57 protein-coding genes and 2 pseudogenes are annotated in these 57,671 nt (G+C 42.3%); 33 read left to right on the plus strand and 26 right to left on the minus strand.

Going from position 1 to position 57,671, the window contains the following annotated elements; genetic code table 11:
* Positions 1 to 115 precede the first annotated feature (115 nt).
* The 7 genes from AVJ20_RS09915 to ubiG form a co-directional block, all read right to left on the minus strand.
* Positions 116 to 526 (minus strand): RcnB family protein, encoded by a 411-nt coding sequence (locus tag AVJ20_RS09915; RefSeq protein WP_111885092.1) that lies wholly within the window; start codon positions 524 to 526, stop codon positions 116 to 118.
* A gap of 242 nt (positions 527 to 768) precedes the next feature.
* Positions 769 to 1,179 carry an RcnB family protein gene (locus AVJ20_RS09920; protein WP_078193274.1) on the minus strand — a complete coding sequence of 137 codons (411 nt, stop codon included), beginning with the start codon at positions 1,177 to 1,179 and terminating at the stop codon, positions 769 to 771.
* A gap of 311 nt (positions 1,180 to 1,490) precedes the next feature.
* Entirely contained in the window at positions 1,491 to 1,646 is a 156-nt protein-coding gene (locus AVJ20_RS18430; RefSeq protein ID WP_168379727.1) for a hypothetical protein, read from the minus strand.
* A 232-nt stretch (positions 1,647 to 1,878) separates the two neighbouring features.
* Positions 1,879 to 2,298, minus strand: a complete 420-nt coding sequence (locus tag AVJ20_RS09925) for a hypothetical protein (protein WP_111885093.1) — start codon at positions 2,296 to 2,298, stop codon at positions 1,879 to 1,881.
* Between the two features lie 169 nt (positions 2,299 to 2,467).
* Positions 2,468 to 3,217: a YciK family oxidoreductase gene (locus AVJ20_RS09930; protein WP_111885094.1), complete on the minus strand. Its 750-nt coding sequence runs from the start codon at positions 3,215 to 3,217 to the stop codon at positions 2,468 to 2,470.
* A 36-nt stretch (positions 3,218 to 3,253) separates the two neighbouring features.
* Entirely contained in the window at positions 3,254 to 3,952 is a 699-nt protein-coding gene (locus AVJ20_RS09935) for an HAD family hydrolase (protein WP_111885095.1), read from the minus strand.
* The gene (gene ubiG, locus AVJ20_RS09940; protein ID WP_111885096.1) at positions 3,952 to 4,662 is read right to left on the minus strand and encodes a bifunctional 2-polyprenyl-6-hydroxyphenol methylase/3-demethylubiquinol 3-O-methyltransferase UbiG; all 711 of its coding nucleotides are present in this window, start codon (positions 4,660 to 4,662) and stop codon (positions 3,952 to 3,954) included. Before ubiG ends, AVJ20_RS09935 begins: the two co-directional genes overlap by 1 nt.
* A 182-nt stretch (positions 4,663 to 4,844) precedes the next feature.
* On the opposite strand from ubiG, the gene AVJ20_RS09945 reads away from it, so the two are divergent.
* The gene (locus AVJ20_RS09945; RefSeq protein WP_111885097.1) at positions 4,845 to 5,462 is read left to right on the plus strand and encodes a thiol:disulfide interchange protein DsbA/DsbL; all 618 of its coding nucleotides are present in this window, start codon (positions 4,845 to 4,847) and stop codon (positions 5,460 to 5,462) included.
* 60 nt (positions 5,463 to 5,522) lie between these two features.
* Here AVJ20_RS09945 and AVJ20_RS09950 read toward each other — a convergent pair whose 3' ends face one another.
* The gene (locus tag AVJ20_RS09950) at positions 5,523 to 6,200 is read right to left on the minus strand and encodes a TetR family transcriptional regulator (RefSeq protein WP_111885098.1); all 678 of its coding nucleotides are present in this window, start codon (positions 6,198 to 6,200) and stop codon (positions 5,523 to 5,525) included.
* Between the two features lie 176 nt (positions 6,201 to 6,376).
* On the opposite strand from AVJ20_RS09950, the gene rph reads away from it, so the two are divergent.
* A complete protein-coding gene (rph, locus tag AVJ20_RS09955) occupies positions 6,377 to 7,093 on the plus strand; it encodes a ribonuclease PH (RefSeq protein ID WP_111885099.1) in 717 nt (238 codons plus the stop codon).
* Positions 7,094 to 7,243: 150 nt separating this feature from the next.
* A complete protein-coding gene (locus AVJ20_RS09960; RefSeq protein WP_111885100.1) occupies positions 7,244 to 7,486 on the plus strand; it encodes a hypothetical protein in 243 nt (80 codons plus the stop codon).
* 73 nt (positions 7,487 to 7,559) lie between these two features.
* Here the strand turns inward: AVJ20_RS09960 and nadC are convergent, their stop codons facing one another.
* Positions 7,560 to 8,405 carry a carboxylating nicotinate-nucleotide diphosphorylase gene (nadC, locus tag AVJ20_RS09965; protein ID WP_111885101.1) on the minus strand — a complete coding sequence of 282 codons (846 nt, stop codon included), beginning with the start codon at positions 8,403 to 8,405 and terminating at the stop codon, positions 7,560 to 7,562.
* 198 nt (positions 8,406 to 8,603) lie between these two features.
* Between nadC and ampD the strand changes: the two genes are divergently transcribed.
* Complete coding sequence (gene ampD, locus AVJ20_RS09970; RefSeq protein ID WP_078190631.1) at positions 8,604 to 9,176, plus strand: 1,6-anhydro-N-acetylmuramyl-L-alanine amidase AmpD; 573 nt, start codon at positions 8,604 to 8,606, stop codon at positions 9,174 to 9,176.
* A gap of 86 nt (positions 9,177 to 9,262) precedes the next feature.
* Entirely contained in the window at positions 9,263 to 10,804 is a 1,542-nt protein-coding gene (murJ, locus tag AVJ20_RS09975; protein ID WP_111885102.1) for a murein biosynthesis integral membrane protein MurJ, read from the plus strand.
* A 170-nt stretch (positions 10,805 to 10,974) separates the two neighbouring features.
* On the opposite strand, the gene AVJ20_RS09980 is transcribed toward murJ, so the two are convergent.
* Entirely contained in the window at positions 10,975 to 11,133 is a 159-nt protein-coding gene (locus AVJ20_RS09980) for a DUF1328 domain-containing protein (RefSeq protein ID WP_005006601.1), read from the minus strand.
* Positions 11,134 to 11,300: 167 nt separating this feature from the next.
* On the opposite strand from AVJ20_RS09980, the gene AVJ20_RS09985 reads away from it, so the two are divergent.
* Positions 11,301 to 11,753, plus strand: coding sequence for a YcgN family cysteine cluster protein (locus tag AVJ20_RS09985; RefSeq protein WP_111885135.1), 453 nt, complete (start codon positions 11,301 to 11,303; stop codon positions 11,751 to 11,753).
* 27 nt (positions 11,754 to 11,780) lie between these two features.
* Here AVJ20_RS09985 and AVJ20_RS09990 read toward each other — a convergent pair whose 3' ends face one another.
* A complete protein-coding gene (locus tag AVJ20_RS09990; RefSeq protein WP_111885103.1) occupies positions 11,781 to 12,257 on the minus strand; it encodes a DUF523 domain-containing protein in 477 nt (158 codons plus the stop codon).
* A 20-nt stretch (positions 12,258 to 12,277) separates the two neighbouring features.
* Positions 12,278 to 13,950: pseudogene (locus AVJ20_RS09995) on the minus strand (EAL domain-containing protein); the annotation flags it as partial.
* 375 nt (positions 13,951 to 14,325) lie between these two features.
* Here AVJ20_RS09995 and AVJ20_RS10000 point away from each other — a divergent pair.
* A complete protein-coding gene (locus AVJ20_RS10000; RefSeq protein ID WP_111885104.1) occupies positions 14,326 to 15,597 on the plus strand; it encodes a replication-associated recombination protein A in 1,272 nt (423 codons plus the stop codon).
* A 334-nt stretch (positions 15,598 to 15,931) separates the two neighbouring features.
* Here AVJ20_RS10000 and purC read toward each other — a convergent pair whose 3' ends face one another.
* From purC to dapA, 3 genes and pseudogenes are all read right to left on the minus strand, one after another.
* Complete coding sequence (gene purC, locus AVJ20_RS10005; protein ID WP_078190626.1) at positions 15,932 to 16,651, minus strand: phosphoribosylaminoimidazolesuccinocarboxamide synthase; 720 nt, start codon at positions 16,649 to 16,651, stop codon at positions 15,932 to 15,934.
* Between the two features lie 36 nt (positions 16,652 to 16,687).
* Positions 16,688 to 17,292 (minus strand): annotated as a pseudogene (locus AVJ20_RS10010) (lipoprotein-34 precursor (NlpB)).
* 15 nt (positions 17,293 to 17,307) lie between these two features.
* Entirely contained in the window at positions 17,308 to 18,207 is a 900-nt protein-coding gene (gene dapA, locus AVJ20_RS10015; RefSeq protein WP_078193262.1) for a 4-hydroxy-tetrahydrodipicolinate synthase, read from the minus strand.
* Positions 18,208 to 18,930: 723 nt separating this feature from the next.
* On the opposite strand from dapA, the gene mhpT reads away from it, so the two are divergent.
* From mhpT to ppk1, 5 genes are all read left to right on the plus strand, one after another.
* Positions 18,931 to 20,142 (plus strand): 3-(3-hydroxy-phenyl)propionate transporter MhpT, encoded by a 1,212-nt coding sequence (gene mhpT / locus AVJ20_RS10020; RefSeq protein ID WP_078193261.1) that lies wholly within the window; start codon positions 18,931 to 18,933, stop codon positions 20,140 to 20,142.
* A gap of 151 nt (positions 20,143 to 20,293) precedes the next feature.
* Entirely contained in the window at positions 20,294 to 20,683 is a 390-nt protein-coding gene (locus AVJ20_RS10025; protein ID WP_111885105.1) for a hypothetical protein, read from the plus strand.
* A 70-nt stretch (positions 20,684 to 20,753) separates the two neighbouring features.
* A complete protein-coding gene (gene pncA / locus AVJ20_RS10030; protein ID WP_111885106.1) occupies positions 20,754 to 21,404 on the plus strand; it encodes a bifunctional nicotinamidase/pyrazinamidase in 651 nt (216 codons plus the stop codon).
* 73 nt (positions 21,405 to 21,477) lie between these two features.
* Complete coding sequence (locus AVJ20_RS10035) at positions 21,478 to 22,446, plus strand: bile acid:sodium symporter family protein (RefSeq protein ID WP_111885107.1); 969 nt, start codon at positions 21,478 to 21,480, stop codon at positions 22,444 to 22,446.
* A 201-nt stretch (positions 22,447 to 22,647) separates the two neighbouring features.
* The gene (ppk1, locus tag AVJ20_RS10040) at positions 22,648 to 24,711 is read left to right on the plus strand and encodes a polyphosphate kinase 1 (RefSeq protein ID WP_111885108.1); all 2,064 of its coding nucleotides are present in this window, start codon (positions 22,648 to 22,650) and stop codon (positions 24,709 to 24,711) included.
* Positions 24,712 to 24,759: 48 nt separating this feature from the next.
* On the opposite strand, the gene AVJ20_RS10045 is transcribed toward ppk1, so the two are convergent.
* On the minus strand, positions 24,760 to 26,016 hold the full coding sequence (locus AVJ20_RS10045) for a hypothetical protein (protein WP_078190618.1): 1,257 nt from the start codon (positions 26,014 to 26,016) through the stop codon (positions 24,760 to 24,762).
* Between the two features lie 77 nt (positions 26,017 to 26,093).
* On the opposite strand from AVJ20_RS10045, the gene serB reads away from it, so the two are divergent.
* From serB to AVJ20_RS10065, 4 genes are all read left to right on the plus strand, one after another.
* Positions 26,094 to 27,314: a phosphoserine phosphatase SerB gene (gene serB, locus AVJ20_RS10050; protein ID WP_111885109.1), complete on the plus strand. Its 1,221-nt coding sequence runs from the start codon at positions 26,094 to 26,096 to the stop codon at positions 27,312 to 27,314.
* Between the two features lie 415 nt (positions 27,315 to 27,729).
* Positions 27,730 to 28,062, plus strand: coding sequence for an AciT family ciprofloxacin tolerance protein (gene aciT, locus AVJ20_RS10055; protein WP_078190616.1), 333 nt, complete (start codon positions 27,730 to 27,732; stop codon positions 28,060 to 28,062).
* 156 nt (positions 28,063 to 28,218) lie between these two features.
* Positions 28,219 to 28,698, plus strand: coding sequence for an SCP2 sterol-binding domain-containing protein (locus AVJ20_RS10060; protein ID WP_078190615.1), 480 nt, complete (start codon positions 28,219 to 28,221; stop codon positions 28,696 to 28,698).
* A gap of 67 nt (positions 28,699 to 28,765) precedes the next feature.
* The gene (locus AVJ20_RS10065) at positions 28,766 to 29,275 is read left to right on the plus strand and encodes a hypothetical protein (protein ID WP_111885110.1); all 510 of its coding nucleotides are present in this window, start codon (positions 28,766 to 28,768) and stop codon (positions 29,273 to 29,275) included.
* Positions 29,276 to 29,337: 62 nt separating this feature from the next.
* On the opposite strand, the gene dtd is transcribed toward AVJ20_RS10065, so the two are convergent.
* Positions 29,338 to 29,778 (minus strand): D-aminoacyl-tRNA deacylase, encoded by a 441-nt coding sequence (gene dtd / locus AVJ20_RS10070; RefSeq protein WP_078193255.1) that lies wholly within the window; start codon positions 29,776 to 29,778, stop codon positions 29,338 to 29,340.
* Between the two features lie 229 nt (positions 29,779 to 30,007).
* Between dtd and AVJ20_RS10075 the strand changes: the two genes are divergently transcribed.
* The 5 genes from AVJ20_RS10075 (at position 30,008) to asd (ending at position 35,412) form a co-directional block, all read left to right on the plus strand.
* Entirely contained in the window at positions 30,008 to 31,525 is a 1,518-nt protein-coding gene (locus AVJ20_RS10075) for a catalase (RefSeq protein WP_111885111.1), read from the plus strand.
* Between the two features lie 181 nt (positions 31,526 to 31,706).
* A complete protein-coding gene (locus tag AVJ20_RS10080; protein WP_111885112.1) occupies positions 31,707 to 32,207 on the plus strand; it encodes an ankyrin repeat domain-containing protein in 501 nt (166 codons plus the stop codon).
* 146 nt (positions 32,208 to 32,353) lie between these two features.
* The gene (gene pncB / locus AVJ20_RS10085) at positions 32,354 to 33,562 is read left to right on the plus strand and encodes a nicotinate phosphoribosyltransferase (protein WP_111885113.1); all 1,209 of its coding nucleotides are present in this window, start codon (positions 32,354 to 32,356) and stop codon (positions 33,560 to 33,562) included.
* A 153-nt stretch (positions 33,563 to 33,715) separates the two neighbouring features.
* Complete coding sequence (locus tag AVJ20_RS10090; protein ID WP_111885136.1) at positions 33,716 to 34,564, plus strand: sulfurtransferase; 849 nt, start codon at positions 33,716 to 33,718, stop codon at positions 34,562 to 34,564.
* On the plus strand, positions 34,561 to 35,412 hold the full coding sequence (gene asd, locus AVJ20_RS10095; RefSeq protein ID WP_078193251.1) for an archaetidylserine decarboxylase: 852 nt from the start codon (positions 34,561 to 34,563) through the stop codon (positions 35,410 to 35,412). The genes AVJ20_RS10090 and asd overlap by 4 nt, the downstream gene beginning before the upstream one ends.
* A gap of 145 nt (positions 35,413 to 35,557) precedes the next feature.
* On the opposite strand, the gene AVJ20_RS10100 is transcribed toward asd, so the two are convergent.
* A complete protein-coding gene (locus tag AVJ20_RS10100) occupies positions 35,558 to 36,157 on the minus strand; it encodes an SPOR domain-containing protein (RefSeq protein WP_078193250.1) in 600 nt (199 codons plus the stop codon).
* A 245-nt stretch (positions 36,158 to 36,402) separates the two neighbouring features.
* Positions 36,403 to 38,193 carry an arginine--tRNA ligase gene (argS, locus tag AVJ20_RS10105; protein WP_111885137.1) on the minus strand — a complete coding sequence of 597 codons (1,791 nt, stop codon included), beginning with the start codon at positions 38,191 to 38,193 and terminating at the stop codon, positions 36,403 to 36,405.
* A 177-nt stretch (positions 38,194 to 38,370) separates the two neighbouring features.
* Between argS and AVJ20_RS10110 the strand changes: the two genes are divergently transcribed.
* Complete coding sequence (locus AVJ20_RS10110; RefSeq protein ID WP_372491143.1) at positions 38,371 to 38,658, plus strand: DUF2798 domain-containing protein; 288 nt, start codon at positions 38,371 to 38,373, stop codon at positions 38,656 to 38,658.
* 59 nt (positions 38,659 to 38,717) lie between these two features.
* Here AVJ20_RS10110 and AVJ20_RS10115 read toward each other — a convergent pair whose 3' ends face one another.
* The 4 genes from AVJ20_RS10115 to AVJ20_RS10130 all read right to left on the minus strand — a co-directional run bounded on the left by AVJ20_RS10115 (position 38,718) and on the right by AVJ20_RS10130 (position 41,911).
* Positions 38,718 to 39,311 carry a hypothetical protein gene (locus tag AVJ20_RS10115; RefSeq protein ID WP_111885114.1) on the minus strand — a complete coding sequence of 198 codons (594 nt, stop codon included), beginning with the start codon at positions 39,309 to 39,311 and terminating at the stop codon, positions 38,718 to 38,720.
* A 106-nt stretch (positions 39,312 to 39,417) separates the two neighbouring features.
* Positions 39,418 to 40,728, minus strand: coding sequence for a DUF445 domain-containing protein (locus tag AVJ20_RS10120; RefSeq protein ID WP_111885115.1), 1,311 nt, complete (start codon positions 40,726 to 40,728; stop codon positions 39,418 to 39,420).
* A gap of 26 nt (positions 40,729 to 40,754) precedes the next feature.
* A complete protein-coding gene (locus AVJ20_RS10125) occupies positions 40,755 to 41,312 on the minus strand; it encodes a CC0125/CC1285 family lipoprotein (protein ID WP_111885116.1) in 558 nt (185 codons plus the stop codon).
* Between the two features lie 59 nt (positions 41,313 to 41,371).
* Complete coding sequence (locus AVJ20_RS10130; protein WP_111885117.1) at positions 41,372 to 41,911, minus strand: DUF924 family protein; 540 nt, start codon at positions 41,909 to 41,911, stop codon at positions 41,372 to 41,374.
* Positions 41,912 to 42,121: 210 nt separating this feature from the next.
* On the opposite strand from AVJ20_RS10130, the gene gshA reads away from it, so the two are divergent.
* Both gshA and AVJ20_RS10140 read left to right on the plus strand, forming a co-directional pair.
* A complete protein-coding gene (gshA, locus tag AVJ20_RS10135; protein WP_111885118.1) occupies positions 42,122 to 43,699 on the plus strand; it encodes a glutamate--cysteine ligase in 1,578 nt (525 codons plus the stop codon).
* A gap of 21 nt (positions 43,700 to 43,720) precedes the next feature.
* On the plus strand, positions 43,721 to 44,248 hold the full coding sequence (locus AVJ20_RS10140) for a disulfide bond formation protein B (protein ID WP_078190602.1): 528 nt from the start codon (positions 43,721 to 43,723) through the stop codon (positions 44,246 to 44,248).
* A gap of 65 nt (positions 44,249 to 44,313) precedes the next feature.
* Here AVJ20_RS10140 and AVJ20_RS10145 read toward each other — a convergent pair whose 3' ends face one another.
* Entirely contained in the window at positions 44,314 to 45,645 is a 1,332-nt protein-coding gene (locus AVJ20_RS10145; RefSeq protein WP_111885119.1) for an alpha/beta hydrolase, read from the minus strand.
* Between the two features lie 243 nt (positions 45,646 to 45,888).
* Here AVJ20_RS10145 and AVJ20_RS10150 point away from each other — a divergent pair, with 243 nt between their 5' ends.
* From AVJ20_RS10150 to AVJ20_RS10185, 8 genes are all read left to right on the plus strand, one after another.
* Complete coding sequence (locus AVJ20_RS10150) at positions 45,889 to 46,488, plus strand: YqiA/YcfP family alpha/beta fold hydrolase (protein ID WP_111885138.1); 600 nt, start codon at positions 45,889 to 45,891, stop codon at positions 46,486 to 46,488.
* 187 nt (positions 46,489 to 46,675) lie between these two features.
* Positions 46,676 to 48,556, plus strand: coding sequence for a DNA topoisomerase IV subunit B (parE, locus tag AVJ20_RS10155; protein WP_111885120.1), 1,881 nt, complete (start codon positions 46,676 to 46,678; stop codon positions 48,554 to 48,556).
* A gap of 374 nt (positions 48,557 to 48,930) precedes the next feature.
* A complete protein-coding gene (gene urtA, locus AVJ20_RS10160; RefSeq protein WP_111885121.1) occupies positions 48,931 to 50,217 on the plus strand; it encodes an urea ABC transporter substrate-binding protein in 1,287 nt (428 codons plus the stop codon).
* A 95-nt stretch (positions 50,218 to 50,312) separates the two neighbouring features.
* Entirely contained in the window at positions 50,313 to 51,947 is a 1,635-nt protein-coding gene (gene urtB / locus AVJ20_RS10165; protein WP_078190598.1) for an urea ABC transporter permease subunit UrtB, read from the plus strand.
* Positions 51,948 to 51,951: 4 nt separating this feature from the next.
* A complete protein-coding gene (gene urtC, locus AVJ20_RS10170; RefSeq protein ID WP_111885122.1) occupies positions 51,952 to 53,025 on the plus strand; it encodes an urea ABC transporter permease subunit UrtC in 1,074 nt (357 codons plus the stop codon).
* The gene (gene urtD / locus AVJ20_RS10175; protein WP_111885123.1) at positions 53,022 to 53,843 is read left to right on the plus strand and encodes an urea ABC transporter ATP-binding protein UrtD; all 822 of its coding nucleotides are present in this window, start codon (positions 53,022 to 53,024) and stop codon (positions 53,841 to 53,843) included. The genes urtC and urtD overlap by 4 nt, the downstream gene beginning before the upstream one ends.
* A 10-nt stretch (positions 53,844 to 53,853) precedes the next feature.
* Positions 53,854 to 54,552, plus strand: a complete 699-nt coding sequence (urtE, locus tag AVJ20_RS10180; protein WP_111885124.1) for an urea ABC transporter ATP-binding subunit UrtE — start codon at positions 53,854 to 53,856, stop codon at positions 54,550 to 54,552.
* 354 nt (positions 54,553 to 54,906) lie between these two features.
* Positions 54,907 to 55,389 carry a DUF1877 family protein gene (locus tag AVJ20_RS10185; RefSeq protein ID WP_111885125.1) on the plus strand — a complete coding sequence of 161 codons (483 nt, stop codon included), beginning with the start codon at positions 54,907 to 54,909 and terminating at the stop codon, positions 55,387 to 55,389.
* A 17-nt stretch (positions 55,390 to 55,406) separates the two neighbouring features.
* Here the strand turns inward: AVJ20_RS10185 and AVJ20_RS10190 are convergent, their stop codons facing one another.
* Entirely contained in the window at positions 55,407 to 55,907 is a 501-nt protein-coding gene (locus AVJ20_RS10190; protein WP_111885126.1) for a GNAT family N-acetyltransferase, read from the minus strand.
* Between the two features lie 100 nt (positions 55,908 to 56,007).
* The gene (locus AVJ20_RS10195) at positions 56,008 to 56,745 is read right to left on the minus strand and encodes an outer membrane protein OmpK (RefSeq protein ID WP_078190594.1); all 738 of its coding nucleotides are present in this window, start codon (positions 56,743 to 56,745) and stop codon (positions 56,008 to 56,010) included.
* Between the two features lie 495 nt (positions 56,746 to 57,240).
* Between AVJ20_RS10195 and AVJ20_RS10200 the strand changes: the two genes are divergently transcribed.
* Positions 57,241 to 57,606, plus strand: a complete 366-nt coding sequence (locus AVJ20_RS10200) for an HPF/RaiA family ribosome-associated protein (RefSeq protein ID WP_111885127.1) — start codon at positions 57,241 to 57,243, stop codon at positions 57,604 to 57,606.
* Positions 57,607 to 57,671: the final 65 nt, after the last annotated feature.

Genomic DNA, 57,671 nt, shown 5'->3' on the forward strand with positions numbered 1-57,671 from the left:
TGTCGTGTCGCTTATATCTCTGACCTGAAGGACAGAGTTTTACCCTCCATTTGATAAAAAAACACCTGAACAGTGTTCAGGTGTTGGGAAAGGGACTTAAGAGATCGTCGAATGATTAGCCATTCTTAATGCGAATGATGCGATCGGTACGATCATTGACTAGCACGTAGTCACCATTGATTTTGTACCATTGTTGATAACGACCGGTGTTCGGTAAGCGGCGCGCTTCACGGTCACTCACTTTGTAGCGGCTTGAATCGAAATAACGAGGAAAGCTTTGACCAACACGCCAATCGCGGCTTGGATTTACACGACGAAAGTCATTACGGTCGTAGCGATTATTGTCATAACGGTTGTTGTTATTCCAATTACTCGGACGGTGATCTTTGTCCCAACGGTTGTCTTGATGTTGGTATGACGGATGGTAACGGCGGTCATCTTGACGATGGTCTGGCGCAGCAATGGCTGCTGTTGTTGCCATCAAAGCCGATACTGAAAGAACTAAAGTCGATACGATTTTGTTCATGGGACACCTCTATACATTTCTAATCTGTTTTTCGATGATTCAAAATTAGCGAGAAAGTTCAGAGAAAGCGTGGGGGCAATATAGTTGAATTGTGAAATGTATGGAGGAAATTTGAAGGCGTGTAAATGATCTGAACGCTAGGCAGCATCAGCTTTTGCGGTTAAACATTAAAAAAAACTCATAAAAAAAGCCCAGAGTTGATCTGGACTTTAAAAATATGGCGAAATTAAATTCAAAACGGCTTACATACCTAAAATTTTCAGAATACTGTTACTATCTGAGTTGACCAATATGTAGTCATTATTGATTTTATACCATTGCTGATTACGCGATGGTTTAGGTAAGTTATGGTCTTTATAATCGACTTTATAACCATTACCACGATAATGCTGTGGCATCACATAGCCCGTTTGCCATTTATGTTGTTGCAAACGTTTGACTCCACGTTGTTCACGCATACGGCGTCGATCTTCAAGATCGTCATCGTCCTGATAACCACGGAAATCACGATCTTTTTTCATTTGACCATATGCATTGCCGCGTGGGCCATCAAAGCCACGTTCATCGTTCTTGAAGTGAGGCGCTGCAGACGTGATGCTGCTTGCTATTAAAGCACTGAAAGAAATAGCCAAAATTGGCAAAATCTTTTTCATGTTCAACCCTCATGAGTAATTTATCTTCAATATCACTACTGTACGCATTAAATGCAGAGAAACTGTGAAGAAAGATGAATATTTCTTTAAATAAAACGAAGAGATTGCGGATATTATGCGATAAATTTCGCGCTGAGAACAATCTTTCCATCTTGGAAGAGATGGTCCGATAATGCGCGCTTTTTATCCTTGCAATTCAGCTTTGATTAAATTTGAGGTCTATTGTAAGCACGATCAAAACAGCCCATCAAGTCTTGACAGGCAAATGAGGGGAGAGATGAAAGACTGAAAATGTTGAGTAACTTCGGGTTTCAGTACCACTGCTCGTTTAGGCATTGGAGTGAATAAATTGCTTGAGCCACAGATTCAGCTTGCTCGGCATCGTCCATTGCAGAGATCAAATTTTCAGTCAGTTGTAAGTTTTCAATTGAACGAATGGTTTCAATTTTGCGTGTTTGATCAGCCATTTGGGTCTCCTTGCCGTCGGTCTATGTCATGGCCAGCAGTCTATGCTTTTATACTTAATTTGAAAAACCGAATATTATTATAAAAATAATTTAAAAATACGATCAATGGAAAGTTGGGTAATGAAGCTGTCTATTGATCAAAGCTTGTTGAATTTCAAATGCTAATCTAAGGGTTTAAAAAAAGGGCATCAAATGGCCCTTTTTAAACATGAATTTTTCACTTGGAACACACTTAGTATGCGTATTTCAGGTCAGTATAATCCGTTAATGATTTTTGAATATGAGCTTGAATAAATTCATTAATATCTTCAGGTGTCATTGCTGCACCTTGTTTGGTAATCACATGCTCAAACGGTGCTTGATCTTGCGCAATGATGCGATAAACAAAGTTAGTGATCACTTGAAAGCCTGCTTCTTGCTTTTGAATGCAAGTGACATAGAAATAGGCATGCTCAAAGTTTAAGTCAGTATGCGAAAAAATAAATTGTTCAAATAATTTTGCATTTTGACCGACATCTAAGCCTTTTAAATCGTCCACGATACTCGGGTCGAATTTCATGCCATATTTTGCTGAAATCGGTTGACCATCGACCAGTAGGTTAACCATGCCATCCTCAGTTGGAGTCACTGTAATATTGCTAAAGTCAGACATGTATCAATCCAATGTTTTTAAAGAATGCCCCAAGTATCGGCAAATTTGCTAAAAACTCAAGTCGACTTTCGCGTGGTCACTGCAAAATCATTCGGTTAATGATGCGTTGTAAAGATTCAAGACATAAAAAAAGGAAGCGCGATCTTCCTTTTTAAATTGGGTTTTCACCCTATTCATCTTGGGCATCTATGCTGGCACCGGTTAAATGCAAGCTGTCGTCACCCATTAAATATAAATATGCAGGCATGATGCTTTCAGGCGTAGGCAAAGTTTTTGGATCTTCGTCTGGATAAGCTTTTGCACGCATGGCAGTACGTGTCGCACCAGGGTTAATACAGTTAAAACGAATATTGGGGTGTTCATTTTCTTTAGCGAACAATGTGCTTACGGCTTCAATGGCAATTTTTGAAACCGAGTACGCGCCCCAACGTTCACGGGCTTCACGTCCCACACCCGAACTGGCAAAGACCACTGAGGCATGCTCAGATTTTTGTAGTAGTGGCATCAGCTCTTGAGTCAGTACAAAGGGCGCGCGAAGGTTCACCGCCATGACATCATCCCATACATCCACAGGATAATGTTCTAGTTCAGTTCGCTCACCCAAAATCCCAGCATTATGCAAAATGCCGTCTAGGCGACCAAATTGCTTTTCTAAGGTATTGACCAACAGCTCATAATCACGAGGAGAGGCACTAGACAGTTGTAGCGGTAAAATCGCCGGTTGGGGGGCACCCAAGCCTTCAATTTCATCGTAAATCACTTCTAGTTTATTCAGTGTGCGTCCATGTAAGACCACGGTTGCGCCATGTAAGGCATAACTGAGGGCAGCCGCACGGCCAATACCATCGCCCGCACCTGTAATCAGGATAATGCGATCTTTGAGCAGATCGGGGCGAGGTTGATATTCTGAATATTTCATCCGTACCTCCTCGTTTTATTGTGTTGTGTTCTATCGTTATAAAGTCGCTGTGTTTAGCGTTTTCGGTTTGATGACCAAATCATGAATGACTTCATGCAATTCAGCAACAGTCTTCACTATACAATCTGCATGCCAAGCTGTTAAGTCATCTTTGTGTTGTAAAGGTAAATAGCCATAAGCCGCAAGAATTGTGTACATCTGCGCATTACGACCGGCATCGATATCACGTGGATGATCACCGACATAGATACAGTCTTGAGCATCTAGATGAATGTGCTTGGCTGCTAAATACATCGGCTCTGGGTCTGGCTTGGTTTTACTGACATCGTCTGGGCAAACCAATACCGAGCAGCGCTCAGTCAAATTCAACGCTTTGAGCAACGCTTCACTGAGTGAACGCGGCTTATTGGTGACAATACCCCACGGAATTTGATACTGTTCAAGTTCATCGAGTAGCGGATACATGCCTTCAAACAGATCGGTATCAACTGCAATATCAGCACCATACAGATCTAGAAAGCGTTGACGATGTGCCAGAAAGACAGGATCTTCAACGTCTAACTCTGGATAGACCAGTTTGACCATCGCACGCGCGCCTTCAGATACTTGTACACGAATGTCTTCTGCACTGACCACCGCAATGCCTTTGTCACGGCACATGTCTTGAATAATACGAATAAAATCAGCCGCGGTATCAATCAGTGTACCGTCAAGATCAAAGAGTACAGCTTTCATTAGGCTTCTTTCACCGTATGAACCATGTAGTTCACATCCACATTCGGTGCGAGCCAATAGCGTTTGGTGATTGGGTTATAATGTAAACCCGTCATATCTTTGAGTTTTAACTGGGCTTGACGAATATCATGAGCTAATTCTGAAGGCTTAATAAACTTCGAATAATCATGTGTGCCTTTCGCCAACATGCGTAAAACATATTCCGCACCAATAATCGCAAACAAATAGGCTTTAGGATTACGGTTAATGGTCGAGAAGAACACATGTCCACCCGGTTTTACCAGCTTTTGACAGGCTAAAATGATTGATGCTGGATCGGGTACGTGTTCGAGCATTTCCATACAGGTAACGACGTCATATTGACCGGCTTGTTCTTCTGCCAATTGCTCTACAGGCACTTGGCGATATTCAATATTTTGCACATTTTCTTGTTCGGCATGTAGGCGTGCAACATTCAATGGCGCTTCACCCATGTCGATACCCAATACTTGCGCACCGCGACGTGCCATGCTTTCAGCTAAAATACCGCCGCCACAGCCCACATCTAATACTTTCTTGCCAGTGATGCCATTTGAATGCTCATCAATCCAGTTCAAACGCAGAGGATTAATCATGTGCAAAGGGCGGAACTCAGAATGCTGATCCCACCATATGGCTGCGAAAGCTTCAAATTTGGCAATTTCTTGTGGATCAACATTCAATTGCGACATCGGTTGCACCTCAATCAAGTCTTTATATTTTAGAAAAAAGTTAATGGGAGTTAGTGTAGCGCGTCCTGAAAAAAAAGCGATAAAAGCCTTAAAAAAGTTCACAGAATGAAAACGAAATCGACAGATTTGATTTATAGTGTTGCCATAAACTAATCATAATGATTTTGAGGACGATAAGTTCAATGAAAAAATTCCTTTTAGGCACGATTACAACAGCTATTTTGGCTTTTTCTGGCAGTGCGATGGCAGCACAATTTGTCGCGGGGACTGATTACACGGTTATTCCAAAACCGATTAAAGTCGAACGTCCGGGTAAAATCGAAGTTCGTGAGTTCTTTTGGTATGGTTGCCCACATTGCTTTACATTAGAACCACATATGCAAACGTGGTTAAAGCAATTGCCTAAAGACGTTCGTTTTGTGCGTACACCTGCAGCAATGAATCCACTTTGGGAACAAGGCGCACGTGCTTACTATGCATCGGAAGCACTGGGCGTTCGTCAAAAAGCACATTTACAATTGTTCCATGACATTCATGTGGGTCAAAAAAATATCTTAGAACAAGGCGCATTTGCTAAGTTCTACACCCGTTATGGTGTTCCTGAAGCGAAATTTAACAGCACATTTAAATCATTTGCTGTGTCTTCAAAAATTGCTCAAGCGAAAAGCTTAGCGGCTCAATATCAATTGAGCGGCGTGCCTGCGATTACCGTCAATGGTAAATACATCGTACAAGGTGAAGATGCACGTACCGTTGAAATCGTGAAATTCCTTGTTGATAAAGAACGCAAAGCGAAATAACAGATGTCATAAAAAAGCCGCACTCGATGCGGCTTTTTTTATGACGGTACATTTTGCGTTTTATGGCGATAAATTTTGTGGATCAGAGATTTGAGCCAAAGATCGATCCCAATGTAAGATGCCACGAAATAAGAGCTGAACTTGAGTCTGAGCTTGGCGGCGAAATTGTTGTAGCGCATCCGTACGTTGTGGAAGGTCAATATGTCGATGTAAGTCAATCCACTGCATGGCCCAACTTAAGGCCAATTCAAACAAAATTTGTCCCAATACTTTGAGGTCTTGTTCGGATTGAATATGTTGAGTCGCTTCAACTTGAGCCAGTGCATGGGCCAAATCGGTACTGAGAAAATTAAACTCACGAGTAATGGCTTGTCTTAAGAATGCTGAACCACCCCAACGTTCAGCAATAAGAAACATCCATGCCTCAGGAAATTGCTCAACGGCATGAAATAAATAATCCAGACTTTGTCGTGTGCGTGCATCTGGTGCTTGAAAGCATTGCTGACTCAGTTGATTGAGGACATTTCGAAGGTGCAGGGCCATTTGGTCGACCAGTTCCAAACCGAGTTCGTCCATGTCCTGAAAATGGCGATAAAACGCAGCAGGAACCAAGCCGACATGACGGGAAATTTCGCGTAAGCTCAGACTACTGAAAGAACGGCCCGTAGTACTTAATGCAAGCGCTGCATCAAGGATGGCTTTACGACTTTGTTGCTTACGTTCTTCCCGTATCGACATGCAATTCGTCCTGAATTTTGCGTGGCTTCAGTCTAACAAATTTCCTGATGTCGTACGATGGGCCTATCAAAACTTGGATGAATGGATTTTGTAAATGCATACGAATGCGTCCCGAATCTAGCTGTACCTTCTGTTATAATGTGCCGCAATCAATTTTGTCAGATTAAGGACTCATTATGCGTATCGACCAACGAGCATTAGATCAATTACGTGAAGTAAAAATTACCCGTAACTACACACGTTATGCGGAAGGTTCTGTATTGGTTGAATTTGGTCATACAAAAGTTCTTTGTACTGCAAGTGTAGACAACTCAGTGCCACGTTTCCTTAAAGGGAAAGGTCAAGGCTGGGTAACTGCGGAATACGGCATGCTTCCACGTTCTACACATACCCGTAGTGACCGTGAAGCAGCACGTGGTAAACAAAGTGGTCGTACACAAGAAATCCAACGTTTGATCGGTCGTAGCTTACGTGCCATGGTTGATTTGAAAAAATTGGGTGAAAATACAATTAGCATCGACTGTGATGTGATTCAAGCAGATGGCGGTACACGCACAGCATCAATCACAGGTGCAGCTGTTGCTTTGGTCGATGCGATGAATGTCTTGCTTGAAAATAAAAAAATCAAACAAGATCCGCTTAAAGGCTTAGTTGCAGCTGTTTCTGTAGGTATGTATCAAGATGAAGCATTACTTGATCTTTGCTATGAAGAAGATTCAAACTGCCAAACTGACTTAAATGTGGTCATGACACAAGCAGGTGAGTTCATTGAACTTCAAGGCACAGCTGAAGACAAACCATTTACGCGTGCACAGTGTAATGAAATGCTTGAATTGGCTGAAAAAGGCATTCAAGAGTTAATTAAGAAACAACAAGAAGCTCTGGGTTGGTAAGTTGTTTGATTCAGTTTAAACTGAATAAAGAACGCATCTTCGGATGCGTTTTTTTATGCGCTGAATATAGAAAATCCAACAAGAATCGGCTATTAAGTAGCGTGTCTTTGACTCAAATTAATAGGATCAGAATGCTTTGAAGGACTAAAAATGAAAAATTGGATGATGTATTTTTCTTTATTCAGCGTATTTTTGATCAGTGGTTGTGATTTTTTGGGGAATCAGGATCAAGAGCGTGAAGGTGGTCGTTTATCTGAACAAAGTGAAAACTCAAAAGATCAGGACGATGATCAAGATGAGCGCGAGCAGGATGAAGACGATGCAGAGCATGAAAAGGACTCTGAACACGAAGATGAAGCTGAACGAGCTAAACAACAGAAAGATGATGATTAAATCATGCTAGAGGTTAAGCATCATAAAGGGTGCAACAGCACCCTTTATTTATGTTTAGAGTAAGTCTAGAGCGTTAGGCATTAAAGCGCATCGATAAATCAATCGCTGTGACATCTTTGGTGAGTACACCCATCGAAATATAATCGACCCCTGTCGTTGCCACTTCACGTAAATTTGCAATAGTGATATTGCCTGAGGCTTCAAGTTTGCAGCGACCATTCACATGTTTAACGGCATCAATCATTTGTTGCTGACTAAAGTTATCCAACATCACAATATCCGCACCTGCTTCTAACGCTTGGTTGAGTTCATCCCAAGTTTCGACTTCAACTTCCACAGGTTTGCCCGGTGCAATCTGGTGTGCTTTGGCAATCGCTTGTTGGATGCCACCTGCTGCCATGATGTGATTTTCTTTAATTAAAAACGCATCAAATAAACCTAAGCGATGGTTTTGACCACCTCCGACAGCAACCGCATATTTTTGTGCAATACGTAGGCCTGGCAAGGTTTTACGGGTATCGAGTAGACGAGTATGCAAACCTTCAAGCTGCTGGACATAGGCAGCGGTTTTGGTCGCTACTGCAGATAAGGTTTGTACAAAATTTAAGGCTGGACGCTCAACCGTCAGTAAGCTACGCGCAGAACCTGCGAGTTTTAAAAAGGCTTCGCCTGCGGCCACACGGTCACCGTCATTTTTCAACCAAGTGACTTGGACAGCGGCATCATAAGCCTGAATGAGTGCATTGACCCAAGGCTGACCCGCCAAGATCATCTCTTCACGGCTGATAATCGTTGCAGTTGCTTGTTCATCTTCTGGAGTTAACAGGGCTGTAATATCGCCTTCGCCAATATCTTCTTGTAGTGCGTGTTGAATATTGATTTGGATTGATTGTTCAAGCAAAGATTGCGATATGCTCATAAGAAGTTCCGTATCTTTTTAACCCAGGAAAATGTGCGCGTTATATTAGCATTGTTCATGAAAAATGAGCGATTTTTAACTCCTTTCACAGACTTGAATTGAGATTTCAATGTGAAAGTTTTAGCATTAAACCTTTCAAGTAGGGCTCGGCGTTTTGATCTGCAGCATTGCAGGCCGGCTTAGACACAGGATTTTTTTATGTCACAAGCAACAACATTTCAGGTGCAGGATGGGCAATTGCTAGGTGCGCGTCAAATTCCATCACCGAATTTTAACCAGCGTCCTGAAGATACCGAAATTCAGCTTGTCGTCATTCATAATATTAGTTTGCCACCTTCTCAGTTTGGAGGTGGTTATATCGAACAATTTTTCCAAAATCAGTTGGATTGGTCGAAACATCCTTATTTTCAAACCATTGAAGGGATGCAAGTATCGACACATTTATTGATTCTGCGTACGGGTGAAGTCCTACAGTTTGTCAATTTTAATGATCGGGCTTGGCATGCAGGTCGTTCAACCTATTTAGCACAAAAAGAATGTAATGATTATTCGATAGGTATCGAACTCGAAGGAAGTGATGATTTACCTTTTGAAGCTGCACAATATGCTGTGCTGACCGAGGTCGTGGCGTGTTTACAACAGGCTTATCCTAAAATTCAACAACATATTGCAGGGCATTCAGATATTGCACCGGGACGTAAAACTGATCCGGGTCCATTTTTTGAGTGGAACGCTTTTCGTCAACAGCTACATCATTTTAAAAACAAATAAACAATACATACTGCGTTTAATAAACCAATGAAATTCCTTGACGAGTTTCATTACAATAGGCGCACTTTCAAAAGTGAGAAATACCGATGGCGCTTTGGCGTTCGACAGTCATTGTCAGTGCAATGACTATGTTGTCCCGTGTATTGGGACTGGTACGGGATATTGTCCTGTTAAATGTATTTGGTGCAGGTAAAGACTTCGATACCTTCGTGGTTGCCTTTCGTATTCCTAACTTTTTTAGGCGCTTATTCGCAGAAGGGGCATTTTCACAAGCCTTTATTCCTGTATTGACTGAATATAAAACCAGTCGAACCCATGCCGAAGTCCAGATTCTGATTAGCCGTGTTTTTGGCTGTTTAGGTCTGGTGATGACTAGTTTGACGTTCATCGCAATGGTGGCGGCACCCGCGATTATTTATATCTATGCACCGGGTTTCCATGGTGATGCAGACAAGTTTGCGTTAGCTACCGATATGTTCCGCCTAACGATTCCTTACTTACTGTTTATGTCCTTAACGGCATTTGCCAGCAGTATTTTGAATAGTTATGGCTCATTCAGTACACCTGCGTTCGCTCCAGTGTTACTTAATGTCGCGATGATTGCCGGTGCGCTATGGTTAACCCCTTATATGGCCGAGCCAATTATGGCTTTAGGTTGGTCTGTTGTCGCTGCAGGCTTCTTACAATTGGCGATTCAGATTCCAGAGCTATGGCGTAAAAAATTACTGATTCCACCGAAAGTTGACTTCAAACATGAAGGTGTTGATCGCATCATGAAGTTGATGCTGCCAGCGCTGTTTGGTGTCTCAGTGACGCAGATCAACCTACTGTTGAACACCATTTGGGCGTCTTTCATGCAAGATGGTTCAGTATCATGGCTGTATAGTGCTGAACGTATGACCGAGCTGCCTTTAGGTTTGATTGGGGTGGCCATTGGTACCGTGATTTTACCGTCATTGTCTGCACGCCATGCTGAACAGGATCAGGACAAATTCCGCCGTATGATTGATTGGGCGGCTAAAGTCATTATCTTGGTGGGTGTGCCTGCCAGTATTGCGCTGTTCATGCTTTCGACACCTATTATTCAGGCCTTATTTGAACGTGGTCAATTTAGCTTTGAAGATACACAAATGACTGCATTAGCATTGCAATGTATGAGTGCTGGTGTGATTTCATTCATGCTCATCAAAGTGTTTGCACCAGGGTTTTATGCGCAGCAAGATACAAAAACTCCAGTACGTGTAGGTTTAATGGCGGTCGCAGCCAATGCTATTCTTAACGTGGTGTTTATTGGGTTCTTTAAACTGATTGATTGGCATGCTGAGCATATGGCTTTGGCATTGGCATCATCGGGTTCCGCTTTAGTAAATGCAGGGATGCTGTATTTTTATTTACATAAGCGCAATATTTTCCGTTTTGGTGCGCATTGGAAAAAATTGGTGATTCAGTTTGCGATTGCCAATGCTGTGATGATTGCTGCACTGTGGTATGGCTTAACATGGTACAACGGTGATGTATCTGCGTGGATGCGTGTCGCGGAAGTGATCATCTTATGTGTGATTGGCATTGCTGCTTATGGGATTGCTTTAATTGCAACCGGCTTTAGACCTCGTCACTTAAAACCTTAAAGCTAAAACCTACAGCGTAATGCGTTTGACGTTGATGTAAAAAATAAGAGCCCATAGGCTCTTATTTTTTTGATTGAGACTCAAGATGATAAAAACATAGGTTTCTGATTCATGAGTCTGAGGGGAGTAATTTGTAGTTTAAAACGACATTGAATCAGTCACTCAGTCGCCTAAACTTTTCCTCGAGAGAGGAAACCAACAATTGCGAGAATGACTGCAATAACCAAAAGAATAACAGCAAAGTCTTTGGATAAGCCTGCAACACCACCAAAACCTAGCAGACTCGCAATCAATGCAATTACAGCGAAAATAATAGCCCAGCGGAACATAGTTTTATCTCCATGTGATTTTTTATTCTGTCTCATCAGTATAGGAGTCACAGAAAGCATGCTATGTATTCTTTTGTTTATTTAATGTTCAATATTCGGTAACTTAAACAAGGAATTTATGTGCGGGTTCAGTTAATATGCCTGCCACCTTCGTTGCGAGCGAGAAGATGACCGATACTCTACGCCCACATTTTTGGAAAAAGCATGCTTTGACTGAACTCACTCATTTGGAGTGGGAGTCCCTCTGTGATGGTTGCGGGCTGTGTTGTTTAATCAAGCTTGAAGATGAAGATACGCAAGAGGTGGCATACACCAAAGTGGCATGCAAACTTTTAGATTGTGAAACTGCCAGTTGTTCCGATTATCCAAATCGCAAATCACATGTTGCAGACTGCATACAGCTGACACCTGAACAAATTCACCAATTTCATTGGCTACCGCCGAGCTGTGCTTATCGTAGAATTTTTGAAGGTAAAGATTTACCGCGTTGGCATCATCTCGTGACGGGAAGTCGTGACAGTATTTTGAAGGCACGAAAGTCTGCCGCAGGGCGTTGCATCAGTGAAGAAGACGTCAACCCTGATGATATTGAAGATTATATTGTGCGTTGGGTACGCTAAAGGACATAGATACGCTCTATCTTGGGGCTAGAGTTGATCTTGTATCATGGCCAGAAAGTCTTGTTCTGACAGAACCTGAAAACCATGCTGTTTGAGGAGTGCTGTGGTTACTCCATAGCCTTCAATTTTTGTACGCGTAAAGGTGCCATCATAAATATAATGACTGCCGCACGACGGGCTACGATCTTTTAAGACCACCACATCAACCTTATGCAATTGGGCCAATTCCAATATGCGGTGGGCACCCGCGATAAATTCAGCACTGACATCTGTGCCCAAGACATCTTTGACTTGGGCTGTACCATTGAGCACATCAGTGGCTTGACCATTTTGAATTTCTGCAGGAAAACGTGGACAGCTAAGGCCGCCCATCATTTCTGGGCAGGCCGTAATGACTTGGTGAGTCTGCATCAGTTGGCAAATTGCTTGTTGTGTATTTGATTTGGCATCATAACGAACGGGTTGGCCTGCCAGACAGGCACTGACTAAATACTTCAGTGTCATCGTGTCTTGCTCCACAAGTTTTAGTGACTCAAAAGTTCCATCGCATGGTCATAACTGAGCGGACGATAAAAGTAAAAACCTTGTCCAGTATGACAATTACATTCTTTTAAGGTATCGACCTGTTCCGGTTTCTCTATACCTTCGACTAATATATTCAGGGAAACACTCGCACCAATTTGGGTAATCGCTTTGACAATGGCAAGTGCTGAACAGTCGGTATGCATGCGTTCCACAAAATTACGGTCTATCTTAATACAGTCGACAGGGTAATTACTCAAACGTGTTAATGATGAATGACCTGTACCAAAATCATCTAGAGAAATGTGTATGCCATGCTCTTTTAATAAATGGAGAGCGCGAATCACATAATTTGAGCCACGTTCTGACAGGCTTTGCTCGGTAATTTCGACCTCAATAATATCTGGTGATATACCAAACTGCTTTAAGCGATTTAGTAGTTTTTCCGCATAATCATCACGTAAAAATTCGACAGGTGCAGCATTTATTGAAATCGGTAGCGGTTGCAGTCCAAGTTCAATCCATTTTTGAATATCTTGAAAGATTTTAATTTGCATTGTTTCACTAATGCGTGAAGCCAATTCATAATCTTGAAATGCAGCAAAAATTTGAGAAGGTAATTGTAATTGTTGGTCTTTATCATACCAACGTAACAAGGCTTCAAAGCCGATAACTTGACTGTCAGAAAGACGAACTTTGGGCTGATAAAACGGAATAATTTGATTGGACTTAATCAAGCTGCGTGCAAGCGTTAATTGGCGAGTAGTATTTTCAAGGGTTTTTAACATAGTATGGTTGAACATTCGTATACCACCACGACCACTGCTTTTTAAATCATTTAGCGCAATATCAGCACATTTAAGTAAATTGGAGGTATTTTGTGCATCGCGTGGGTAGATCGCACAGCCAATACTCATACCAATATTGATACTTTGCCCATTATAGAAAATGGGCATGTCCATTTGCTGACAGGCGATGCTGGCAAAATTCTGTAATTGTTGTTGCGATTTTAAATTTGGAATAGAAATGGCAAATTCATCGCCACCTAAACGTGAAACTACAATATTTGTATCAAAACATTGCTGAAAATGCTGCCCAAGGGTATGCAGTAAATGGTCTCCTGCACTATGACCTAAGGTGTCGTTAATATGCTTAAAATAATCTAGATCGATTAATAACAAACCCAGTTGTTGCTGATGTTCTCGCGCCACTTTTAATTGGCTTTTAAATACTCGACTAAACGCACGGCGGTTTAATAAACCTGTTAAATCATCTTGTTCAATGATGCGTTGAAGTTTATTTTCTGCAAGTCGCTGTATCGTAATATCACGTGATACACAGAGGATTTCTTTGACTTGGCCATATTCGTTGAATACTGGGCTGAGCATATTATCCCAATAAGCCAAGGGTTCATCTGCTACTTGGCTCATGCCGACAAAGCGAGATATTTTACCTTCTTTGGCTTCGGCAAAAGCATTCAAACACGCGTCACGGACTTCTTCAGGCAGTAATTTATGCCAAGACATACCAAACTCAGTTTCAGTTAGAGGTACGCCCAGAGCTAAACATCCCGCGCGTTCATATGCAGAACTTGACCGTCTAGACTTAATAATTTTATACAGTCGACACTAGCATCTAACATTTGATTACGACTATTCAGTTTTTCTCGTAATTCAGCGAATTGATTATCTTGTAATTGTATATTCTTGGCTTGGGGCATTTTTTGAAATAAATTTATAGGTAGATCAATGCCTTGTTGAACTTGAACGATTCGCTTTTGCTTTGTTGATTGCTTCATACAATCTGTCCAATTGGGTCAGGCAAGTCTAAAATGGGATATCTTGCCGATGATACTTTAATTTGATCAATAAGGGCTAGGATGTCTTGTTACATTATAGTTAACATTCGCCTAAGCTTTTTTACATGCAAGATACTTAAATAACGACATTAAACCACCCTCCTAAATTGAATACCGAATAAAGCAAAGATTCTGCCAAGGCAGTGTTAGAATAGAAAAAACGTCCCCAATTGCCGGAAACGAAATAATAAGATGTCAGACAGCCAAATTCCTCTTCCTGAACGCATGCGTCCTCATGATTTATCTCAAATTATTGGACAAGATCACCTTTTGGGTGAAGATGCACCGTTACGCCAGATGATTGACCAAGGGCATTTGCCATCGATTATTTTTTGGGGACCTCCGGGTGTAGGTAAAACCACGATTGCATTGTTGTTGGCGCAGGCTGTTGACCGACCATTTATTAGTTTATCTGCGCTCAATACTGGGGTGAAAGAGTTACGTGAAATCATCGCCGATGGTGGAGATTTATTGACACCTGTGGTGTTTATTGATGAAATTCATCGTTTTAATAAGTCACAACAAGATGCATTACTGAATGCAGTTGAAAAGGGCAAAATTACCCTGATTGGTGCAACCACAGAAAACCCTTCATTTGAAGTTAATAATGCCTTATTGTCGCGTTGTCAGGTCTATACCTTAAATGCTCTGGATAATGACGCAATTCAGCGCTTATTGGATCAAGCGATTCAGCAAGATTCGTTTTTAAAAGAGCGTTATATTCAAATCGAAGAATATGAAGCTTTATTTCAATTTGCCGCAGGTGATGCTCGTAAAGCATTAAATCTTTTAGATTTAATCGCCAGTACGTTTGAGCCAGACTTAGAAAATATCATTAACAATGCGGTGGTGGTCAAAGTTGCGCAGCAAAATATTGCACGCTATGACAAATCGGGCGAACAGCATTATGATTTAGTTTCGGCTTTTATTAAGTCGATTCGAGGCAGTGATCCAGATGCCGCTTTGTATTGGATGGCTCGAATGCTCAAAGGTGGTGAAGATCCTGTTTTTATTGCCCGTCGTATGTTGATTGCGGCATCTGAAGATATTGGCAACTCAAATCCAAATGCTTTACTGTTGGCTGGAGAATGTTTCCGATCTGTGCAGGCAATTGGTATGCCTGAGTGTCGAATCATTTTGGGGCAATGTGCGGTGTATTTGGCAACCAGTGCTAAAAGTAACAGCACTTATTTGGCCATCAACAAAGCCTTAGATTTGGCAGAAAAAACCTCGAATCTACCTGTGCCACTACATTTGAGAAATGCACCAACCAAATTGATGAAAGAGCAAGGCTATGGCGTGGACTATTTATATCCACATAATTATCCTGAGCATTTTGTCATGCAGGATTATATGCCGCCTGAACTGAAAGGCACTAAGCTGTATGAGTCTGCACGTAATAAACGTGAAGTTGAAGGTGAGCGTTTGCAGCAACGACGTTGGATGCAACAACAGCAACAATGATTTGAATGATCATAATGGCAAGGCGCTTCGGCGCCCTTTTTTATGTCTATTTCATGCAAAAAAAGCCCAACTCAAGGCGAGCTGGGCTGAAAAAATAGGATGTCTTTGGGGAGATACATCCTAGAGGGTAGATGGAAAATCTGGTCGGTATACACATTGGAAACTTATAGATCCTAGTGCTGCCTGGTATGTAGCTATCTTAGTGTGAACTTGGGTAAATGTGAAACAGAGGATTTTTATGGTTAACATTTGTTTTTTCGATCATGGATTAATCGAGTAATATTTCATTAAAAAACCGAGCTAAAGAGCTCGGTTTTTCAAATCGATGAACGACTTAGATATCAGAAAGGTCGATACCTAAACGTGCAGCAACTTCTTCATACGCTTCAACCACACCGCCTAAACCTTGACGGAAACGGTCTTTGTCGAGTTTTTTCTTAGTGTCTTTGTCCCATAGACGGCAGCCGTCTGGAGAGAATTCATCACCCAATACGATACGGTCGTGGAACACGCCAAATTCAAGTTTAAAGTCAACAAGCAGCATGTTGCCTGCATCGAATAGACCTTTAAGTACTTCGTTTACTTTATAAGTCAATTCTTTCATTTGAGCGAGTTGTTCTGCAGTCGCCCAACCTAATGCAATCGCTTGTGATTCATTCACCATTGGGTCGCCTAACGCATCGTCTTTGAAGAACAATTCGAAAGTTGGCGGAGTAAGTTCTTTACCTTCTTCAACGCCTAAACGACGGCAAAGTGAACCTGCTGCATAGTTACGAATTACGCACTCTACAGGAACCATGGTTAATTTTTTCACTAAAACTTCAGTTGGAGAAAGAAGTTTTTCGAAATGAGTTTCGATACCAGCCGCAGCCAATTTCTCCATGATAAAGGCGTTAAAACGGTTGTTCACCTTACCTTTGCGATCCAGTTGTTCAATTTTTTCACCGTTGAATGCAGAAGCATCGTCACGGAAAACTAGGATGAGGTGGTCAGAACTATCTGTTTCATAAACAGATTTAGCTTTACCAGTATAGAGCAAGGTTTGTTTTAACATGAGGGAACCTTTTTCGAGAAAAAATGCCTAGTACGACTAGGCTGGCCAATTTTGGTAAATCTGAGCTAACAGATCTGCAGCTTTTTCTTTGTCTGCAAAACTGTTATCGGCATTGAACACAGCGATGTTATTGCTTGAACCTACAGAAGAAAGTCTTAAAACATAGGTCTGCTGATCGACCTTGACGGTTACTTCGTAACGGTTTTTGCTCTGACCAACAATGGTATGGTTAAGGCTGCTGAGGGTAGCAAGTGTGTATTGCCAAATTGTAGCAGAATTTCCTTCAACTTTGATCAGTGGATTTTGATTTCCATCCACCAATAGTTGAGGGCGGCTAATATTTGTACTGTCTGTTGAGGAATCTGCGACGACATTATTTTTTCCGCGGCTGGACGCGGAAGGGCATAGCGATTGCCACGCTTATTTTCAAGCTTTGGTGCATGCTCAATTGCTAGCGGGTCAACTGATGGAGCAGGATACAAAGGCGTTGCAGGACGAACCATTGACCCTTCAGGGTATTTCAGCGGTTCAACATCTGTGGTTTGTTTATAGTCCAGTGTGCCATTATTAAAGGCAAGTGAACTACAACCGGCTAATGTAAATACTGAAAGTGCCAGGCTAAGTCCTAAACGTAATTGCATGATGTTTGCTCTTCTTTATTTGATAACGCCCGCAGTGATGAGTGCTTCACGAAGCGGAGTACGATATTGTTCTGCAAGGGGTGTTAATGGTAAGCGAATGCCTGTTTCAATCAGGTTCATCTCATGAAGTGCCCATTTCACAGGAATTGGGTTCGATTCGCAAAATAAAATTTGATGTAAATTTGCAACAGTATTGTTTTGTTGCTCGGCTTGGACTGCGTCACCCGCCAAAGCGCTTGCACACACTTCGCTCATTTCTTTTGGCGCCACGTTCGCAGTAACCGAAATGTTGCCTTTAGCACCTAAACCCATTAACTGATAAGCCGTTGCATCATCACCTGAGTACACCACCATATCTTTGCCTTTAAGGCCTTCAATGAGTTCTTGACCACGAGGAACATCGCCAGTGGCGTCTTTAATGCCCACGATTTGTGGAATATCAGCAAGACGGATCACGGTGTCGTTGTGCATGTCTACACCGGTTCGGCCAGGTACATTGTACAAAATTTGAGGTAAATCAACAGCTTCAGCAATCGCTTTGTAGTGTTGATACAGGCCTTCTTGGGTAGGTTTGTTATAGTATGGTGTAACTAATAATGCCGCATCTGCACCTAATTCTTTGGCTTCTTTGGTGAGTTCAATTGCTTCGTGGGTTGAGTTTGCACCTGTGCCGGCAATAATTGGAATGCGTTTGTTCGCCACACGGATGATTTCTTTGATCACCTGAGTGTGTTCGGCCATGCTCAAGGTAGAAGCTTCACCTGTAGTCCCTACAGCAACAATACTGTTAGTGCCTTGCTTTATATGCCACTCAACCAGCTTCTCGAGGCTCTTCCAATCTACGCTGCCATCTTCAAACATTGGGGTGACGATTGCGACAATTGAACCTTGAATGGTCTGAGCTTGCTGAGTCATTTTGAAAAGCTATCCTATTTGTCCATCCGACAAGATGAAATATTGATTTCTGGATGGTTTCGAATTTTGATTTGTAGCATGTTCATTGGGCTATACCCAAATTGAATAATGCTTACGCAAATTATGACTGATCAAACGCATAAGAACAATATGCTTTGGTCAAAGCCATAAAATTCTTTATACAAATCAAACTTAAAACAATCAAGTGTAAAATAGCGGTTTTTTTGCAGCCTGAAAATTGTTCAGCAAGGGCTGAATCTTGAAAATGTGTTATTCAATCGAGAGGGTTGGCATGGTTGATGGGATTGATTAAATCATCAGCAAAAGGTTGATCTATGTGTATTCCGTGCTTTTTAATCAGAATTTAAGATTAAATAACAATGACTAAAGATTTAAAAACTATATCAATTCGCTCGGGTTTTATTACAAATGATTGTTAAAAACTTGGGTAATAATCTTTTTTATATCTAATAGAAATAGACATGTTTTTATGAGTGTTTAAAAAGATCGCTTGATTTGACTGTTCATTGCACGATTCATATTTTTTTATTTTAAATTTTTAATTGTTTTTACGACTTTGTGACTTAAAGCACAAAAACTATTACACCATGCACGTAATCCAATTTTGGACGAAAGGCTTCAACTTATTGGTAGTTATATCCTTTATAAGGCTCAGCGATGATGCGACTTAATTTGAACGCTGATGACAACAAGGATTCTCCAATGGAAAAGTCAGATAATAAGCATGCTATTGTCACGGTAGCAATCTGCTTCCTTATTGCCGTAATCGAAGGTCTGGATATTCAGGCTGCAGGTATTGCAGCAGCAGGGATTCGTGAATATTTCGGGCTGGATAGCTCGCAGCTAGGGGTGTTTTTTAGTGCCGGTATTTTAGGATTATTACCTGGTGCTTTGTTGGGTGGTCGGATTGCAGACCGAATGGGCCGTAAAAAAGTATTAATTTGGTCTACGGGGATGTTCGCCATCTTTACCTTATGTACGGTATGGGTAAATAGCTTTCATAGCTTACTCGCTGTACGTTTTCTTGCAGGTGCAGGTTTAGGTGCAGCAATGCCAATTTTAATTACCTTGGCATCTGAAGCGGTAACGCCACAAAATCGTGGTCGTGCAGTCGGTTTGATGTACTGTGGTATGCCTGTGGGTGCGGCAATCTTGTCATTAGTTGCAATGACGGACTTCGGTGCAAACTGGAAAAATATTTTCTATTTAGGCGGTTTATTACCGATTGTTGTGATTCCATTGATGATTTGGTTCCTGCCCGAATCGCGTGAATTCTTGAAAGCCAAAGATCAAGCGGTTCAAGCGACCGCCAATGGCGAAGTGCAACAAGGTGCTTTCAAAAACCTCTTTAACACAGAAAACCGTTTACGTACTTTCTCAATTTGGGTGAGCTACTTCTTCACCTTGATGGTGGTGTACATCATGTTGAGCTGGTTACCGTCGTTGTTCACCGAACTCGGTTTCACTCGTAAAGATGGTGCAACTGCGCAGTTCTACTTCATGGTGAGTGCAACCATTGGTACGATCATTTTAGGTATGTTGACTGACCGTTGGAAGAAAGCTTATGTGATCATTTTGATGTACGGCGGTATTTTGGCAGGTCTATTTGCGCTGAATGGTGCAGGTTCATTGACTCAAATGTACATGGCGTCAGCTTTAGTCGGTGCATTCGTGATTGGTTGCCAAGGTGTATTGTATGCCTTCGGTGGTATCGTGTATCCAACACAGTTACGTGGTACGGGTGTTGGTGTAGCTTCAGCCGTTGGTCGTGTCGGTGCAATGTTAGGCCCTGCAATTGCGGGTCAGTTATTGGCAGCAGGTTTTGGTGCGGCAGGGGTGATTACCGCGGCAATTCCATGTATCGCAATCTCTGCAATATTTATGTTGTTATTGGTACGTCGTATTCCATCATAAGGAACATGCCATATCAAAAAAAGCCCGCATATTGCGGGCTTTTTTATGGCGACAATAGAAGTCGCACTAATGCTTTAAGCCAAGATAAATAAACGTATTTGATGTAAAAATACAGCAGAATGAAAAAATAAAAAATCAACGTAGAGGGGCTATGTCAGCAAGAAAACTGGTCGCAATTTTTAAAGTTGATCAACGTGAATTTAGTTTGTATCTACATCAATACGAATTTATTTTGGAACTCAAACCTGTATTTCAAAGACATCGCCAACATCCGAGAAAAAATGCGTGGTTGGCCTTTGCCGATGAACCTACCCTAGAAGATGTTGCTGAAAATATTAATGCATTTGAGGTCATGCAACAGACACGCAGCCATTTATTAAAATATATCTTTAAACATCAACCGCGATATTTTTATTTTCATGCTTCGACTCGGCGAAAAGCCCGTATTTACCCACGATTTGCACAGCGGCTGGTTGAGCATTTGCCCAAGTATCGGTATTGTCAGGAAGGACAGTCATTTTATTTTTACGCACAGGACTGAATACTAAGGCTTTTAAAATATGAGCGAATCAGTAGAGTCGCCGATAATGCATGACAACGGATGGAGAGATATGCAAAAAAATACAGCGCTGATTGTGGTCGATGTACAAAATGGTTTTACCCCGGGTGGTCAGTTGGCTGTTGCCAATGCCGATCAAATTATTCCAGGGATTAATCAACTGGGGCAATACTTTACGAATATTGTGCTGACTCAAGATTGGCATCCAGCCGACCATATCTCTTTTGCTGAAAATCATCCTGAGCATGTACCTTATGACAGCATAGAGTTGAGTTATGGGGCGCAAGTACTGTGGCCGACGCATTGTGTACAAGGCACACAGGATGCCGAATTGCATCCTGATTTAAATTTACCAACGGCGCAGCTGATTATCCGTAAAGGTTTTCATCAGCATATCGACAGCTACTCTGCTTTTATGGAAGCGGATCAGAAAACTTCAACAGGTTTGGCGGGCTATTTGCGCGAACGTGGTATTGATACAGTCTTTGTGGTGGGCATTGCCACGGATTTCTGTGTTGCATGGACGGCAATGGATGCACGTAAGCTTGGTTTTGAAACTTTTGTGATTGCTGATTTGACCAAAGGGATCGATTTACAGGGTTCTTTACAGCATGCATGGCAAGACATGTTGGCGAATGGGGTGAAGCGTATTTACCTGAAAGATATTGTGCAGCAGCATGCACAGGCATTATCTTTGGCATGACCCAGTGGGCTCAGTTGAGAAAAGGCACAAGGGTGTGCCTTTTTTTGTCCCTGTATTTAAATGGAAGATGCCTATGTCGGCTTTCTTAAAATTCACTCAATTTGTGCAGAAAACATTTGCGATTTGGGTGGTGCTGTTTGCAGCGCTCGCCATGTTTTTTCCTGATGTATTTGTTTGGTTAAAAGCATATATCCCATGGATGCTAGGCATCATTATGTTGGGTATGGGCATGACCATGACACTGCAAGATTTTAAAAGTGTATTGCAAAGTCCTAAAGCTGTGATGATCGGGGTTTTGGCACAGTTTATTGTGATGCCGGGATTGGCATTTTTCTTGTGTAAATTATTACAACTGCCGACAGAAATCGCGATCGGGGTCATTCTTGTCGGTTGCTGTCCGGGTGGAACGGCTTCTAATGTCATCACCTATATGGCAAAAGGTAATACCGCATTATCTGTTGCCTGTACCTCTGTTTCGACATTACTCGCCCCGGTTTTAACCCCTGCGATTTTCTATTTGCTGGCAAGCCAATGGATTGAAATTAATGCGGCATCGATGTTGGTTTCAATTTTACAAGTGGTTTTATTTCCGATCATTGTGGGGTTAATGATTCGAACTGTCTTTAAGCACCGAGTGGATGCCTATATACAGGTCATGCCACTGGTTTCTGTTGTGGCAATTGTGGCGATTGTGGCGGCAATCATTGCGGGTAGCCGAACACAGATTTTGCAATCAGGTTTACTGATTCTTGGGGTAGTGGCCTTACATAATGGCTTGGGCTATCTATTGGGCTTTTGGGCCAGCCGCCTATTTAAATTACCCTATGCAGACTGTAAAGCAGTATCAATTGAAGTCGGGATGCAAAACTCAGGTTTAGGTGTGGCATTGGCGGCGACCCATTTTGCCGTTTCACCTTTGACCGCTGTGCCGAGTGCGATTTTTAGTTTGTGGCACAATATCTCGGGTCCTGCACTGGCAACCTATTGGGCAGCACGGACGAGTGAGCCCAAAGCATCGGAACAAGACAAGCCTGTGCAATAAACAAAAAAATTCAGTAATAGAGGGTAATCTCCCTCTTTTTTTATGTCGAAAATAAATTTTACGATTTGATGAACACGGCTTTAGGGAATTGCATGCTTTTTTAATTGATTAATGCTATTTGTAACATAAGTGTCATCTCCGCTGCCTAACATGCCGGCAACCACTTTAGATATAGACTGTTTCAAGCAGCATTGAGAGGGTATGCAACATTTTCAGCATTCATCAGAGACCTATTATAATCGTGAATTGTCGCTTTTAGATTTTAATCGGCGGGTCTTGGCTCAGGCACTTGATTCAAGTTTACCGTTACTTGAACGCTTAAATTTTCTTATCATTTTTTCACGCAATTTAGATGAATTCTTTGAAATTCGCATTGCGGGGCTGATGAAACAACGAGATTTGAATGCGATTGCACGGACGCCAGATGCCATTCCGACTGAAGTGGTCTTAGATGAACTTTCCCAAGTGATTCATGACACGGTTGCAGAGCAATACCAGACCCTCAATCATGCTGTATTGCCTGCATTACAAAGTGAAGGCATTCGCTTTATTCAATTTAAAGATATTTTAGAAAAACATCGGGCGTGGATTAGCCATTATTTTAGTAAAGAAGTTCAACCAGTTTTAACACCAATTAGCTTAGATCCATCGCATCCGTTTCCACGCTTGGTCAATAAAAGCCTCAACTTTATTGTGAGTCTAGAAGGCAAAGATGCCTTTGGTCGTGCCATTGAAATGGCAATTGTGCCTGCGCCACGCTCATTGCCGCGTTTAATCAAAATGCCCGCCGAGGTTGAAGGCAGTGCAGAGACACAAATTTTCCTGACCGCCATTATTCAGCAACACATCAATGACCTATTTCCGGGGATGAAAGCGACGGGCTGTTATGCCTTTCGAGTGACACGCAATGCAGATTTAGTTCTGGCTGAAGATGTGGATGACTTGGCGGTGGCATTAAAAGATGAATTGTCTTCACGGCGTTTTGGTCGGGCAGTTCGCTTAGAAATTGAAGATGATTGTCCGCAAAGCATTATTGATTATTTGTTAGATGAATTTGATTTGAGTGAGCAGGAGCTCTATCGCATTGACGGCCCGATCAATTTATCGCGTCTCAGTACCAGTTTTAATCGACCTGAACTGAAATATCCGGTCTATACACCGATTATTCCTAAAGTTTTTCGTAAACAAACCGCGATTTTTGATGTATTAAAAACACAAGATGTGTTGTTACATCATCCATTTGACTCCTTTCAACCGGTCATCAACTTATTACGTGAAGCTGCAAAAGACCCTCAGGTATTAGCCATTAAGCAGACGCTCTATCGTAGTGGGCCAGATTCGGACATCGTACAAGTTTTAGCGGAGGCGGCACGCAACGGCAAGGAAGTAACCGCCGTCATCGAACTTCGGGCGCGGTTTGATGAAGAATCCAATATTACCGTGGCCAATATATTGCAAGAAGCTGGGGCTGTCGTGGTGTATGGCATTGTGGGCTATAAAACCCATGCCAAGATGATTTTGATTGTGCGCCGTGAAAATAATCAGCTGTTACGCTACGCCCATTTGGGAACAGGTAATTACCACGCAGGCAATGCGCGGATGTATACCGATTATGGCCTGATGACGACGCATCCCGATATTTGCGAAGATGTGCATCGTATGTTTCAGGAATTGACCGGTATGGGCAAGATGGCGAAGCTGAAAGCCTTACTGCATGCACCATTTACCCTGCATACTGAATTACTGAAACTGATTGAACAGGAAATTGTTGCCGCACAAGCGGGAAAATACGCAAGAATTATTGTGAAGGTCAATGCACTCACGGAACCGCAACTGATTGCTGCTTTGTATCGTGCATCGCAAGCAGGGGTAACTGTAGATTTAATTATCCGTTCGATTTGTTGTTTGATTCCTCAGGTCAAAGGGATGTCTGAGAATATTCATGTGAGATCTATCGTCGGACGCTTCTTAGAGCATACTCGAGTGTATTATTTTGAGCATGCAGGCGAAAAACGATTGTACTGTGCCAGTGCCGATTGGATGGGACGTAACTTATTTTCACGGGTCGAAACCTGTTTTCCCATTTTGGAAAGCCGTTTGAAAAAACGCATTATGAAAGATTGTTTACTTAACTATTTGGAAGATAATCAAAATGCATGGGAAATGCAGTCGAATGGGCAATGGGAGAAAGTCGCGGTTGAAGCAGGTACCGAACCGCATAACGCGCAAAAATATTTGATTGCACAGAAAATTTCGACTGTTTAAGACAAAAAATCCCGACTTAAGTCGGGATTTTTGATTTCGCTCAAACCTTTACGAGGCTTTTGACTGTTTGGATTTTAAAATTTCAGTTCTGAAGTTTTGAGCCAATTCAGCGGCATCACTGTCCATCCCATTGAGCATAAATGCGTGACGAGTGAGCACATTGGTCGGATTTGGCAAACTGACCAATTGGAAATGATCTGAAATCTCTTTGAGCAAAGTTGTCGGCACATGAATGGCACTTTCTTTGGCAACCAATTGTTGGACTAAACGTTCAGCCGCTTGTACAGAAGACAATTGCATGGCTTCGACAGAGCTTGAAATTGCACTACGGGTTTGTAAAACGAAACGTTTTTCTTCACGGTATCGTTTATATAAAACATCTGAAAGCAATTGGAATACTGAGCTGATCATGGTGAGGCAACGCAGCGCATCTGGAGTGTCAGCGGTCATGCTGATGGTTGCGCCATGTTCATCAAACTTATGTACCGTACTGATGTCAGAACTGTTCAATTTATAATGTTGAACACAGAGTTCTGTGGTTTTATTTAAGAAAATTTGGCAGAGATTAAAATACGGCACAGACACGGTTTTGTTGACGCTATCGAGCAGCTGTTTCGGATCATAAAATTGAATATTTAATGCCAAGCTGTTGCTGTCGAGAACCACTGGTTTCATGTCTTTATGCTGTTTTGCTTTGGCTTGCGCATTTTGCTGCGCTTGAGCAATCGCCACAGCGGCATTATGTTTTTCTTGTTCTAAGGCCTGCGCTAGCGTTTGAATTTCATGTTTTAGACGTGATTCATTGTTGATTCGCGCTAAATATTCAGTACGACTAGGGCGAGCAATGGCACGATACGCTAACCACAACAAGCCATGTAGGAATAATGAAAATAGAATCGCGGCCCATTGCGTACGTAAGATTTCACCAATACTTGGTTTAATTAAGGTGATTTCAACTGTTCCGACTTTCTTTTCGTTTTGCAGCGCATCACGAACAAAGATTTCACCGTCACGGGTTTTGGTCAAACCGCCTGTAGCCAAAACTTGATTATTGGCATTTAAAATGCGGATGGAAGCCACGCTCGGGTTGGTTGCATAGCGGTCAGCGAGTAAGGCTAATGATACGGTATTGGCCGGCTCAAGCTCAGATAGGCTGTCTGTAACCAATTGACTGGTCATCAGTTGTCCCTGACTGGCACGGTTTTCGTTCAGTTGGTGGGTTGTTGCCAATACCAATAAAAAGGTATGCAAAGCAAAACAAACTACTAATAGGCTAGCAAATAGCCCTTGTCTAGGCGCATTCAACGTAAACTTCCAAGGCAATTCTATTCAATTTAGATTATGATTCTTACATTAGTTGTAGCTCAGACCCGAGTCAATTCATGCGAGAAATCATTCTTATATCACTTTTAGGACCTGACCAACCTAATCAATTTACACGATTAATGCAGGTTTTGTCCGCACATTCCTTACAGATTTTAGATGTCGGACAAGCAGTCATCCACAATCAGCTGACTTTAGGTATTGTTGTTTCGTCGGAAGACCAGACTGCGACAGCATTAGCCATGAAGGAGATGTTGATTTTAGCACATGATATTGGCTTAACTGTGCGCTTTAAACCAATCTCTACAACAGAATATCAACAATGGGTAAATGAGGGAGGCCGCACACGCTATATCGTTACGGCACTTGCGCCAGAATTACAGGCATCTCATTTACAGGCAGTTACAAATATTGTGTCGAGCCAAGGCTTCAATATCGAAACTGTGACTCGTTTATCTGGCCGTCCTGAGTTAGATGGATCAAGCGAAGGTCCACGCCGTGCCTGCGTTCAATTTGGTTTAAAAGGCCAAATGTTGGATGCCACTGCAATGCGTGCAGCATGTTTACGTCTATCTACCGAACTTGGGGTAGATGTTGCTGTTCAAGAGGACAATGCTTACCGTCGTAATCGTCGTTTGGTCTGCTTTGATATGGACTCGACGCTGATTGAGCAAGAAGTAATTGATGAATTGGCAATTGAAGCGGGTGTTGGCGCTCAAGTGGCTGAAATCACTGAACGTGCTATGCAAGGTGAACTTGATTTCCAACAAAGTTTCCGTGCACGTGTGGCACTGCTCAAAGGTATGGATGCTTCGGTATTGCCTAAGATTGCAGAACGTCTGACCATTACAGAAGGTGCGGAACGTCTGATTTCAACGCTGAAATCACTGGGATATCGCACAGCTATTTTGTCAGGTGGTTTTCAGTATTTTGCTGAATACTTACAAGCAAAACTGGGTATCGATGAAGTCCATGCCAATGTACTAGACGTCCAAGATGGCGCGGTAACGGGTGAAGTCAAAGGTCATATTGTGGATGGTGCTCGCAAAGCCTTCTTATTGACTCAAATTGCTGAAGAAATGGGCATTTCATTAGAACAAGCCATTGCTGTCGGTGATGGTGCGAATGACTTACCTATGTTGTCATTAGCTGGTTTAGGCGTTGCTTTCCGTGCGAAACCTTTGGTGCGTCAAAATGCCAATCAAGCCATTTCAAGCGTGGGTTTAGATGGTGTTCTTTACCTGCTTGGTGTGCATGATAAAGATTTAAATCGCGCTTAAAACCATTTAATTCATACAAAAAAACGCAGCCAAAAGGCTGCGTTTTTTTTATGCCAAAAATTCCGCTCATCCGATGAAAGGTAGAAGAAAATTGTCGATAAAAACAACGATTAACAGCATTCGAAAAATTATTTTTTTTAGCCTAAAACCAGCTGTTTTTTTTGTAATGACACTCGAAACGAGATGTCATCATTGTTCTAGAAATTCTTTAAAAAGAAAAAATGTAATGACAAAATAATGTTGCGACAAGGTGTGTCGCATGAACAAAAAACGAGACTTTTTTTATGCAAAAAACTCAGCATAATGCTTGCAAGAGATTGAGATCGACCAAATCTATTTACTGAAGATACAGTAGTGAGACGGCTCAGCATCCTGTAAGACAAGAGATGTCAGTTGTCAAATGACGGAGGTTTTTATGTTAACAGCGAATTTAGCAACAATCGTTGGCCTGAGCTTGGTATCGGCGGCTGTGATTGCTGTTTTCTTCTCGCCTTATCGTCGCTGGTTAAGTTTTATGCTGGCGGGGATGCTGGTGTGGGGACTCATAGAAGTGATTCGATTTGGCACACAAACCATGTTTGAATTATCAGTGACTTATAGTTATTTAACGGCATTAATGGCCGCAATGGTGGTATTCACTTTAGTATTGTTACGTGAAGACCGCCGTGCAGAGCGTGCGATGGCAAAGCGCCAATGTATAGAGCACACGCCTGTATATGATGAAGAACAGCAATGTTCGAGCCGATAAGTGCCAGAACAAAATTTCAATAAAAATGCGCCTGAGGGCGCATTTTTTTATGAACGTATTAGTCCGATTTGAGATACAAAGCCTTACTTCTCAAAAGCCAAGTTATGGTAGGATGAAGCCAGTCAATTTTCCAACAATTACAATAGGCTTTAAGTCATGAAACTATCATCAATTCCTGTCGTAAAACTACCTTTAGTTGATGTCAGTACGGATCCACTTGATTTACTCGTGGCAGGTTTAGCGCTTCGTATGAAACAGCTTGCACGTACTAGCCCTAAATTCATTGAATTGGTTCATGAACGTCAATTCCGTATTCAAATCGGTACAGATTTGGGTGTTGCACGTCAAATTATTGTAAATAATGGACAGATTGATACTGTTTCAGGCGATGCTGAAAAAGCAGACTTTATTTTGCAATTTGCGGACAGTGAACAGGGCGTGAAAACCCTAATGAAAGGTGACCCCACTGCATTCATGACGGGTATGCAAAATGGCAGTATTAAAATGGAAGGTGATTTTGGTTTACTGGTTTGGTTTAACCAAGTGGCGAAGTTAATTCCACCTAAACTTCCAAAACCGGTTAAAGAAAAAATCAAAATCGCACGTGCGTTTATTAAAGAGAAAACCGGTAAATAAATTTAATTTTCATTGAAATTTAACGCTTTTTTGGTAACAATACCTCCGCTTTTTAGGGGGTATTTTTATGAAAAAATTAATTACATCGGGTTTAATTGCCGCATCATTAACAATGACAGGTTGTGCAAGCATTATTTCGGGGTCAACTCAAACTTTAACGTTTAAGTCAGTGCCAGATGAAGCATCGATTTCGATTACAAATAAAGCTGGAGAAAAAGTACATACTGGCATCACACCTGCAACTGTAACTTTAAAACGCGGTACAGGATATTTTAAACCAGCAGCTTATGAAGTAACGTTCAAAAAAGATGGTTTTCAAACAAAAACTGTGCAGGTAACAGGGACAGTAAATGGTTGGTATGTAGCCAATATTATTTTTGGCGGACTTATTGGTTTATTAATTGTTGATCCAGCTACTGGTGCAATGTATACATTGAATCCCGCTGATGTAAATGCTGTTCTAGACGCAAATCAAACAACAACGTCAAAGAAAAATGATCAGTCATTAACAGTCATGCTTGTGAAAGATATCCCTGTGGAAGTAATGCAACGTGCAAAACTGATTACAACCATTTAAGACCGTATTATTCTAGCTTGTGAAAAGCCCTCAAAAGAGGGCTTTTTTTAATGCTTCAGTGGTTATTCAACTTCTAAATTAAAGGTCACTGGACCGTCATTGACCAAATGCACTTTCATGTCGGCAGCAAAGATACCTGTTTGTACATGGTCATATTGGCTCTTGGTGTAATCGACCAGCTGTTCATACAGTGCTTTGGCATCGCTTGGCGGCATGGCAGGGCCAAAATCAGGGCGCAGGCCTTTTTGCGTTTGTGCCATCAGAGTAAATTGAGACACTAAGAGGATACCGCCGCCAGCTTGACTGACATTCCAGCCCATCTTGCCTTGTTCATCATCAAAAAAACGGTATTTCAAGATCTTATCGATCAGTTTTTTGCCCTTTTCTAAATCGTCAGCTTTACCAAGTCCTAAAAACACTAAAATACCGTGATTGATTTCACCCGTGATCTCACCATCGACCACCACTTTGGCTTCCAAAACACGTTGTAACAAGGCCCGCATAAATTCTTCCGAGTAGAAAATTGAACATAGGGCAGGGATTGTAGCAAAGACAGCATTCTTTCGAAGCGATGTTTAGAAAATTTTGGGCTCAACCATTTGAAAATGAACTGTATATTTTTTATGAATCCAATAATGCGATTGAATTTATGAAAATAATCTGTTTTATCTATTTATTAAATATCAGTATCTTTGCGGGGCAGGAAAGGTATTTAACAGAGAGATTAAGACGATGTTTAAGCGTTCTTTATTGGTTGCGATGTTAGCAACAGCAACAGCGGCGACTCAAGCAGCGCCATTAACTAAAGACAATGGTGCACCAGTAGGTGACAACCAAAATTCTATTACAGCAGGTCCTAACGGTTCTGTATTACTACAAGATGTTCAACTCATCCAAAAATTACAACGCTTTGGCCGTGAGCGTATTCCTGAGCGTGTAGTACATGCGCGTGGTACAGGTGCTTATGGTGAGTTCGTTGCAACTAAGGACTTATCAGATTTAACCGTTGCTTCGCTTTTCAAAGCGGGGACTAAAACACCGGTATTCTTACGTTTCTCGACTGTAATTCACGGTAAACATTCTCCAGAAACTCTACGTGACCCGCACGGTTTCGCGATCAAGTTCTATACGCAAGAAGGCAACTGGGATTTAGTGGGTAACCAAACTCCAGTCTTCTTCATTCGTGATGCAATTAAATTCCCTGACTTCATTCACGCAATGAAGCCAAGCCCAATTGACAACGTTCAAGACGCGAACCGCGTATTTGACTTCTTGTCTAGCCAACCATGGGCAACCAACATGTTGACTTATGTGTATGGTAACCAAGGTGTTCCAACTAGCTACCGTGAGCAAGATGGTTTCGGTGTACACGCATTCAAACTGTACAACGACAAAGGCGGATATAAATACGTGAAGTTCAACTTCCGCTCTAAACAAGGCGTGAAAGGTCTGAACGTTAAAGAAGCGATGGAGCTGCAAGGTAAAGACTTCAACCACTTAACCAACGATCTTTACAAAAACATCAACGCGGGCAACTTCCCGAAATGGGATCTTTACATCCAAGTGTTAGATCCTAAAGATCTCAACAGCTTTGATTTTGATCCGCTAGATCCAACTAAAATCTGGCCAACGAACTTAGTTCCAGAAACTAAAGTGGGTACATTGACGCTGAACCGTATGCCGAAAAACTTCTTCCAGGAAACGGAACAAGTGGCATTGGCTCCAGGTAACTTAGTCCCAGGTATCGAGCCATCAGAAGACCGTCTGCTGCAAGGCCGTATCTTTTCTTACTCAGATACACAAATGTACCGTTTAGGTGCGAACCACCAACAAATTCCAGTCAACCGTCCATTAGTTGCTGTAAACAACAACAACCAAGATGGTTACATGAATGTTGGCGGCACTTCATCAAATGTGAACTACGAGCCAAGCCGTATTGAGCCAAAACCAGCGACTGCGAAAGCGCGTGCGGTTGAAACACCGCTTTCTGGCACAGTTCAGCAAAAAGGCGTGAAAGAGCAAAACTTCAAGCAGGCGGGTGAGCTTTATCGTTCATACTCTGCGAAAGAGAAAGAAAACTTAATCATGAACTTGGCGGCTGACCTTGGCAACGTGAAAGATTCGGAAACGAAACACATCATGTTGTCTTACTTCTATAAAGCAGATGCAGACTACGGTACACGTATGACTAAAGCAGTAAACGGTAACCTTGCAACTGTAAAAGCTAAAGCAGCACAACTGAAAGACTAATTTCGATCAGTCTGAAGGATTGGTAACTAGGGTCTAGAACGTTACCTCAAAAAAGTCCTATGAAGCTCCATACCTTTCCTGCACCCTAGGGGGAGTTTCATAGGCACTCCTTAAATATTCATTTTTATGAAATGAATTATTTCTAATTCAATTCTACATTCGATTTCTGTTGGAGTTCATCATGAAAGTTATGCAACATTTGACTTTAGCCAGTCTTCTAGCGTTTGGTTCCGCATTCGCAAACGTGGCAATCGCGGAAGATATCTCCCCCGCTAAAGCAACTGCAAGCGATCAGATGACCTCACAACAGGAATTGATCGCAATTTTCTTTGCTGCAGCCAAAACTGGCAATGAAGAAGTCATCAATGAATTTCTTAAGCACGGTTTTCCGGTCGATGTGCGCAATGCTTCGGGTTTTACGCCACTGATGATGGCGACCTATTATGGTCATCAAAATATTGTGACTCGTTTGCTGGAACACGGTGTAGACCGCTGCGCACGTGACAATAAAGGCAACACTGCATTGATGGGTGCCATGTTTAAATTAGAATGGGCGATTGCAAAGCAATTACGCCAAGTGGATTGCGATGCAAATGCCAAAAAAACGGGGCAAAAGACTGCAGAACAGTTTGCGCGTGAATTTGGTCAAGAAGAAAAATATCGACAGTTACTCAAAAAATAGTGAGCTTGATCGCGCTCAGCTTCAGCAAAAAAATTGAAAAAAGTCGATGAATCGCGGTGATTTATAAGTTATTCCACTAAATCAATCGGCTTTTTATCAATAAAGTATGCTTTAATGCAAAGAGTTGATAAAAACTGAAAGTCTTTATGTCTCCAATCATCCAATCCTTATTAGACACAGATCTGTATAAATTCACCATGCTTCAGGTGGTGTTACACAAATTTCCGCAAACCCATAGTGTGTATCACTTTCGCTGCCGTAACTTGGACGATACAGCCTATCCACTGGTTGAAATTTTGGATGATTTAAACATGCAGCTCGACATGCTTTGTCAGTTGAAGTTTAAAGAAGATGAATTGCAGTATTTACGCAGTTTACGTTTTATTAAAAGCGATTTTGTTGATTATCTTGAATTATTTCAGCTTAAACGCCGTTTTATTAAAGCGGGTATTGATGATGAAGGTCGACTCGACATTTGGGTAGAAGGCCCAATGGTTCAAGCGATGATGTTTGAAATCTTTGTTTTAGCCATCGTCAATGAATTATATTTCCAACGTATTCGTACACCCGAAGTTTTAGCCGAAGGTGAGCGCCGTTTGCAACATAAGATTGCCTTGCTGAAGCAGTATGAAGCACGGCAAAATCCAAATGATCCACCATTCTTGGTCTCTGATTTTGGCACGCGTCGTCGTTATAGTTATGCATGGCAAAAGCATGTAATTGAAGAATTAAATCAGGCTTCACCGTATATTTTCCGCGGTACAAGTAATGTTCTGATTGCCAAAGACTTGAATATTACTCCAATTGGTACGATGGCGCATGAGTTCCTACAAGCATTCCAAGCGCTTGATGTTCGTCTACGTAACTTCCAGAAGTCTGCGCTAGAAACATGGGTGCAGGAATACCGCGGTGACTTAGGAATAGCCTTAACGGACGTTGTCGGTATGGATGCGTTCCTACGTGACTTCGATTTGTACTTTGCCAAACTATTCGACGGTTTACGTCATGACAGTGGCGACCCGTATGAATGGGGCGATAAAGCCTATGCGCATTACAAAAAACTCAAAGTCGATAGCAAAAGTAAAATGTTGACCTTTAGTGATGGTCTAAATATCGAAAAAGCCTGGGATTTACATAACTACTTCAAAGACCGTTTCCAAGTCAGCTTTGGTATTGGTACCAACTTAACCAATGATATGGGGCAAACTGCGCTGAATATCGTACTGAAACTGGTTGAATGTAATGGTCAATCTGTGGCAAAAATTTCAGATAGTCCGGGTAAAACCATGACGGATAATGATACTTTCTTAGCGTATCTACGTCAGGTGTTTGACATCTCTGAAGTTAGCGCTTAAACACAGCATTAGATAAAACTAAAAAAGCCGAATCAATGGTTCGGCTTTTTTATATCTAAAATATTGCTAAAGGAATGCAAAAATTCAGAATAATAGTGAAAATGACTTATGCTAAGATCGAATTTAATCGCACAAAATACAACACGAACAACGATGACAGCATCTACACTGAATTTTGGTCTGCTGATTGAAGCGGAAGAATTGGTTCCACATCTTGGTAATGAAAAACTACGGATCGTCGATTTGAGTCGTCGTTCGGTTTATGACCAATTGCATATTCCACATGCACTGCATGTGCAGCCGAAACTGTTAGTGCGCCAAGAAGAACAAGCGATGGGACTTTTACCTGACCAAGCCGGTTTAGAACAGCTCATCAGCTATCTGAATATCAGTCCAGAACATCATGTAGTAGTGTATGACGATGAAGGTGGGGCATGGGCTGGTCGACTGATTTGGAACTTACATTGCCTCGGTTTTGAAAATACCAGTCTCCTCAATGGTGGCATCCATGCTTGGCTTGGGGCAGGCTTACCGACCTCGTCTGAAATTGAGCAATTTGAACCCGTGAGCCCATTGGTTGAAGTAAGTGCAGAGGCGCGTGCTCAGTATCAAACAAACTATGATGAGCTATTGGCTCGTGTACAGCAGGAGCAGATCCAAGTATGGGACTGCCGTACCGAAGATGAATATACAGGCTTACGTTTAGCAGCGCGACGCGGCGGTCACATTCCGGGGGCACGACATTTCGAATGGAGTACTGCCCTTAACCGAGAAAATCATTTAAAATTGCATCCTTTAGAACGCACACAACAACGCTTAGAACAATTGGGATTCAATTTAAACGAACCTGTGGTGGTATATTGTCAGTCCCATCATCGGTCGGGCCTAGCTTATATACTGGGACGTTTACTCGGTTGGAATATTCGAGCTTATGATGGTGCGTGGAGCGAGTGGGGCAACCGACTCGATAGTCCTGTGATCACCGGAGAGTTGCCGTCTTGAGCCTTACATCTCAGTTAAAAAAACAAATTTTTATTCAAGCTCAGCGTGTTGTTCCACAGCACAAATTATCACGTATCGTCGGTAAATTGGCTGCAAGCGAAAACCCTGTGGTGAAAAATGCTGTGATTACCGCATTTAAAGCACAGTATGGCATCGACATGTCGATTGCTGAGCAAAGTAATGCCCTGAAATTTAAATCATTCAATGAATTTTTCACTCGTTCTTTAAAAGAAGGCGTACGTGTAGTTGATGCAAATGCCAACAGTGTTGTTTCACCCGCAGATGGTGCGATTTCACAACTGGGTAAAATTGAAAATGGTGATGTATTTCAGGCCAAAGGGCAGAAGTTCACTGTTGAAAACCTGATTGCCGATCCACAATTGGCTGAGCCGTTTAAAAATGGTCAGTTTGCTACGGTCTATTTGTCTCCAAAAGACTACCACCGTGTACATATGCCATTTGCAGGGACATTGACAGAAACTTTGTATGTACCGGGTGAATTATTCTCTGTAAACCAAACCACTGCTGAAAATATTCCGGGTTTATTCGCTCGTAATGAACGCATGGTCTGCTTATTTGATACAGAAGTTGGTCGTATGGCGGTCGTACTGGTAGGTGCAATGATCGTGGCAGGTATTGAAACCGTGGCTACAGGTAAAGTTAAACCGACAGGGCGTTTGGAACTGAATCAACACGATTTATTCTTAGAAAAAGGTGCAGAATTGGGCCGTTTCTATTTAGGTTCAACAGCGGTTGTGTTGTTTGAAGAAAACAAAATGCAATGGGATGCGACCTTTAAAGCCAACTCGACTGTGGTGATGGGCGAAGCTTTAGGGCATACCATTTAATGAATTCCCTCTCCTTTTAGCAGAGGGTTAGGGAGAGGTTTTTGAGCTAAGCGGATGTATTCAAAAAAGAATCCCTTCTAACCTCCCTTTATTAAAGGAATGAATAAAAAAAAGCGCCATCAGGCGCTTTTTTTAATTGCAAAATTTAGCGTTTTACGACAATCGAGTCGATACTGCTATGACGTAAAGTTTGCTGTGCAATCACAGCAGCTTCTTGTGAATCATAGGGGCCAGACACGACGCGATACCAAACTTTGCCATTTTCATTACTTTGGATCACATCGGCAGATAAGCCATTTAAAATAATTTCTGCACGACGGGCATCGGCTTGGTCAGGGTCATCATAGCTACGCACTTGCAAAATATAGCTTGCAGGGGCAGGTGTTGTTTCTGTGGCTTCAATACCCGGCTCAGTCGGTGTAGTGGTATCCGTTTCAGGTGCTTCAACGATCACCACGGTTTCTTTGGTATCTGTTTCAGGCACAGCTTGATCTGGAATCGGGGTGACTTGTTGCTGAGGCAACAGATCATAAAAACGGTAATCTTTATTGGTTTCTTCTTGGTAGTGTTCAGAGGTAATTTGACCTTTCGGTTTTACCGGCTCCCATGGTTTCCATAACATCAAGGCCACCAAGAAACTCAACACGATTAAAATGATCACAAGTGTACCTAACCATGCAGGAATCAATGGTTTTTTAGGCTGATTTGGCCGCTCTGATACACCGCGTTGCGTTTTTCCAAACACGAGGAAACCTCTTTAATTGTAATTGTTACGAACCTAGTGGGAACTGACCCAAAACCAAGTTCTGATTATTATATATTACATGACTGTCATGCTGTTTATGTTTAATTTTCACAATTTCAACATCTTCAAGTTTTCATTAAAAGATGACTGAATATCCATGAAAATACAGGCTCATAAAGAGCCTGTATAGGCGTCAATGTATATGGTTCATACATGGACGGATTCTAACGTATACTAAGAATGGCTTACATTGATTCAGGCGCACTCACACCCAATAATTCAAGACCATTGCGTAAAACTTGCTGTACGTTTACAGACAGTAATAAGCGCGCTTGAGTCAGTTCTGCATCATCACCCAAGACTTTATTTTCGTTGTACCAACCATGGAACAACGCCGCTAATTCTTTCAAGTAGTTACCCACTTGGTGTGGTTCATAGCTGTTTGCTGCACGAACCACAATTTCAGGGTAAGCCGCAAGTTTAGCAAGAACTTCAGTTTCAGCTTCTAACTCAAGTTTAGCTGCAAATTGACGTGCAGCTTCAGCAGAGAATTGAACGTCTGTCGCAGCGGCTTTTTCGAGCATACGGCAGATACGTGCGTGTGCGTATTGGATGTAGTACACCGCATTGTCTTTGCTTTGAGACACAGCAAGGTCTAAGTCGAAGTCAATGTGTTGTTCTGATTTACGCATGACATAGTAGAAACGAGCAGCATCGTTGCCTACTTCTTTACGTAAGTCGCGTAAAGTCACGAATTGACCTGAACGAGATGACATTTGAACCATCTCGCCGCCACGCCATAGGCTCACAAATTGAACCAAAAGCACCGTCAATTTTTTAGAATCATAGCCAAGCGCATCAATCGCTGCTTTCACACGTGCGATATAACCGTGGTGGTCTGAACCCCAGATATCAATGATATCGGTATAGCCGCGTTGTAGTTTATTTAAGTGATAAGCAATGTCGGATGCGAAGTATGTAGTCTGACCATTACGACGTTTCACAACACGGTCTTTTTCATCACCAAATTCAGTTGATTTGAACCAGATGTTGCCATCTTTTTCGTATAAGAAACCACGTTGATCGAGCATTTGTAATGCTTCATCAATTTTTTCAGTCAAGGTTGCTTCGCTGAACCATTGATTGAAAGTCACGCCAAATTCACCGAGGTCATCTTTAATGTCATCAAGAATGGCTTTCAGCGCAGCTTGATGGAACACACGGTAACCCGCAGCCAAATGGTTTTGTGAATTATGAATCAAACCATCAATGTGTTTTTCTTTATCACCTGAAACAACGACTTTATTGCCTTCGCTATCGAGTTCAGCGGCATATTGCACATCTTCAGGAACATCTTTGTAGATGTCGGCAACAGGGCGTACATAAGCATCGCCATCTTTGTCGATAATGCTTTGTGCGATTTCTTTAACGTAGTCGCCTTGATATGCATTTTTAGGGAAGACCAGTTGTTGACCGGTCAATTCTAAATAACGCAAGTAAGTCGATGTCGCCAAGATATCCATTTGACGGCCAGCATCGTTGACATAGTATTCACGGTCAACTTTAGCACCTGTTGCTTCAAGAAGATTGGCAACGGTCATACCGTAAGCTGCGCCACGACCATGACCAACGTGTAGGCTAGACGTTGGGTTGGCTGAAACGAATTCCACTTGAACACGTTTTTCAGCATTGGCCTGAGTGCGACCGAACTGATCTTTCTGAGCTTGAATTTGGTCTAAGACAGCAAAACGTTGGTCAGCATTTAAAAAGAAGTTAATAAAGCCAGGACCTGCAATTTCTGCTTTGCTGATATCTGCGACTTCTGGAAGATTTGCCAGAATTTTTTCGGCTAAATCACGCGGCTTCATACCTGCAGCTTTAGAGGCAATCATGGCAATGTTTGACGCAAAGTCACCGTGGCTTCGGTCTTTGGTTCGGGTCAAATTGCTAGTATTGTTCCAGTCAGTTGGGAGTACACCTTCAGCTTGAAGGGATTGCACTGCATGATCGAGCGCTGCTTGTATTGCCGTATTCATAATCAGTCGAAAAATAAATGTCGCAGAAAAACGGTAAATATAGCAAATTTCAGGCTCTTTAGGTGAACCCATTTGTTGCGAATAAAAAATATTCGATAAAAGTGAAGCATTGCTTATATCGAAGTAAAACGATATAAGTGATTTAGAGATTCAGGATCATTGCTTGAGTATATGGACATGTCACAACCCACCCCTAAAATTTTTGGCAATGTGCCGAAGTTAGCTGCACGCTGGGCGCTGATTATCGTGCCGTTTATTTTGTCTTGTCTCATGAGCGGCATTATTTCGTTTATTAATATGCTCAGAAATTTAGGGTGGTTTGAGGGATTTCTGACTCTATGGCTGCATAATTGGATGATTTCTTGGGCAATTGCTTTTCCCATTGTACTGATTTTATTGCCATTTGTTCGAAAGTTTACAGGCCTGCTGGTTGATATGTCAGGGCCACAGCCACCTGCAAAATAAGCCTGCATGTAAGTCACAGTTGAGTAAAACGGTGACTTACTGCATTTCGCTTTAAATATTTATAGGCTATCGCGACAACTTACTGCTTTAGAGAGTAATTCGGCTTTGTTGTTTTGGAAGGTATAGAGTTTTGAGGCATTAAACACTTTAATGACTTTGGCCTGAGCGACAGCGGTTTTAAAGCTTTGGAACTTTTGCTGATGGGCTGTCTCAAACGGATTTCCAAAGTTTTTATTGTCGAGCAGAATTTGAATTTGCCCCACATTTGTATCATGTGCTTTTAGGATCTCTTGGCCATCCGCGTTGCTTATACTGAAAGTTGGGCGCTGAGTGCTGATTTTGCAATTCAATTTGAGGCTCAAGGTGAAATTGTCTGCCGATTTATTTTTGAGGGTAGATGTGCCTTGTTGATCATTTTCAATATAGACCCACTGATTTTTCGGCATATTGGTCAGCAGAGTTTCTAACTGTTGTTGGGTACTTTTGCTGATATCGACAGTGCCTTTTTTATCGATTTCAGGGGCTTTTTCTTTACCGAGCATGCCCATCACTTTGTCGCTGACTGTGCTACTGGTTTTGGAAATGGTCTGGCAAGCGCTTAAGCTACTGATGATTAGAATGAATGGTAGTGTATAGATGGCAGGTAAATGCATAGATTTTATTGTTCTATTAAATTTTCGGATGGGCAAAGTTTAACGGTTCTACGCATAAAGCTCAAACCTGCGGCCAATCTCCTTTGAGGAGGACTGCTGCAGGCGGCTAAAGCAGCCATTCTACACAGGCACGAATAATCCCCAGTGCGAGGCCAATAAAACCACCGACCACGACACCATTGACTCGAATCATATGCAAGTCGCCACCGACTTCGTTTTCGATCTTATCGATCATTTCACGTGAATCCCATTCATGTATACGTTCACTGATAAACCGAATGACTTTTTCGCTATATTGATCGGAGAGATTGATGGCAATATCACTCATTTTTTCATTCAGCAATTGGCGTACAGCAACGTTAGAGACAATATTTTCGCCCACTTGTTGAATGGCGACGCGTAGGTTTTGTGCAATACCTGAGTACGGCTTTTGTAGATCAGATTTAATCGCATCACATAAAATCACAACAGCGCCGCTTAAAAAGTTAAGCATTTGTGGGCTGTCTAATAAAGCGTCCTTGGTGCTATTCAAACGTTGGCTGGCTACACTTTGATTGTCTGCCAACTCATGCATGAGTTGCTGTGCCATTTCTTCAATTTTTCGACGCCAAGGATGTTCTGGATCGGCCAACATAGATTCGACACGGCTCACCAATGAATCAATGGTGCGTTGTTGTACATCAATGCCGATCCAGCTGGCGCCTTTAGCTAACTTCCATACCCCAAGTTCTTTAAACAACTGGCGTGAAAGGTCGCGGGTTTGTTCTGGATGCTGTGTGACCCAATCATGGGCTAAATCGAGCCCGCGCTGTAAAACATCTTGATGGAAGTCATTTTCTAAAACTGCCCGTAGCATTTCACTGGCAAGATGGTTGACTTGCGTATTGCGTACCCATTGCACGCTGTTATTTTGGATAAATTGTCCAATTTGTTCCTGACCGACAAATTCGAAAATTTTCGGTACCGTTTGCTGAATGACTTGGGTCACTTGAGCATTATTGTGCGGATTGGCCAACCATTTCCCGACGGCAAGAGAGAGATCCGTCTCCGCTAAGCTTTTTTCAACCACTTGTGGTGAAAGAAAATTCTCCTGAACAAAGCGGCCCATTGACTCGGCAATGCGTGCTTTATTACGAGGAATAATTTCTGTGTGGTCACGTAAAAATTTAGGAATCGGAATCCGACCAAAGGGATTGCGAAATAAAACGGTTATCGCATACCAGTCTGCCAAACCACCAACCACTCCAGCTTCTGCTGAAAGCATTAAAATATGAATGAGCCAGACGTATTCAGGCAGCAATTTAGCTGCGATCATCAATGCAATCCACGCCAGCACCGCCACCACCAAAGCAATGGTGGCGAAGCGTTTACTGCGTTGCAGACTAGGTGAAACAGCGGGCTGTTCAGTTGGGCTCATCAATGATCGGGTCTCTATGGGTTGACTTATTTAGAGGTGGGCTCAGCGGCTACAGGCAAAGGATTTCCTTGGCTGTCTAAACCATATTTAGCTCCGAGTGACTGCAAAATCAAGCGAGCATCAAAGGCATCCCGAGGGGCTTTGGCACGATCTTTATAGCAAGTAATACTGTAGGAAACTTGAGTCGGATCGAGTGTGACCACCTGTGGAACGTCATAAAACGGGCCTGGCCAAAATCCGGGATGGCGACGATAATAGCCATATGGATAAGGCATAGGGTCTGGGTAAATCACCGCTTGACGCGGTGGTTTTTGACTCCGATTACTCGGATCATCCATGACTTTAAAATATTGAAAGCCATTGTGTAGGGTGGTTTGAGCGGCTTTAACCAAGGTAATTTCTTCGGCAGTACCATAGCTCATATTGGGGCGAGCTTGAAAGCTAATCCGGTAGCTTTGCGCATTTAATGGTGTCGCAGAATATTGACCGAGTTGTTCAAAGGTCAAAGGTTTTGATGGGGTTGTGGCACAGCCAGTCAAACCGAGTGCTGCGGTTATGGCTGCTGCGATAATGAGTTTGTTCATGCGCATACTCCTGTTTAGTCGGTTCATGGCAAGGGGAGATACTGGCCAAAAGCCGTCAATTAAAAGCTAGAATTGGGCTGGGTTAAAAATTCCAATTCCTCTGCTGTAGATGTTCTGTCCAATACCGCATTGCGATGCGGGTAACGTCCAAATCGATCGATAATCACTTTATGCTTTTTTTCAAATTCTAAGTTGATCGGATTGCCCAGTTGCTCAAATAATTTTAACGCGCTTTGATGGATTTTTGTCGATTCGCTATGCATAAAGGGCATATATAAAAATGAGCGCTGTTCAGGGCTTAATTGTAGATCTAAACCCTGCGCGATGGCTTCTTGTGCAAGCGCCAAAGCCAGTGCATCTTGGGCAAAAGCCAAGCCAGAGTCACGGAATAAATTTCGCGAAAACTGATCTAAAACAATAATTTCAGCCAAGCGACCTTCGGCTGTGGTGCGCCATTGCCACAGTTCTGCTTGACTGGCCGCTTGATGGATGTCTTTAAACTTTTTTTCGATTAAAACATCAAAATTATTGCTTTTAGCGAACCAATTAGGCTGATTTTCTGGGTTAAACCAAAATTCGAGAATATCTTGATAATTCATATGTTTTAAGCATTATTAGCATATATTTGTTTATAAAATCACAAATTTCAAATGTCATATAGAGTAAGTTTGTGATAAAAAATTGCCAAAATAAAATCACGGTTTGTCTCAAAACTATACAGTGGGTCATATGCCCACTTCAAATCGCGTTATACTGATATAAACTGATGATTTTATTTTAGTAGTTTCTTCCATTTAAGCGAGATAGCAATGAGTCAACCCGAATCGACCTCTCAAGACATTTTACCGACTTGGGTAGATTCTTCGCTGATTAAAGGAATGTTGCGCGGTATTGAGCGTGAAAGCTTACGTATGCAAAGCAACGGTTTCTTGTCTCAGGCCGACCATCCCCAAGCCTTGGGTGCGGCTTTGACTCATCCGCATATTACGACAGACTATTCTGAAGCTTTGATGGAATTTATCACGCCGCCAAAAGAAACCATTACAGAGGCATTGAACTATCTGCAAGATATTCATGCTGTTGCGCATACGCATTTAGAACATGGTGAAAAACTTTGGCCGTTGTCGATGCCATGCATGTTGGATAAAGACGAAGACAGTATTCGTTTAGCGCAATATGGCAGCTCGAATATAGGACGTTTTAAAACCTTGTACCGTCGTGGTTTAGGGGTGCGTTATGGTCGCCGGATGCAGACCATTTCAGGGGTGCATTATAATTTATCCTTCCCAGACCATTTCTTTGAAGCACTGCAACAACACGAAACTGACGACGCCCTCAAGGCATTGAGCTTACAGGATTATCGCAGTCATCGTTATTTCGGCCTGATCCGTAATTTTATTCGTTTAACGCCATTGGTGATGTTTTTGGTTGGAGCGAGCCCGTCGGTGTGTAAATGTTTTATGACTGGACGAGAACATCAGCTGTTACCGCTCTTAAAAGGCACGCTATTTTTACCTTATGCGACGGCGCTGCGTATGGGAAATTTTGGCTATCAAAATTCAGCACAAAAACAGTTAGGGATTCACTACAACGACATTCAGGCGTATTTGGAAGGTTTGCAAAAAGCGGTGCATACCCCGTATGCTGCATTTAGTCATTTAGGTTTAAATGATGAACAGGGTGAACCGATTCAAATTAATGACCATGTGTTGCAAATTGAAAATGAATACTACAGTTTGGTTCGTCCGAAACAAGTGCCACAGGATGGTGAAACACCGTCTGAAGCCCTGCAAAATCGTGGCGTAGGTTATGTTGAATTACGCGCGGTAGACGTCAATCCTTATAGCCCGATTGGGATCAATGAAGACACGGCAGGCTTGCTCGAAGTGGTGGCTTTGTACTGTTTATTGCAAAACAGTCCAGCGTTGTTAGATGCCGAACAAAATGAAATTGAGAAAAATCAGGCGGAAGTAGTGAACCGTGGTCGTGCCCCAAATGCAGTGATTTTACAGCAAGGGCAAGCGATTCCAATTGAAACATGGTGTCGTACACATGTTGCAGCGATGCAACCGTTGGCTGAATTGCTAGATGATTCTTACAATACAAATATTTACACTCAGGCAATGGCTGTGATGCAATCACGCATTGATGAAGTCGATGAAACATTGTCGGCACGTATGATTAGCGATACTTTAGAACAAGGTGGAACTTGGGGCTTTGGTAGCTTTATGGCCTTACAACATGCTGAAGTGTATGAGCAGCATGTCTTGAGCCCTGAAGCTGCTGCATATTTTGCACAAGCTGCTGAGCAGTCTTTAGAAAAACAGGCTCAACTTGAGCAAGACTGTACCTTGAGTTTTGAAGAATATTTGAAAAACTTTAGATAAAAAATTTTAAGAGGATTTACCATGAAATGGAGTTTCCGCTTCGTGAGTGGTTTGTTGTTTTTAGCCAGCGTGATCGGTATGTCTTTTGCGCTGTTTTTAGAACATGTACAAGGCTTAGAACCTTGTCCGTTGTGCGTATTCCAACGTATTGGTTTGATTGGACTCGGCATCATTTCATTGATTGCATTGATTCACAATCCAGCATCGAATTGGGGTAAACGCATTTACGCATTGTTGGGGACACTATCAATTCTTTGGTCTGCTGGGGTGGCTGCGCGTCATATTTGGCTGCAAAACTTACCGCCAGACAAAGTACCGAGCTGTGGCCCAGGACTGGATTATTGGGTAGAAACGCTGCCGTTAAAATCGGTCTTTGAGCAAGTGCTGACAGGCTCTGGTGAGTGTGCCAAAGTGGATTGGACCTTCTTGGGACAATCTTTACCGGTTTGGTCATTGGTGTTTTTTGCGGTATTAACCTTGCTCAGTCTTTGGCAGTTATTGCGTAAATATCCAAGCAAACCAGTCCCACGTTTACGTGATAAATTTTAATTTAGTGATACATAAAAAAGCCCTCAGTTGAGGGCTTTTTTTTATGAGTCTCAATGGGGGGTACGTTAGGTTAGGGCAATGCCTTCCACACTTTCCAAGTCCATCATAAATTCATAGATATGATCACAAGCTTTATCGTCATTGTTTGGATAGAACCAATGCACGATTTGCTCAGCCACTTGCGGATGATGCTGAATTTCAAAATGGTTCAGGCCATAAAATATTGCTTTATGTGAGTCAGGTACTTTTAATTGGTAGCGTGGGTTTGGGTGTTCTCCTAACGCACTTTTCACACTGACCAAGTAATCTCCAATCACATGTCGCGTTTTATTGCGACGATGTTCATATTCGATGGTCCCTGCCACGAGGTAGGTATTGATATGCGATGGAATCGGGGCTGGTTTACGGTTGTCGTCCATGAGTCCAATACGGACATCATTATGTTCCCAATCATCATCACGCACGCTGCCATAGCGCAAATCTAAAATGCCGTTACTGCGAATATTCACCACGTGGCCCACGATTTTGACCAAAGGGAAACGCCCCAATTGATCTTGCAGATGAAATCCGATACGTTCAAGCACAGCACCATGATGCGGTGAGCCTAAGCAGACTAGATTTTCGACTTGATGAATCCATTGATACATATTTTGTTTGCCATAAAAAATGGCACTACGGGACACTAAGCCTCCCATACTATGACCAATTAAGTCGATACTGGTAATGCCGGGGTTGCGACGGACCAAATCTTCTAATGTATTGGCTAGGCTGCGACCATTGGTCGAGATACGACGACCCGTATTGTAATTTAAATACAGCATGGTGTTATGGTCACGTTGAGAAAGTAATTTTTCACCAATGCCGCCATATTTGGCTGTCGACCATGACAGATGATTCATGCACAGCCCATGAATTAACAGGGTAATACGACCGTTTAATTCGCCTTTTTGTACCGCACCATAATGGTCGTAAACCACCATCGGTAAGGCCATCGGGTTGTGATATTTCAGTAAATAGTCACCCAGCACCCCATTCAGCGCACCTACTAGAAAATGTAAAGACGGCGTGAGAGGTTTGTCGTGTAAGCGTGGGAATTTTTCAATAATGCTACGCAGCGTTGGTGCAAGTAAATAATTGCCATAATTGAAAAAAGTGTTGTAAGAAAATTCGTAAATCCGTGCAATGGTCGGCTGCTTATGAAAGGCTTTCGAGCCTTGTTCGCTCATTCCAAAAATACTGATTAAAATTTCACGTTGAATGTTTTTGATCAAGTCATGCACGACATCACTAAAACGCATTGTCACGAGTTGTGCCAAACCTTCCAGCACATCTGCTTGACTGGGTGGAGTGCGGTCCCATTTACAATAGGTTTCATGCAATGGTGTTAAGCTAGGCATAATGTTCCTATCCTTACATTCAATGCTATCCCTCGATTGTATTTATTACTGGAATAGCCTGAAGTTTCATTGTTTATTTTATAAAATTCTCACGAACAGCTTTTACAATACCGATAACAGACCTGTCGGTGAATGCCTTTTGTCTGACAATTTTACTAAAAATTCAAATTTAGAAAATGTGACGCAGTTAGCACTTATATGCCACTTTTAAAGCAATTTAAAGATCAATTTGGAATCAAAATGATGAATATTGTGTATTTGCATGGTTTTCAAAGTAACTCAAATTCAGTGAAAGGGCAGATATTGCGGCGCCATTGCGCAGACTTAAATGGTCTGCATGTGCATTTGCCAGATTTGAATATGCCACCGCTACAGGTAATGCAGCAGATGTCAGAGCTGATTGAAGGTTTGGATGATGTGGTTTTGGTCGGTAGCAGTTTAGGTGGCTTTTATGCGACGCAGTTGATGGCACGTCATCACATTCCTGCGGTGCTCATCAATCCTGCGGTCTATCCATGGCAATTATTTCGTGATTTATTTGGTGAGACGGCATTGCCTTATCAGGTGACTGAAACGTGGTGCTTGGATGATGCACAGCTCAATCAAATGCAGGCTTTGGCTGTATCTAAGGTTGAAAATGCAGATCAACTGTTGGTCTTGCTCCAACAAGGTGATGAAACCTTGGATTATCGTGATGCCACTAGTTTTTATAGTGCGGTTCAAGCCGGCACGGCTATGCTGATCACTGAGGTGGGTGGAACGCATGGCATGGATGATTTTGCAGAAAAAATACCGATGCTCTTGCAGTTTTTATCTGATGCTGTCAAAAATATGCCTAAATAAAATGATCCAATACAAATGCTGAAAAGTTAGATCCAACATACAAAAAATGGGCAGTTACGACATCATTTGACGTTTAAATTGTTTAAGAAAATGGCGGCTGATCGCAAGAGATATGCATTTTAATAAAAAAGCATATACTGTAGCGCTTGAAGAAATGTTTTAACCAAAAAGCAGGGAATTTTGCAACGTGACGCAATATACGGCTCAATCACTTGAAGTTTTATCTGGCCTAGATCCGGTACGTCGTCGTCCGGGTATGTATACAGACACTACACGACCAAACCATTTGGCACAGGAAGTGATAGATAACTCCGTCGATGAAGCGCTTGCAGGTCATGCCAACAAAATTACTGTGACGGTTTATAAAGATGGTTCTTTGTCGGTAGAAGACAATGGACGCGGTATGCCTGTTGATATTCATCCTGAGTATGGTCAAAGCGGGATTGAAATTATTCTGACCAAATTACATGCCGGTGGTAAGTTCAGTACCGATAACTACCAATTCTCAGGTGGTTTACACGGTGTGGGTATTTCGGTGGTGAACGCACTGTCAGATCGTGTTGAAGTGGAAGTTCAGCGTCAAGGCAATCTATATAAAATGGCCTTTGAACATGGCGTTCCTGTGGCACCGCTTGAGGTGTTGGAAGGTAAATGCGCTAAACGTGCAACGGGTACTACCGTGCATTTTTGGCCTGAAGCCAAATATTTTGATTCGCCTAAATTTGCGCTGAAAGCCTTAAAACACAACTTAAAAGCCAAGGCTGTTTTGGCGGCAGGCTTGCAGATTATTTATATCGATCAAATCAACAACGAAAAGATCGAATGGCAATTTGAAAATGGTCTAGTCGACTATTTGATGGATGAGCTACAAGACCGTGACATCGTTCCTGTTCCTGCATTTGTGGCGACTGGTGAAGCTGAACGTGCTAGTGCTGAATTTGCCATTTGCTGGAACGTTGAAGGCGGCGAACAGATTCAAGAAAGTTATGTCAATTTGATTCCAACTGCGCAAGGCGGTACACATGTCAACGGTTTACGTTCGGGTGTGACAGATGCGATTCGTGAGTTCTGTGAATTACGTAACTTGTTGCCGCGTAATATGAAGCTGTCTGCCGAAGATGTGTGGGATGGTGTCAACTTTATTCTGTCTTTAAAATTCCAAGAGCCACAATTTTCGGGTCAAACTAAAGAACGACTTTCAAGCCGTGAAGCCTCTAGTGTGGTGTTAAATATTGCCAAAGATGCCTTTGCACTGTGGCTGAATCAAAACTCCGATATTGCTATGCAACTGGCAGAAATGGTGATTGCCAAGGCCGGTCGCCGTTTAAAAGCTGCGAAAAAAGTTGAACGTAAAAAGATTGTTTCAGGTCCAGCTTTACCAGGTAAATTGGCGGACTGTGTGGGGCATACCCTCGAAGAATCAGAACTGTTTATTGTGGAAGGGGATTCTGCAGGTGGTTCTGCTAAGCAAGCACGTGATAAGAACTTCCAAGCGATCATGCCGATCCGAGGTAAGATTTTAAATACTTGGGAAGTGTCTTCTGATGAAGTTTTAGCATCGCAAGAAGTACATGATATTGCGATTGCGATTGGTGTAGATCCGGGTAGTGATGACTTATCTGAATTACGTTATGGCAAAATTTGTATTTTGGCCGATGCCGACTCGGATGGTTTGCACATTGCAACTTTACTTTGCGCACTGTTCGTCAAACATTTCCATACTTTGGTTGAGGAAGGACATCTATTTGTGGCGATGCCACCGCTGTTCCGTATAGATGACAATAAAGATGTGCACTATGCCTTGGATGAAGATGAACTGGAAAGCATCTTAAAGAAATGTAAAACCAAAAATCCTCAAATCACTCGATTTAAAGGATTGGGTGAGATGAACGCGAGTCAGCTGCGTGAAACGACTATGGATCCCAATACACGTCGTTTAGTGCAACTGGACTTGGATGACGTACAGTTTACTTCAGGTTTACTCGACAAATTATTGGCGAAAAAACGCTCTTCAGACCGTAAGCATTGGTTGGAACAGAAGGGTAATTTGGCCGATTTGGCGGTTTAAAAGGGCAATAAGAAAAAAACCACGCAAGTGGTTTTTTTTTGCTTCAAATGTAGGAAAAGCTGCATGATTTGTGTGCTAAAACACCGTATTTTTTGAAAAACGTCGCAAAATTGTTCAATTATAGGTCAAATGTTGGATACAAGTTTGTATGCATCTTTGCGGTGATTTTACGGTGTTTGGATCGAACCATAAAAAATTACAAGCAAAGTTTTTTATTATAACTATATGAAAAATAATATTTAAAAATAAATAACAGCACTCAATCAAAATAAAAAATAAGGCTTGGCACAGTTATTGAATTGCTCTGTTGTGATGAAAGACAACAAATGCATTTTAAAAATGTGACTTACAAGCTTAGGTTGGGAGTGTGAATAATGTTTCAACGCAATGTATTTGCTAAAAGTATTTTAGCGGCAACGATGACTGGGGCGATTGCTTTAACGGGGTGTTCAAAACCTGCAGAAGAAAAAACAGAAAGCGCTGCATCTGAACCAAAAGCCGCTGCAGCAAGTGGTGACACCATTAAAGTGGGGATCTTACATTCGCTGTCAGGCACGATGGCGATCTCAGAAACTTCTCTAAAAGATACGGCCTTGATGGCGATTAATGAAATTAATGCCAATGGCGGGGTATTGGGCAAAAAACTAGAACCAGTGGTGGTTGATCCGGCATCGGACTGGCCATTATTTGCGGAAAAAACCCGTCAGTTGATTACCCAAGACAAAGTAGCCGTGATTTTTGGTTGCTGGACGTCGGTATCTCGTAAGTCGGTTTTACCCGTGGTTGAAGAATTAAATGGCTTATTGTTCTACCCTGTTCAGTATGAAGGTCAGGAACAGTCTAAAAATATTTTCTACACAGGTGCGGCACCGAATCAGCAAGCGATTCCTGCTGTTGAATATCTGATGAGTGAAGAGGGCGGTAAGGCAGAACGCTTTGTACTGTTGGGCACAGATTATGTTTACCCACGCACTACCAACAAAATTTTACGTGCATTCTTAAAGTCGAAAGGCATTGCCGATGCAGATATCATGGAAGAATACACGCCCTTTGGTCATAGCAACTATCAAACCATTGTGGGCAATGTGAAGAAGTTTGCGGCAGGGAAAAAGACTGCTGTGATCTCGACCATTAACGGCGATTCAAATGTGCCGTTCTATCGTGAATTGGGCAACCAAGGCATCAAAGCTGCGGATATTCCAGTGATGGCGTTCTCTGTAGGTGAAGAGGAATTACGCGGTATCGACACCAAGCCGCTGGTCGGACACTTGGCATCGTGGAACTACTTCATGTCAGTGAAAAATCCAGTGAATACTGAATTCACCAATAAAATGAAGCAGTATGCCGTGGAATACAAACTGCCAAATGCCGATAAATTTGTGACCAATGACCCGATGGAGGCTACCTATGTCGGCATCAATATGTGGAAACAAGCGGTAGAAAAAGCAGGAAGCACAGATGTCGATAAAGTGCGTGAAGCTATGACTGGCCAAGAATTTAAAGCGCCATCGGGCTATACCTTGCAAATGGATGCGTCGAACCATCATTTGCATAAACCAGTCATGATTGGTCAGATCCGTGCCGATGGTCAGTTTGATGTGGTACACAAAACCGCAAAAACCATAGCTGCAGAGCCATGGAGCCCGTACATCCCTAAATAATTCAATCTGAATGCCTGCTGCCATTGTGTAGTGGGCATGTTTTGATGTGATCCCTAGATGGGGTTGTTCTATTACTCAATAGGGATGCTTATAAGATGAAAAAATTACGCAATTTCCCGATCCTTTTTCTATTCCTGAGCCAATTATTCTGTCTGCAAATTGTGCATGCAGAAACTGCAGCAGATGTGGTGCCTACGGTGCAATCTGTGCAGCAAGGTGACGCCATTCAGCAATTTGTTCGCGGGAGTTTTACCGAGCGACGCAGCTTACTCAATCAATGGCCGGGCGATATTGAATCCTTAGATCAGTTGGCCGCATTGGTTGAAAAAGATCAGTTATATAGTGGTCAAAGCGGTCAAACCTATATTTTAGAAACTGACGAAAAATTATTGAGCTATCCAGATTTGCAAACCGTGACGGATTGGCCTGCCGATTTATCTCAAGTCACCTTGGTGAATACCCTTCGTAAAGCCTTAACGTTTGCGCAAGCGAAAGAAAAGCTGCAATCGGATGATTTAAACCAGCGTTTAGATGCGATCGATATTTTAGAAAATAACTTGGCTGAGTTGGATGTTAAAAATATTAATCAATTGTATTTAAATGAAAAAAATAACAAAGTTAAAGCCCGTTTAGCGCAGCTCAAAGCACGCTTGGATTATCAAAACCCTGATGTATTACAAAAAATACAGGCGGCTAAAGTGCTGCAAGATTCTAACCGTCCTGATGTGTTGGCGATGGTGGAACAGGAATTACAACAAGCCAACCTGCATCCCGAGTTAAAAGCTGCACTGACAGAAGCCAAGAGCAATATTAAAACTCGTATTCAGGCCAGTGAATGGACTGGACATGTCTTTTCTGGACTGAGCACGGCCAGTATTTTACTACTGGCGGCGTTGGGCTTAGCCATTACGTATGGTCTGCTAGGCGTGATTAACATGGCGCATGGTGAACTGATCATGATCGGGGCCTATACCACTTATGTGGTGCAAAGCCTGTTTAAGAGTTATCTCAGTAGCTATGTCGATTGGTACTTGATTGCCGCGATTCCTGCTGCATTTATTGTAAGTGCTTTGATCGGCATGTTGATTGAACGTACTGTTATTCGTCCCTTGTATGGCCGTCAATTGGAAACACTATTAGCCACCTTTGGTGTGAGCTTAATTTTAATGCAAGTGGTGCGCATGGTTTTTGGTGCGCAGAACGTTGAGGTGTCGAATATTTCATGGCTGTCAGGGGGCATTGCTGTGACACCGAGTCTGATGCTGCCTTATAACCGTATTGCCATTATTGGCTTTACCGTTGCGGTACTCCTATTACTGGTTTACTTGCTGAATAAAACCCGCTTTGGTTTATTTGTTCGTGCCGTGACGCAAAACCGTCAAATGGCACAGGCCGTAGGTATCCGTTCTAGCCGCATTGACATGATGGCTTTTGGCTTAGGTTCGGGGCTTGCAGGTCTTGCAGGCTGTGCCTTAGCACAAGTCGGCAATGTCGGTCCTGACCTAGGACAAAACTATATTATCGATGCGTTCTTGGTGGTTGTGGTTGGCGGTGTTGGCCAAGTATGGGGCGCAGTACTGGCGGCCTTAGGTCTAGGTGTCAGTGGCACAGTGTTGGAAATCGGCATGGGTGCAGTCTTAGCGAAAATTATTCTACTGGTTCTTGTGATTTTGTTTATTCAAAAACGTCCACAAGGTTTGTTTGCCATCAAAGGCCGTTTTGTGGAGTAAGCGCATGAAAATAACTTCGTTATTATCGGATAAACCCTATAGCGGTATGGCGTTTGCCGTGTGCTTTGCCATTTTGCTGATTTTGCCTTGGTTACATGTATTGCCAGCCGATTCAGCACTGCATTTATCAGCGTATTGGGTCACGCTCATTGGCAAGATTATGTGTCTCGCCTTGGTGGCATTGGCCTTAGATTTGGTTTGGGGCTATGCCGGTATTTTAAGTTTGGGACATGGTCTGTACTTTGCCTTGGGCGGCTATGCCTTCGGTATGTATCTCATGCGCGAAGCGGCAGGCGATGGCTTACCCGATTTTATGCGCTTTTTGAGTTGGACTGAGCTACCGTGGTACTGGATGGGTACTGAACATATCGTGTGGGCATTGGCTTTGGTGGTTTTAGTTCCGGGATTGATTGCCTTCATTTTTGGCTTCTTTGCCTTCCGCTCAAAAATTAAAGGCGTGTATTTTTCAATTATTACCCAAGCCATGACTTTTGCCGCTGCGCTACTATTTTTCCGCAATGAAACCGGCTTTGGCGGTAACAACGGCTTTACCGGTTTTAAAACCATCTTAGGTATGGATATTACCTCTGCACCAATGCGTGCAACCTTGTGTTTCCTCACGGCACTGACTTTGCTTATCTGTTTTGTCGGTTTACGTCACCTGATGAATAAACCCTATGGTCGTGTACTTGGTGCAATTCGTGACAGTGAAAACCGTTTGCAATATTTAGGTTACCGCACCTTATGGTACAAGCTCTCTGCATGGGTGTTGTCCGCTGTGATCGCAGGGATTGCAGGTGCTTTGTATGTCCCTCAAGTCGGCATGATTAACCCGAGTGAAATGAACCCTGTCAATTCGATTGAAATGGCAGTGTGGGTGGCTGCAGGGGGGCGCGGTACGCTGATTGGCCCGATTTTGGGAGCAGGTTTAATCAATGGGGTGAAGACCTATTTCACGGTGGCTTATCCAGAGGCATGGCTATTGATTTTAGGTGCACTGTTTATTGTGGTAACGATATTCCTGCCAAAAGGTGTGATTGGGTTATTAGTGCGGTTTAAAAAGGAGCGCAGCGAATGAATGATCAATGGGTTCAACCGCATGGAGGTCACGCTGTTGAAGGTTATGGACGACCGAAAGAGCAGGGTGCGGACTTCAGTCACGGGATTGCCCTGTATTTGGAAAAAGTCAGCGTTTGGTTTGATTCTTTCCGCGCATTAAATGATTTGTCGTTATATATCAAAGAAGGTGAGCTGCGTTGCATCATTGGTCCCAATGGTGCAGGCAAAACCACGCTGATGGATGTGATTACAGGGAAAACTCGCCCAACAGAAGGTTCGGCTTTTTTTGGGCAAACCTATGATTTGGCAAAAATGAGCACGGAGCAAATTGCAGAAGCTGGAATTGGTCGTAAGTTTCAAAAGCCTACTGTATTTGAAAATTTTACTGTGATGGAAAACCTGTTATTGGCAGCACCGAAAGATAAACGGGTGAAAAAGAGTTTTTTCAGCAAGCTTGATCCAGATGCGCAAAATGCCTTGGACGAATCTTTAGCACAAATCCGCTTAGAAGAATTGATCCATAAACCGGCAGGGCTGTTGTCACATGGTCAAAAGCAGTGGTTAGAAATAGGCATGCTACTGATGCAGCGTCCAAAGTTGATTTTGCTGGATGAACCTGTAGCAGGGATGACCGATGCTGAAACAGAGCGCACTGCAGAGCTGTGTTTAGAGTTGAAAAAGAACCATACCCTTGTTGTGGTTGAACATGACATGAGCTTTATTGACACCATCAGTGAAAAAGTCACCGTATTGGCGCAAGGTGCGATTTTGGCCGAGGGTACATTGGCCGAAGTCCAAGCCAATGAAGATGTCATTGAAAAATATCTCGGACGTTAAGGAGCAGACCATGTTAAAAGTCAAAGACGTCAATCAGTTTTATGGTGGCAGTCATATTTTAAGGGATGTGACATTTGCCGCTCCCGTGGGGGCGTGTTCAGTGGTGCTTGGGCGAAATGGTGTGGGTAAAACCACCCTCTTAAAATGTTTAATGGGCATTTTACCGATCAAGTCTGGGCAGATCTTACTGGATGGCAAAGACATTTCTAAACTGAGTCCAGAGCAACGTGTACGCGAAGGATTGGCTTATGTACCGCAAGGACGGGATATTTTCTCGACCTTGACCGTTGAAGAAAATATTTTGATTGGGATGGCAAAATTTAAAGGCGCTAAGACCCGAAAAGTGCCAGAACATCTCTATGAGATTTTCCCCGTATTGGATGAAATGAAACATCGTCGAGGTGGAGATTTATCTGGTGGTCAGCAGCAACAATTGGCGATTGCCCGTGCGCTTGCTTCCGAACCACGGGTATTGATTTTAGATGAACCGACCGAAGGCATTCAGCCCTCGATTATTAAAGATATTGGTCGTGTGATTCGTCAGTTAGCCGATGGCGGAGAAATGGCGATTGTTTTGGTTGAGCAGTTTTATGATTTTGCAGAAGAACTTGCAGATGAATATACCGTGATGGCGCGGGGGCAAGTGATTGCACAAGGTGTCGGTAGTGAAATGCCTGAAAAAGGCATTCGGGAACTGGTGGCGATTTAACATTTAGTTGACTACGATGTGTGGCGGGCTTGTATGAATCAAGTTCGTTACTCTTTTAATTCAATTTACTAAGATCAAAAAATCGTTGCTGGTCATGGCAGTGGCATCAAAAAAACGAGGGGCTTCAAAAAAAATTTGTTTTAAGCCATAAGCTTAAGTTGTTCTCAGCATTGTCATTTGAAGCTTCAGCATCTAGTGCTTAAATGATGCTAAGCGCAGTACTGAAACTTGGGTAAAAGGTGAATTGGAATCCATCAGTATTCGATCAAATGCGGCCGAATATACAAAATATCTGCTTTATTTTTGTGTGGATTACATTAATCTAAATGTACGACATAACAAGAAGATAAGAATATGGACGCGATATTATATTTGATCCCACCGAATGATTTGGAAACACTGATTTTAGAAGCAGAAACCCCTCAAGATGTCTTGGATTCACCTTTTGTACAACACTCCTTATTTTTAGGGGAAGCGTGGCAAGAGTTGAATCCATTATTAAGCCTGAACAGTGATTCAGCTGCGGCACCGAGTTATGCCATTCAGGCAGAACATCCATTGTCAGAGCGACGCCCGGGACTGAGCCTAGCAGTGCATTACAATACTGTAGTTCGCGTTGCAGAAATCCAGCAGGCATTACAACAGTTAAGCGTGGATGAAATCAAAAAACGTTATTTGGTCACGATTGCAGAAACCGCACCTGAGCAAGAGCTCAAATTGGCCGAATTAAAACTGCTTTTTTTACAGTTACAAGACCTTTATCGTGATGCGGTGCGTCATAACCTATCGGTGCTGAGTGTGATACAAGATGGTATTCGTTTGGATAAACTACCATAAACACAGCTCAACACGGGTTATAACTGAAGTTGCATCAGGACGAGATCACGCCATTCACCAAACTTTTGTCCCACTTCAGGCATATAACCTGTTTGCTTAAAGCCTAATTTTTTGTGCAGGGCAATCGAGGCGCTATTGCCGTGATCAATGCCAGCGATCATGACATGCATATTTTGGCTTTTGGCATGCTGAATTAGGTGCTCTAATAATTGCTGACCGAGACCCAGTCGAGCATAGTTTGGGTCAATATAGACAGAATGCTCAACAGTATGTCGATAGCCAGCAAAATGACGGAAAGAACCATAGTCAGCATAACCTGCGATTTGCTGTTGATCCTGATCTTCAATCACCACAAATGGAAAATTTTGCTTTTGGAATTCCAGCAATTTCTGTTGAAAAGAGTCGAGGCTGTAGGCTTGATCATTCCATGTCGCAAAGCCGTTGAGAACTTCATGATTATAGATTGCGAGAATGGCCGCTAAGTCTTGTGGAATTGCAGGTCGAATGAGAAAAGACATGCGCAAATTTCTGATAAAAATAAAGTCAATTTAAAAACTTAGGCATAAAAAAAGCAAGGTGATGAACCTTGCTTTTTCTTCATCGCGTTCTGAGTCGAACTTAGAAGTGGTATTTCACCAAAGCACTGACATCGTTTTGGTCTACGCCTTTAATACCAAATTTGTTGTTCCAAACTGAATGTTCGATACCAACATATAATTTAGTTTTTGGTGAAATGTGTTTACCCACATTCCATTTGTACTGAGATGTCCAGTTTAATTCACTTGCATGGTCTGCTTCAGCAGTAGACCAGTCTAGGAAGGCATCTGCTAAAAACTCTTCTGAACCTAATTTGAACGGCACTGCATAAGTGATTGTCATTTGATAATCATCTTTAGTTTTGTCGTTAGCCGCTTTATAGAAGTTCACATTCGCATATTGTGTATATGGAATATCGAGAGAGAAACCTACACCGTACAAGAAGTTGTTAAATTCAGAGTTGTGGTGATCGTAACCGGCATTATGTTCCCAAGTCGTTGCAATAAGAACGTCTTTGATTGGACCCATAGAAAGGTCTTTACCAGAAACTTCACCTAAGCTTAAACGTGGCGCTAATTCTGCATAAGTTGATTGATCATCGTTACCATCCAATTGTTGGTCAACGAAGAAGAATACATCTGAATATTTCAGTTTAGCTGCATATTCGGCTGTGATCGTTGTACGGTCTTCAGTACCAACTTCATAGTTTTCACCATATAAGCCAGTTAAGCTGAAATCTTGCCATACGATAGGTGAAGCTTGAGTGAAAGCAGCAGCAGATGCTAATGCACATGATGCAACGATTTGTGTAAGTTTCATTAAAAAATATCTCCCCCCGAGAAGCACTGAAAGCATACAGATTATTAAGCAAAAATAAAGCCAAATTTTACTCAACGGGAAATTGTTTTGTAATTTGAAGGGGAAATATGCCGTGAATGATCAATGACGGTAAAAGCGAGATTTTGAGTTGGAGTGGAATTGTACAAATAGAAGGTGGGCGTTGAGGAAATGCACAAAAATATGACCCAAATCAATTAAAACAATGCAAATCTACAATAAAGTCTTACTTTTTGTATGGATATTAAAAAAATATCAAAATAGCACTTGCAAAATTCTAACTTAAGACCGATATTCGAAGTATAAGGACACGGATCTGCAGACTCTAAAGTGTTCATCATTCAATGTGGAGGACGACGTTCCATACAAAGTTGAAGATGGTCATTGCTGTAACATTTACAGCAAATGTAACGTGCCAAGATAATAAGTTTTGCACAAATATTTATAGATATTACAGATAGATATGAGGATGATATTATGAACATAGAAATCCGTACAGATAAAAACATTCCTAATAGTGATCGATTAATTACATACGTTCGTGCAGAACTTAATGAAGAATTTCAGCGCCATAGTGAACGCATTACTCACTTTTCGGTGCATTTAAGTGATGAAAATGGGGACAAGGGCGGTAGCGACGACATTAAATGTATGATTGAAGCGCGTCCTGCTGGTTTGAAGCCTGTCGTGGTCAACCATCGTGGTCATAATGTAGATACAGCTATTCACGGTGCAATTGATCGACTTAAACGTAGTCTTGAACATGTGTTCGAAAAGAAAGAGAACCCACGCAGTACACAACCTGCTTTTGCTGAAGCAGATGACAGCGTAGATGACGAATAAGTCTCAAAATTTAAAAAAGCCCTGCGGGGCTTTTTTTGTGTGTTTTGTATTTTGTTTTACATGAA

Source organism: Acinetobacter sp. CFCC 11171 (assembly GCF_003268405.1).
GTDB lineage: Bacteria > Pseudomonadota > Gammaproteobacteria > Pseudomonadales > Moraxellaceae > Acinetobacter > Acinetobacter amyesii.

Excerpts from the sequence above, each read along its gene's own strand:
- AVJ20_RS09915 (WP_111885092.1), bottom strand. The coding sequence starts at position 526 with ATGAACAAAATCGTATCGACTTTAGTTCTTTCAGTATCGGCTTTGATG.
- AVJ20_RS09920 (WP_078193274.1), bottom strand. The coding sequence starts at position 1,179 with ATGAAAAAGATTTTGCCAATTTTGGCTATTTCTTTCAGTGCTTTAATA.
- AVJ20_RS18430 (WP_168379727.1), bottom strand. The coding sequence starts at position 1,646 with ATGGCTGATCAAACACGCAAAATTGAAACCATTCGTTCAATTGAAAAC.
- AVJ20_RS09925 (WP_111885093.1), bottom strand. The coding sequence starts at position 2,298 with ATGTCTGACTTTAGCAATATTACAGTGACTCCAACTGAGGATGGCATG.
- AVJ20_RS09930 (WP_111885094.1), bottom strand. The coding sequence starts at position 3,217 with ATGAAATATTCAGAATATCAACCTCGCCCCGATCTGCTCAAAGATCGC.
- AVJ20_RS09935 (WP_111885095.1), bottom strand. The coding sequence starts at position 3,952 with ATGAAAGCTGTACTCTTTGATCTTGACGGTACACTGATTGATACCGCG.
- ubiG (WP_111885096.1), bottom strand. The coding sequence starts at position 4,662 with ATGTCGCAATTGAATGTTGATCCACAAGAAATTGCCAAATTTGAAGCT.
- AVJ20_RS09945 (WP_111885097.1), top strand. The coding sequence starts at position 4,845 with ATGAAAAAATTCCTTTTAGGCACGATTACAACAGCTATTTTGGCTTTT.
- AVJ20_RS09950 (WP_111885098.1), bottom strand. The coding sequence starts at position 6,200 with ATGTCGATACGGGAAGAACGTAAGCAACAAAGTCGTAAAGCCATCCTT.
- rph (WP_111885099.1), top strand. The coding sequence starts at position 6,377 with ATGCGTATCGACCAACGAGCATTAGATCAATTACGTGAAGTAAAAATT.
- AVJ20_RS09960 (WP_111885100.1), top strand. The coding sequence starts at position 7,244 with ATGAAAAATTGGATGATGTATTTTTCTTTATTCAGCGTATTTTTGATC.
- nadC (WP_111885101.1), bottom strand. The coding sequence starts at position 8,405 with ATGAGCATATCGCAATCTTTGCTTGAACAATCAATCCAAATCAATATT.
- ampD (WP_078190631.1), top strand. The coding sequence starts at position 8,604 with ATGTCACAAGCAACAACATTTCAGGTGCAGGATGGGCAATTGCTAGGT.
- murJ (WP_111885102.1), top strand. The coding sequence starts at position 9,263 with ATGGCGCTTTGGCGTTCGACAGTCATTGTCAGTGCAATGACTATGTTG.
- AVJ20_RS09980 (WP_005006601.1), bottom strand. The coding sequence starts at position 11,133 with ATGTTCCGCTGGGCTATTATTTTCGCTGTAATTGCATTGATTGCGAGT.
- AVJ20_RS09985 (WP_111885135.1), top strand. The coding sequence starts at position 11,301 with ATGACCGATACTCTACGCCCACATTTTTGGAAAAAGCATGCTTTGACT.
- AVJ20_RS09990 (WP_111885103.1), bottom strand. The coding sequence starts at position 12,257 with ATGACACTGAAGTATTTAGTCAGTGCCTGTCTGGCAGGCCAACCCGTT.
- AVJ20_RS10000 (WP_111885104.1), top strand. The coding sequence starts at position 14,326 with ATGTCAGACAGCCAAATTCCTCTTCCTGAACGCATGCGTCCTCATGAT.
- purC (WP_078190626.1), bottom strand. The coding sequence starts at position 16,651 with ATGTTAAAACAAACCTTGCTCTATACTGGTAAAGCTAAATCTGTTTAT.
- dapA (WP_078193262.1), bottom strand. The coding sequence starts at position 18,207 with ATGACTCAGCAAGCTCAGACCATTCAAGGTTCAATTGTCGCAATCGTC.
- mhpT (WP_078193261.1), top strand. The coding sequence starts at position 18,931 with ATGGAAAAGTCAGATAATAAGCATGCTATTGTCACGGTAGCAATCTGC.
- AVJ20_RS10025 (WP_111885105.1), top strand. The coding sequence starts at position 20,294 with ATGTCAGCAAGAAAACTGGTCGCAATTTTTAAAGTTGATCAACGTGAA.
- pncA (WP_111885106.1), top strand. The coding sequence starts at position 20,754 with ATGCAAAAAAATACAGCGCTGATTGTGGTCGATGTACAAAATGGTTTT.
- AVJ20_RS10035 (WP_111885107.1), top strand. The coding sequence starts at position 21,478 with ATGTCGGCTTTCTTAAAATTCACTCAATTTGTGCAGAAAACATTTGCG.
- ppk1 (WP_111885108.1), top strand. The coding sequence starts at position 22,648 with ATGCAACATTTTCAGCATTCATCAGAGACCTATTATAATCGTGAATTG.
- serB (WP_111885109.1), top strand. The coding sequence starts at position 26,094 with ATGCGAGAAATCATTCTTATATCACTTTTAGGACCTGACCAACCTAAT.
- aciT (WP_078190616.1), top strand. The coding sequence starts at position 27,730 with ATGTTAACAGCGAATTTAGCAACAATCGTTGGCCTGAGCTTGGTATCG.
- AVJ20_RS10060 (WP_078190615.1), top strand. The coding sequence starts at position 28,219 with ATGAAACTATCATCAATTCCTGTCGTAAAACTACCTTTAGTTGATGTC.
- AVJ20_RS10065 (WP_111885110.1), top strand. The coding sequence starts at position 28,766 with ATGAAAAAATTAATTACATCGGGTTTAATTGCCGCATCATTAACAATG.
- dtd (WP_078193255.1), bottom strand. The coding sequence starts at position 29,778 with ATGCGGGCCTTGTTACAACGTGTTTTGGAAGCCAAAGTGGTGGTCGAT.
- AVJ20_RS10075 (WP_111885111.1), top strand. The coding sequence starts at position 30,008 with ATGTTTAAGCGTTCTTTATTGGTTGCGATGTTAGCAACAGCAACAGCG.
- AVJ20_RS10080 (WP_111885112.1), top strand. The coding sequence starts at position 31,707 with ATGAAAGTTATGCAACATTTGACTTTAGCCAGTCTTCTAGCGTTTGGT.
- pncB (WP_111885113.1), top strand. The coding sequence starts at position 32,354 with ATGTCTCCAATCATCCAATCCTTATTAGACACAGATCTGTATAAATTC.
- AVJ20_RS10090 (WP_111885136.1), top strand. The coding sequence starts at position 33,716 with ATGACAGCATCTACACTGAATTTTGGTCTGCTGATTGAAGCGGAAGAA.
- argS (WP_111885137.1), bottom strand. The coding sequence starts at position 38,193 with ATGAATACGGCAATACAAGCAGCGCTCGATCATGCAGTGCAATCCCTT.
- AVJ20_RS10110 (WP_372491143.1), top strand. The coding sequence starts at position 38,371 with ATGTCACAACCCACCCCTAAAATTTTTGGCAATGTGCCGAAGTTAGCT.
- AVJ20_RS10115 (WP_111885114.1), bottom strand. The coding sequence starts at position 39,311 with ATGCATTTACCTGCCATCTATACACTACCATTCATTCTAATCATCAGT.
- AVJ20_RS10120 (WP_111885115.1), bottom strand. The coding sequence starts at position 40,728 with ATGAGCCCAACTGAACAGCCCGCTGTTTCACCTAGTCTGCAACGCAGT.
- AVJ20_RS10125 (WP_111885116.1), bottom strand. The coding sequence starts at position 41,312 with ATGAACAAACTCATTATCGCAGCAGCCATAACCGCAGCACTCGGTTTG.
- AVJ20_RS10130 (WP_111885117.1), bottom strand. The coding sequence starts at position 41,911 with ATGAATTATCAAGATATTCTCGAATTTTGGTTTAACCCAGAAAATCAG.
- gshA (WP_111885118.1), top strand. The coding sequence starts at position 42,122 with ATGAGTCAACCCGAATCGACCTCTCAAGACATTTTACCGACTTGGGTA.
- AVJ20_RS10140 (WP_078190602.1), top strand. The coding sequence starts at position 43,721 with ATGAAATGGAGTTTCCGCTTCGTGAGTGGTTTGTTGTTTTTAGCCAGC.
- AVJ20_RS10145 (WP_111885119.1), bottom strand. The coding sequence starts at position 45,645 with ATGCCTAGCTTAACACCATTGCATGAAACCTATTGTAAATGGGACCGC.
- AVJ20_RS10150 (WP_111885138.1), top strand. The coding sequence starts at position 45,889 with ATGAATATTGTGTATTTGCATGGTTTTCAAAGTAACTCAAATTCAGTG.
- urtA (WP_111885121.1), top strand. The coding sequence starts at position 48,931 with ATGTTTCAACGCAATGTATTTGCTAAAAGTATTTTAGCGGCAACGATG.
- urtB (WP_078190598.1), top strand. The coding sequence starts at position 50,313 with ATGAAAAAATTACGCAATTTCCCGATCCTTTTTCTATTCCTGAGCCAA.
- urtC (WP_111885122.1), top strand. The coding sequence starts at position 51,952 with ATGAAAATAACTTCGTTATTATCGGATAAACCCTATAGCGGTATGGCG.
- urtD (WP_111885123.1), top strand. The coding sequence starts at position 53,022 with ATGAATGATCAATGGGTTCAACCGCATGGAGGTCACGCTGTTGAAGGT.
- urtE (WP_111885124.1), top strand. The coding sequence starts at position 53,854 with ATGTTAAAAGTCAAAGACGTCAATCAGTTTTATGGTGGCAGTCATATT.
- AVJ20_RS10185 (WP_111885125.1), top strand. The coding sequence starts at position 54,907 with ATGGACGCGATATTATATTTGATCCCACCGAATGATTTGGAAACACTG.
- AVJ20_RS10190 (WP_111885126.1), bottom strand. The coding sequence starts at position 55,907 with ATGTCTTTTCTCATTCGACCTGCAATTCCACAAGACTTAGCGGCCATT.
- AVJ20_RS10195 (WP_078190594.1), bottom strand. The coding sequence starts at position 56,745 with ATGAAACTTACACAAATCGTTGCATCATGTGCATTAGCATCTGCTGCT.
- AVJ20_RS10200 (WP_111885127.1), top strand. The coding sequence starts at position 57,241 with ATGAACATAGAAATCCGTACAGATAAAAACATTCCTAATAGTGATCGA.